The following is a 57,671-nucleotide window of genomic DNA, read 5'->3' as shown; positions in this document are numbered from 1 at the left end:
GCTATCAAAAACCGGAAGTAGTTCAAAGGAAGTACGAGAGAAAACTTTGATAAGCTCTAGAATAGGTAAGTTTGAGTCAATTTTAAGTTCGACCATTTCAGGTCTTATATCCTCAAGGACCGTATCATAATCGTAATTGAGTAAGAATTCTTCCGAAAAAAAACCTGAGAAAATCGCATCATGTACATAAGGCAAATGAGTATTATTACATTCGCTCATGAGTTGTAATGCTCTGTCAACATTGTCCGTTTGTTTTAAAACAGGTATGTTGCTGTCTATAAGTTCTTTGGCTACCATGTGGTAGGTATTATTTGAGTACTATTTCGGACATCATTATTTTTTCTAAAAAACCGCCCATCATTTTTACAAAAGGCTCTGGCTGCTCCATCATAGGTGCATGGCAACATTTGTCTATAAAATGCAATTCAGAATTCGGAATCAATCTGTTGAATTCGTGACCTACGTGTGGTGGTGTGATGGTGTCATTTAACCCCCAGATCAAGCAGGTAGGCACTGTAATGGCCGGGATTTCTTTAGCCATGTTTGTTCTTTGAGCCGATTTGGCTATTTGAACGATGTTCATACATTTTGGAATGCTCGAAGTTATTTCAAAAACCTCATCCAGTAGCTCTTTAGTAGCTGTTTTTGGATCATAAAAAGTGTATTCTACTCTTTCTTTGATGTATTCATAAGAGCCTCTTTTAGGAAAAGAGCCGCCCATGGTGTTTTCGAAAAGTCCTGAACTACCAGTAAGAATAAGGGCTTTGATGTTGTCTTGATGTGCCAGCGTGTACAATAGTCCAACATGACCGCCTAAAGAATTTCCGAGAAGGATAATGTCTTTTAGATTTTTTAAGGCAACAAATCGCTCAATAAATGCCTGTAAACCTTCTAAACTTGCCTCTCTCATAGGCATTTCATAGATGGGCATTACGGGTATAATTATTCTGAAATTTTTCCTGAATCCTTCTATAACTCCATCAAAATTGCTCAATGCACCAAAAAGTCCGTGCAAAATGAGTAATGGTTGACCTTCACCTTCATCTATATACTTAAACTCACCTTCACTGAAAATCTGGTAATTCATATAATATTCTTTTGGTCTTGTTTGTTGTTCAACATGCAAAATTCGTCATAAATACGTAATTCGAATGCTTCTTGACGTGAAAAAACGAAAAATTTGGCAATAATGCTATAAATTATTTAAAAAATCACTGATTTGTTTTTCAGATTCTCCAACTATTTCTTCGGCTGTTTTACCTTTGGTGTGGATGGGAGTCAGGGTAGTCCATGACATTTTTGTAAAACTTGTGAGCGGAAAAATTCCCTTTGGGTTAAACTTTCCGGTATTTACGATAGCAATAGGAACCACATCCGCCTCGGGGCATTTCTTTAATAAAGTAGCCACGCCACCGACGGCAAAAGGCTTTAATTTACCCGTTCTGGAGCGTGTTCCTTCTGGGAAAATTACGCCTGAATAATTGTTTCCTGAAATATATTTTGCAAATCGAATAATTTCTCCGATGGCCTGTTTTGGGTCGTTTCTGTTTATTAATGCGGCTTTCCCTACTCTCAAGTTGTAAGATATACTCGGAATTCCTTTAGAGAGTTCTACTTTAGAGATAAACAAGGGTGTGTTTTTTCTTAGAAACCAAATGATGCCCGGTATGTCAAACATACTTTGGTGGTTTGAAATAAAAATGATGGTTTTGTCGGTCGGGAGTTTTACTTTTTGAGAAAAGGAAATGCTTGAACCTGTCAGGTACCAACCAATAACAATCCAGAAGTTTAGCCATTCTACTGTTTTCTGGTGAGCCTTCTGGCCAAAAACTTCGTAGGCAATAAATTGAATGGGATGAAAAATGACCAATAGTATGCCAAAATATAGAATGTAAATGGAGCCGAGTATGTAGTCAAGAATCTTTTTCACTAAACTTTTTTTGTGCAAATTTAAGGCTATTTTTTTTATTGTAATAAGTAAATTGAGTTTAGAATTATGTCTAAGATTTTAAGAGTTTCAGATTGCTGACAGTTTATTTTTATTTACTTTTGTTCATCATTTAAATAAGATAATTTATGAAATCGCCACTTTCGAGAATTGAAGTGATGAAGTTTGTAGGAGAGAAATTGGATAGCTTGATTGAAGAATTTCTTAATCCGATAGAAACTAACTGGCAACCAACTGATTTTTTGCCTGACTCTACAAAAGAAAATTTTACTACAGAAATAAAAGAACTTCAGGAATCTTGTAGAGAACTTCCTTATGACTATATGGCTGTTTTGGTGGGGGATTGTGTCACCGAAGAAGCTTTGCCTACCTACTCGTCGTGGTTGATGGCGGTTGATGGGGTTAATCAAGCGGAAGATAAGCAAGGTGGTTGGACGAAGTGGGTCAGGTGGTGGTCTGCTGAAGAAAACAGGCATGGAGATTTGCTGAACAAGTATTTGTATTTGTCTGGAAGAGTAAACATGAAAGAAATGGAGACTTCTACGCAGTGGCTCATTGCGGATGGTTTTGACATTGAAACAGACACAGATCCTTACAAAAACTTTGTGTACACTTCTTTTCAGGAATTGGCCACCAATGTTTCGCACCGTAGAACGGCCACTTTGGCTAAGAAGTTTGGCAACAGTCATTTATCAAAAGTCTGTGGAGTTATAGCGGCCGACGAAATGCGTCATGCAAAGGCTTACAAAACTTTTGTGGAGCGTTTCTTTGAAGTGGATCCTTCGGAAATGATGATTGCTTTTGAGTATATGATGAAAAAGAAAATCGTGATGCCTGCTCATTTTCTAAGAGAAACTGGTCAAAAAATGGGAGATGTTTTTTCGCATTTCTCCGATTCTGCTCAACGTTTGGGTGTGTATACTACGATGGATTACATCAAAATTTTGGAGGATTTGTTGGTAGATTGGAAAATAGATAAGATTTCGGAATTGAATGATTCAGCCGAAAAAGCCAGAGATTATTTGATGGCCTTGCCGAACAGGTTGAAGCGAATTGCAGACAGAACTAAGGTTCCAGAACTTGAATATGAATTTAGCTGGATAACTAGATAAGGTTTACGTTAAGAATTTGAAAAGTACTGACCTGTTTCAGTACTTTTTTTATTTTATGGCTTTGTTATCCCGTATTTTGTTTTTATTTCACCATAATTTTTATAAAATGTTTGTAAAGAAATTGCACGATTTGTTCTATCTAAAACCCTACTTTTCCATATTTTTAACTGTTGTTATTGGCATTTTGTGCTTTATTCCTTCTGAAAGAATTCCAGATGTAACAGATGATAAAACCGCCCATTTTGTGGCTTTTGCAGTTTTGGGTTTTTCTTGGTTTATGTTTTTAAAAAATTATGGTAAAGTTGCCATTGGCCTTACTTTTTTCGCAGTTTTTATTGAGCTTGTTCAGTATTTATTGCCAGTAAGTTTTCACCGAGCTTTTGATTTATTAGATATTTTGGCTGATGTTTTAGGCATCGGAATTGGTTTTGCAATAGCTTTTGTCTTCAATAAAATCGTGAAATAAAAAAGAGCTAAATCGATAGAAATAGCTCTTTTTTGATATGGAACAAGCGAGAATTATTTTGTCGCTACGTTTATGCTTAGTTCTTTCAATTGCAAGTCCGAAATACTTGAAGGTGAGTCAATCATCACATCACGGCCACTGTTATTTTTCGGGAAAGCGATGAAGTCTCTGATAGATTCTGCTCCACCAAAAAGTGAAACCAATCTGTCAAAGCCGAATGCTAAACCTGCGTGAGGAGGTGCTCCATATTCAAAAGCTTCCATCAAGAAACCAAATTGTTTTTTAGCTTCTTCGTCTGAAAATCCAAGGATTTCGAACATTCTTTGTTGCAATGGTTTCTGGAAGATTCTTACCGAACCACCACCAACTTCTGTTCCATTGATAACCATGTCATATGCATTGGCTCTTACTTTGCCCAAATCTGTGTCTAGCAAAGCCACATCTTCGGGTTTTGGTGCTGTGAACGGATGGTGCATAGCAAACCAACGATTTTCAGCTTCACCAAACTCCAAAAGAGGGAAATCAACCACCCAAAGTACTTTGTACTCATCAGGGTTTCTCAATCCCAATCTGTTGCCCATCTCAAGGCGAAGTTCGTTGAGTTGTTTTCTTGCTTTGTCTGCTTGTCCTGAAATGATTAGAATTAAATCGCCCGCTTTTGCATTGAATTTCTCGCCTATTGCTTTTAAGTCTTCTTCTGAATAAAATTTATCTACTGAAGATTTGACGGTTCCATCGGCATTGAATCTGATATAAACCAATCCTTTGGCACCAATTTGAGGGCGTTTCATCCATTCGGTCAGTTCATCTATTTGTTTTCTGGTGTATTCTGCACAGCCTGAGGCGTTTATGCCCACAACCAATTCTGCATCGTCAAAAACTTGGAATCCTTTGTTCTGTACCAGTTCGTTAAGTTCTACAAACTTCATATCAAACCTAATATCTGGCTTGTCGCAACCATAGAGTTTCATAGCATCCGCATAGGTCATTCTTGGTACTTCTGGTAGGTCGATTTCTTTAACCGTTTTGAACAAATGTTTGATTAATCCTTCAAACATATTCAAAACATCCTCCTGCTCTACGTATGACATCTCACAGTCAATTTGCGTAAATTCTGGTTGGCGGTCAGCCCTCAAATCCTCGTCTCTAAAGCACTTAACTATTTGATAGTAGCGGTCAAAACCTGAAATCATCAACAGTTGCTTGAACGTTTGGGGTGACTGTGGCAAAGCATAAAATTCGCCTGGATTCATTCTACTAGGCACCACAAAGTCTCTTGCACCCTCAGGAGTTGATTTTATCAAAACTGGAGTTTCTACTTCTATAAATTGCTGAGCATCAAGAAATATTCTGGTTTGTTGGGCAACTTTATGTCTTAAAAGTAGGTTTTGACGAACGGGGTTTCTTCTCAAATCCAGATAACGATACTTCATTCGAAGCTCGTCACCACCGTCTGTTTCGTCTTCTATGAGGAATGGAGGTAATTTAGCGGGATTCAAAATTTCGATATTTTCCACCAAAATCTCCACTGCTCCAGTGTCTATTTTATCATTTTTTGATAACCGCTCTATTACTTTTCCTTCAGCTTTTATTACAAATTCTCTTCCGAGAGTTCTTACTTTGTCCAATACATCAGCCGTGGTTTTTCCTTCTTCGAATATCAATTGGGTGATACCATAGCGGTCTCTTAAATCCACCCAAATCATGCCGCCTTTGTCTCTTACTTTCTGAACCCAGCCACACAAAGTAACCGATTCGCCAAGACTAGAAATTCGAAGTTCTCCACAGGTATGTGTCCTTAACATGCTATTTGCTTTTTTTTGAAATTGGCTGCAAAAGTAGTGAATTCTTTTCCAAATGCCTTGAGATTTGGCAAAATGTTGCGTGTCAATTGGTTATTCCAACTACGTCAAAGATTAATGTAAAAATTGAAATATTAAATATTGATTGCCTCTTCTTTCGGAATAATGAATGCCAAAATGATGTAAACGAGAATAAGCGAGCCAAAGCTAAAAAAGGTAGTTAGGGCTACCAATATCCTTACAATGGTTGGGTCTAGGTCGAAATACTTACCCAATCCACCACAAATGCCCATAAACATGGCCTCTTTGCCGATTGTTCTTTTAAGTTTCTTTTCCATTGATTATTAAATGTTTGACTAAAGTTAATGAAAAAAACCTCTTGGTTACCCAAGAGGTTTAAAATATATTTTCATCGAAAATTTCTTACCAACCAAAAGGATTCCACAAACCGCCTACACCCCACAGTACAGTCGCTATTAAACAACCAAACAATGCTTTTCTTACTTGGTCTTTGTCATGGTCGGTTACAAAATAAACAATGGCAAGTCCAATAACACCTAAGCAGCAGCCCCACCAAAATCCACTCAGCAATGGCATGTCTTTCACAGCACTTATTGAATTTGCAGAAGTATCATCTAAAAGTTCAATACCATTTATAAGTTCTGGATTGTGGGCTTTAATATCACTCAATGTTGTTTCTGGATTTGCCTCCACAAAAGCTTCTATTTGCTTTATTTGGTCAAATTCGCTTTTGGAAGTGCTGTTTTCAAATTCGCCATTTGCAAAAATGTTAGAAAATGTAAAGGTTACGATTAGGCTTAAAATTAGTCTCTTCATTGTTAAATAGTGTTTTTGTTTAAAGATGTATTTTGTTTTAAATTGGTTGCATTGTTAATGTAAAGTCATCAAAGAATATCCCTGACTTTGAAAATGACTCAAGGCTAAAAGTGCCCCATGAGCTACACGAATGTTGCTGTTTCGTTTGTAGTCAACCAATTTTCTCATCCTCAGTGATTGGCCACAAACATAAAATTTCACACCGTTTTCTCCAAGTTTATTTATAACCTCGGTGTTTGGGTTTTTCTCTTTATATTCCATCATAAAAGATTCATCGCTCAATATGGTTGGAGTGGCTTGAAAATGGATAACTACCGCAATATCCAAATTTTCTTTTTTTACACCAGCCAAACCATGAAGGTTTATAAATCTTGCCACGGATTCAAAACTAGGATTCATTTCTGTAGTTTGGTTTTTAGCGGCTGAGGTGATATCAAAAACCACCTTGTATTTTTTATTGGGATCAACCAATTGCTCTGCTTCGGGAATTGGATAAACTCCGCCATACGAATCAATTTCTGGGAATTGTCTTTGTGAAAATGCTGGTAATGAAGCTACAAGAAGGAACAGTAAAAGGAATCTCATATCTTAGTCTGTTTATTTGGACTAAAAATAGGAAAACTATTTGATGATTTTGAAATATTAGGAACTAATTAACAAATAAAGATGTATTAACATTAAATACAAATGTAAATTATATGAAAACAATATTTAAAGCAGCCAACGACAGAGGACACGCCAACCATGGTTGGTTAGATTCTTATCATACATTTAGTTTTGCAAATTATTACAACCCACAGTGGGAGCATTTTGGTGCTTTAAGAGTGCTAAACGACGATCATGTTTCAGGCGGAATGGGATTTGGTAAACACCCACATGACAATATGGAGATAGTTTCGATACCGCTCGAAGGTGCTTTGGAACACCAAGACAGCATGGGTAATAAAACCGTGATTCGAAAAGGTGAAGTACAGATTATGTCTGCCGGAACAGGCGTGGCTCACTCTGAAAAAAATGAGGATTCTAAAAGTCCTGTGAAGTTTTTGCAGATTTGGGTATTTCCTGAAAAAAGAAATATTGCACCGAGATATGAGCAAAAAGTTTTTGATTTGGCAGGCAGAAAAGACAAATTTCAAACAGTGGTATCTCCATTAGAAAGCTCTGACGAAGGCATAAAAATGAACCAGCAGTCTTGGTTTACTTTGACAGACTTGTCTGCAGGAAAGACTTTGACCTACGATTTGAAAAATGCCAAAAATGGTGTTTATGTGTATGTTTTAGAAGGTTCTGCAGAAGTGGCAGGCAAATCTCTAAGTAGGAGAGATGGCCTAGGTATTTCGGAAACCAATACTTTCGAAATTAAAGCAAGTACTGGTTCTGAAATACTTTTAATGGAAGTTCCAATGACTTTCTAAGCAGATGAAAGATTCATGACTTAGTCAAAAGACAAATTTGAAAATAGTCATTTCTTTACGTTCTTGAGGCTTTACGAGAAAATCACAAATTAACTAGATGAAAGATTCATGGCTTAGTCAAAAGACAAATTTGGAAATGGTCATTTCTTTGCATCCTTGCGGCTTTGCGAGAAAATTACAATTATGAAAAAAGAAATATTAAAAATAACAAGTTCTTCGGCTCAAAGAGTAGGTGAACACAGAATGTATCAACCCATACCCGATGTTGGTTTAGAGCAAATTAGCCCGTTTATTTTGTTACATCACCATGGGCCGCATCAATTCGCTCCTCATAACCAAGGATTGCCTTTTGGGCCACATCCGCACCGAGGTTTTGAGACGCTGACTTTTATTCTTGACGGAGAAATTGAACACGCCGATGGGCATGCTCATCAGTCGGTTATAAAAACTGGAGGAGTACAATGGATGACAGCAGCAAGAGGAATTGTACATTCTGAAAATCTTTCCAAAAATCAGCGAGAAAATGGTGGTAAAATGGAAATTCTACAGCTTTGGATGAATCTTCCAGCAGCGTTGAAAATGAGCCAGCCAAACTATCAAGGTTTTCAGGAAAACGAAATTCCTAAAGTAATAAAGCAAGACACAAAAACCGAAATTGCAGTTATTTCTGGTGTTTTGGAGGGAAAAACTGGGGTAGCTAAATCTTTGACAGGTTTGGAAATGTATAACATCAACATGAAGGACGGCGGCGACTATTCTCTGAAAATTGAAGAAGGCAAAAACGTTTTGTTTTATGTGGTAGATGGCGAAGTTTTGGTGAATGGTAAATTGGTGATTGGACATCAATTGGTGGTTTTCGATACAAAAAATACAGATATTGAACTGAAAGCTCAGTCAGATACTCGAATAATAGTTGGAACTGGCGACCCAATAAACGAGCCAATGGTTTCTCAAGGACCGTTTGTGATGAACACCACCACCGAGTTGATGCAAGCCATGCGAGACTATCAAATGGGAAAAATGGGCGTTATGTAATGTTGGTTTTGTAATGGTTTTTATTAGAAGGAGACTTAATGTTATTGGGTCTCTTTCTTTTTTGCCCAAAAAATACGCTTCTAATTAGAAATATGCTTAATTTGGGTCTAATTACACCATTAACCATCTTTTTATTCATGAAAAAAACATTACTCTTAGTTTTTGTCCTGCTTTCCTGCATTTCGGTGTTTTCTCAAAACGAATATTTTCTGCCAAAGAAAAATCTTAATTCTCAAATACCCTCTCCGCAGCAATTTTTAGGCTATCCGATAGGAAGTCACCATACCAGATATGACAAAATTGTGGAATACATGCGGGTTTTGGAAAAAGCCTCAGACAGAATAAAAGTGGCAAGTATTGGAGAAACCAATGAGCATAGAGAGCAAATTATTGTTCATTTTGCAAAACCAGAAAATCTAACCAAACTGGAGACGATTCGCAAAAATCATTTGGACATTGTAGAGGGTAAAAGTGTTGATTTTGACAATCAGCCATCAGTCGTTTGGCTGGGTTATAATGTACATGGAAACGAAGCCTCAGGAGGAGAAGCATCTTTACTTACTGCCTATTATTTGGCTGCTATTCAAGGAGATGAAGCTTTAAAAATTTACGATAACGCTGTATTTTTGATGGAGCCCATCGTGAATCCCGACGGAAGAGATAGATTCAACAATTGGGTAAATATGCACAAAGGTGAGCCCAACGTGACTGATCCAAACGACCGCGAGCACAACGAGGTTTGGCCTTCAGGAAGAGTAAATCATTATTGGTTTGACTTGAACAGAGACTGGTATTTGGCAGTTCACAAAGAATCTCGCAACCGTCTGAAGTATTATCACCAATGGATGCCGAACGTGGTAACGGATTTCCACGAAATGGGCACCAACAGTACACATTTCTTCGAGCCAACAAAAAGCAATGCCGAAAACCCTCTCGTGACTCAAGACAATTACAAGATGCTGAATGGTAAATTTGTCAAGTATTTCGAGAATGCCATGAACGAAATCGGCTCTTTTTATTATACCAAAGAGTCTTTTGATAATTTCTATCCAGGCTATGGCAGTTCATATCCTGACATGCAAGGTGGTTTGGGCTTATTATTTGAGCAAGGAAGCAGCCGTGGTCACGCTCAGGAGTCCGAAAATGGTGTTTTGACTTATAAATTTGCGGTTAGAAATCAGTTGGTGAATGCCATAGCCACCATTCATGCAGGTGTAGGAGAAAGAAAAATATTGCTAAAGCACCAATCAGATTTTTTCAAGAATATTGAAAAGGACGCTTCTAAAAGTCTTATAAAAGGATATGTGATTGGTGACGATTTTGATCAAAATAGAAACAAAGCTTTTTGGGATTTGTTGCTGCAGCACAAGATAAAAGCCTACCAACTCAAAAATGACACGAAAGTGGGCGAAGCGAGTTTTAAGAAAGGAAATGCGATATTCATTCCGCTCAATCAACCTCAATCTTTATTGGTGAAATCTATTTTTGATAGACCAAAAACTTTTGCGGATAGTGTTTTCTACGATACGTCAACTTGGAATCTAGCATTGGCTTTTGGACTAAAACATGCAGAAACCAAGGTTTTGCCAGATTTAGGAGCCGCTATAACCGAGGCTTCATTAGATCCCAAGAACAATGAATTTGTAAAATCAGATTATGCCTATTTGATTGACTGGAGAGATTACAATGCTGCCAAGGTTTTGTATAAGCTTTTGGATAAAGACATTTTGGTAAAAGTGGCCTTAAAATCTTTTGCAAACGGTGGTAAAAACTGGTCTCATGGAAGTTTATTGATTCCAGTTCAAAATCAAAAGATAGGTTCTCAGGAACTTTCAGAACTACTAAAACAGGTTCAAATTGCCGCAAACGTAGAGATTTTCCCAGTTTCTACGGGTTTTAGTTCAGGCGGGATTGATTTAGGTAGTAATTCTTTCAAAACTGTAATTAAGCCCAAAGCTATGGTTTTGGCAGGATTGGGTACCAGTCAATACGAAGTTGGAGAGATTTGGCATCTTTTGGAGACTAAATTGCAGATGCCCATTACTAAGCTGGAACTGACTCAATTTGCGAGGGTAAACTTGAATTCTTACACACATTTGGTAATGGTCAGTGGTCAGTATGACGCTCTTAACGATGCCGCTATTAAGAAAATTAAGGATTGGGTAAAACAAGGAGGTAATTTGATAACCTTAAAAACTGCATCTGAATGGGTAATCAAAAAGGAGATTTCGGAGTCAAAAGTTATTACCGTAGAGCCCGAAAAAGACCCTAAAAGAATGAACTTTGAAAAACTTACAGATGCTGTGGGTGCTAAATCTACCGGCGGGGCTATTTTTGAAGTAAATATTGATACCACTCATCCATTGGGTTTTGGCTTTGAATCGAATTCGCTTCACGTTTATCGAAACAACAATACCTTTTTAGAAAAATCGAAAAATGCAGTTTCGACAGTTGCTCAATACACCGACAATCCTTGGGTTTGTGGTTATGTGCATCCCAGTTCACTTTCTAAAATCGCCAATTCAGCTGCCATAATATCAGAAAGCTCAGGTGCTGGACAGATTATTTTGTTTTCTGATAATCCCAATTTTAGAGGAATATGGTTCGGTACCAATAAGTTGTTTTTCAATGCATTGTTTTTTAGCTCGGCTTTGGGTTTACAAAGATTTGGAAACGAAGAATAAACTATTTTGAAATGAAAAAGATTATAACAATTCTATTTTTTGCCAACTTAGTTTTTGCACAAAAAAAGCAGGTTGATTTATTGGTTCATCACGCCCAGGTTTATACGGTAGATGCCAAATTTAACAAAGCCAATGCGTTTGTAGTCAACGATGGTGTGTTCGTTGAAGTCGGCGATTTTGCAAATTTGGATAAAAAATATTCCGCCAAGTCTAGGATTGATTTGCAAAACAAACCTGTGTATCCCGGGTTTTACGACCCACATTCGCATTTTCTGGGTTTGGGGCAAATGCTTTCGCAATGTGATTTGGTGGGAGCCAAGTCGTATAAAGAAATTCTGACGAGGCTCCAAGAATTTAGAAAAGCGAATCCTAACCAGGAATGGCTAGTTGGCCGTGGTTGGGATCAGAACGATTGGGATGTGAAAGTTTTTCCAAATAAGGACGATTTAGACCAGATTTTTCCAAATGTGCCAGTTATGCTGACCAGAATTGACGGACACGCGATGTTGGTAAATTCTAAGGTCATTCAAATGGCCAAAATATCTCCTTCAAGCAAAATTTCTGGCGGTGATGTGGAGGTCGTAGATGGACAACTCACTGGAATATTGGTAGATAATGCCATGGGTTTGGTAAAAAGAGTAATGCCCAAAGAGGATGAAAAAGTGAAAAGACAACAGATTTTGGCTGCTCAGGCGGAAAGCATAAAATATGGACTCACAACAGTTTCTGATGCGGGGATTAGCCAAGAAGACATAGAACTTATGATGAAAATGCACAAAGAAGGTAGTCTGAAAATCAGAGATTATGCCATGGTTTCAGTAGGAATTCGCAATGTCGATTATTTTACAAAAAAAGGCATTATCAAAACTGATAGGATGAATGTACGATCTTTCAAAGTATATGCCGACGGTGCTTTGGGGTCAAGAGGAGCAGTATTGTTAAAGCCCTATGCTGACCAAAGTTCTAATTCGGGATTTTTGCTTACGAGCAAAAACGAAATGGATAAATATTTCTCTCAGATATATAAGTCTGGTTACCAGGTTAATACCCACTGCATTGGTGACTCTGCTAACAGGCTAGTTTTAGATTTGTATGGAAAATATCTAAAAGGTAAAAACGATAGAAGGTGGAGAATTGAGCATTGTCAAGTTGTGAATCCAGCCGATGTCCAGAAGTTTGGTAAATATTCTGTGATTCCATCTATTCAAGCTACGCATGCTACTTCAGATATGTATTGGGCGGAAGCCAGATTGGGCAAAGAAAGGGTAAAACATGCCTATCCGTTTGAGGAATTGAGAAAGCAAAACGGTTTGATAGCCAACGGAAGTGATTTTCCAGTAGAATTTGTCAATCCTTTGTTTGGCTTCCATTCGGCATTTGCTCGTCAGGACAACAACAATTGGCCTGCTGGAGGTTTTCAGATGGAAAATGCCCTCAGCAAAGAAAATGCTTTGAAAGCTATGACAATTTGGAGTGCGTTCGCCAATTTTGAAGAGAAAGAAAGAGGCAGCATAGAAAAAGGTAAAATGGCTGATTTTGTGGTTTTGGAAGATGATATTATGGTGATTGACTCATCCAAAATACGTTCGGTTAAGGTAAATGCAACCTACATAGCCGGAGAAAAAGTATATTCAAGTAAATAAAAAAAGGAATTTCAACATGTTCTCTGAAGCTTATAAAATAGCCGCACAGTATACTTTTCCACTCATTATTTCCAACAGATTCTATGACAAAACAGTAGAAAGTGGTCTAGGGAGTTTTGTGATTATCAACGATGAGGGCTGGATAGTGACCGCCGCACATGTATTGCAAGGCTTGCAGCTTTATCAAGAACATCAAGCCGAGTTGGCTAAGTTTCAGAATAGTCCTACAGTCGGTTTGGAGCCAAATCCGAAATGGATTCTTAATCATTCGATGTGGTTTGGAGCAGACAACCATCATATTGGGCAGTTTCATGTTTTGCATGAGAGCGATTTGGCCATAGGTAAAATCGTGAATTATAATCCAAACTTTGTTAAAAAGTATCCCATTTTTCAGCATCCATCTAAAGTGCAGCCAGCCACAAGTTTGTGCAAATTGGGATATCCTTTTTACGATTTGAAAGCCAGTTTCTTGGAGGATACCCAAAGTTTCTCTTTTGATTCTTCTATTTTTCCGATACCGACATTTCCAATGGACGGAATAATGACACGTCAGGTGGTTACTGGCAAAAGTCCTGACAATTATTATGATTACAAATGGATAGAAACCAGCACGCCGGGGCTTAGGGGGCAAAGTGGCGGGCCTACTTTTGACAAAGACGGTAGAATTTGGGCAATACAATCCAAAACTATGCATTTGCCTCTGGGTTTTTCGCCTAAAATCATTAAAGACGGTGTGGAAATAGAGGAAAATCAGTTTCTAAATGTAGGCTTGGGTACACACGTAGAAACCATTTTGAAGTTTTTAGATTTTTACAAAGTAAAATATTCAGTTGGTTAAGGCCTATTCTTTACAAATTTGTTTTCAAAGTTTTAGATTCTCGCAAATATCATTATTTTTACAAAAAGTATAATAATTTTAATCAGATCTAAGCCAATGGAAGTAAAGAGAGAAAAGTCTATCCTTGAATATTTTTATCACTGGGAAAAATACACACCTCAGAATGTTTTTTTAAAGCAACCATTCGGCGATGATTTCTTGGATTTTTCTTGGGAAAAAGCTGGGCAGCAAATTCGCAAGATTTCTACCTTTATTAATAGTCTAGGTTTACCGCCCAAAAGCAACATAGCTCTTATTTCAAAAAACTGTGCTGAGTGGATTATAACCGACTTGGCCATCATGCATTCGGGGCATATTTCGGTACCTATGTATCCAACGCTTACGGCTGATCAAGTCAAACAAATACTGGTGCACTCTGAAGCCAAGCTGGTATTTATTGGCAAACTGGACGATTGGCAAGGCATGAAAAGGGGTATTCCGGCAGGTCTGAAATGCGTTTCTTTTCCTAACTACAATCCAGATTTTGAACATGTCCAGTGGGATGATATTTTGGATAAATACCCAGCTGATGAAAAGGATGTTTTGCCAGATTTGAAGGAACTTTTCACCATTATTTACACCTCCGGCACTACTGGAAATCCGAAAGGTGTAATGGTGAATTTTGCGGCTGTTTCGGAATGTCTATATGCCACCCGAAATTTTGTTTTTGCAGAAAGTTCTGGAACCAAATTTTTCTCATATTTGCCACTTTGTCATATAGCCGAACGCAACATTGTTGAATCTCTCGGTATTGTTACGGGTGGGGTCATTTATTTTGCCGAGAACCTAGACACATTTTCTAAGAATCTCCAGAATGCCAATCCAACCCATTTTTTGGCTGTTCCACGAATATGGACTAAGTTTCAGTTGGGTATTTTGTCGAAATTACCCCAAAAACGATTGAATCTTTTGTTGAGAATTCCGGTAATCAATTCGATTATAAAAAAGAAGATCAAGAAAGGTCTTGGTTTGGCAGAAACGTGGATGTGTTTTACAGGAGCAGCTCCTATGCCTGCGAGTTTAATTCATTGGTTTAGGAAGTTAGACATCGAAATACACGAGGCTTATGGCATGACCGAGAACCTTGGAGCGGTGTGTATGATGCCACTGGGCCATAAAGTTGAGGGTTCCGTGGGTAAAATTTACCCTGAAATGGAGGTCAAAATAGACAAAGACACTGGCGAAATATTGACTCGCTCAAAATGGAATATGTTGGGCTATTACAAAGAACCTAAAATGACTGCTGAAACAATGGATGTGGAAGGCTGGATTCATACTGGCGATGTTGGTGAAGTAGACAACGGTAATTATCTGAAGATTACGGGTAGGGTAAAAGAAATGTATAAAACCTCTAAGGGTGAGTACGTAGCACCTGCACAAATAGAAATGGGTTTTGCCGAGAATAGTTTTGTGGAGCAGATTTGCGTGGTTGGGCAAAGTTTACCACAGCCTATAGCCCTAGTGGTTGTTTCTGAAATTGGTAGAAAAGTATCTAAGGATGAGTTAACTGATAATTTTAAGGGGCAATTAGAAAAACTCAATCCAACCTTAAAATCTTACGAAAAAATAAAGAAAATAGTAATACTGAAAGATTTGTGGACGGTGGAAAACAACAAAATGACTCCCACAATGAAAATCAAACGAAACATTATAGAGAAAGAGTTTGAGCCACAATATGAAAAGTGGTACGAGGACGACGAAATAATAATTTTTGAATAATTCAGAAGAACAAAAAAGGAGCGAAAGCTCCTTTTTTGTTGTCAAACTATGTTCTTTTCTAAAGAATTAAATCTCGTTTTGCTCTATGGCCGATTCAAATCTGGTAAGTTTAGGACAAGTAAATTCTAAAATAGAAATTGTTCATCATTTACTAATTGAGCAACTTACACTTTGGCTTCGCTCAGTGTCCGAGTAATTAGGAACTAATCCACCAATAACAAACCAATTACCAGAAATAGCTATATAGGAATACAATAGTTGCAATCACTATAGTAGCTCCTACCGCAAATCCTTTTGAGGTCTTAAACATAGAAGAATCTACCTCTAGGCCTTTTTTCTCGTCTGGCAATACCAAACTAAGAACAAACATAACAGCAACACAAATTACAAAAACCCACCCCATTCTATCTAAGAAAGGTACGGTGGTCCAGTCTGTACCTGGAAGCCAGTTGTTGTGCATAGCTAGAGCTAAAGCAAATCCCCCAACTATCGCAAAGAATGCTCCAGCTGAATTGGTTTTTTTCCAGAAAAAGCCCATGATAAATGCAGCAAAAATACCTGGAGACAGAAGTCCTGTCATTTCCTGAATAAACTGGAAGCCGCCCTTTTTCTCTATTCCCATAAACGGAGAAATCACAATCGCTAAAATCATGGCCACAACAATAGTGTATCTACCTACCAAAACCAATTTCTTTTCGGTCATGTCTTTGGCAAAATACGGCTTAAATACATCCAATGTAAAAATGGTAGAAATACTGTTGGCTTTACCTGCAAGTGAGGCTACAACTGCAGCTGTAAGTGCAGCGAAGGATAATCCCTTTAGTCCAACTGGTAGTAAATTCAAGAGAACCGGATAGGCTCTGTCTTGGTTAAAAGTGCCATCCACGCCCAACATTTCTTGCTGAAATAGGCCCTTTTGATACAATGCATAAGCTGCAATACCCGGAAGCGTCACAATAACTGGCATCAATAATTTTAAGAATGCTGCGAACAAAAGTCCATTTCTTGCAGTATTCAAATCTGCACCCAAGGCTCTTTGGGTAATGTATTGGTTACAACCCCAGTAGTTGAGGTTTACAATCCACATACCGCCAAAAAGGACAGTTAGACCTGGTAAAGACATATAATTTGGATTTCCTTTTGGATATATCATGTGGAAGTGGTCGTCGTGATTTTGGGTCATCATTTTGAAGCCATTCACTAGGCCAGTTAATTCATATTTTTCTGACACCAAAGTCACGGCCAAATAAGTGGCTGCCAAGCCTCCAATAACCAAGAAAAATACCTGAATAACGTCAGTATAACCGATTACCTTCATACCACCGATGGTGATGATTATGGCAAAAACAGCCAAGAAAACCATACAAGTATAAAAATCGAGTCCTGATATACCCGAAACCGCCAAAGCTCCTAGGTACAAGATAGAGGTTAGATTCACCATGATATACAATAACAACCAAAAAATAGCCATAATTAAGCTCACCGTTTTGTTATAACGTTGGCTCAAAAACTGCGGCATAGTAGAAATGTTGTTTTTCAAGTAAATGGGCATAAAAAATACCGCAACAATTATAAGCGTTGCAGCGGCCATCCATTCATAAGTAGAAATACCCAAACCCATGGAGAAACCATTACCAGACATACCTATCATCTGTTCGGCAGAGATGTTTGAGGCTATCAAAGAAGCTCCGATTGCCCACCAAGTAAGCGAACCTTCAGCCAAAAAGAAGTCTTTTGTGGATGTTTCTTTGGTCTTTTTTCGGTTATAAATCCAATATCCGTATCCTGCCACTACAATAAAGTAGAAAAAGAACACCAAATAGTCAAGTGTTTGTAATTTTTGCATTTGTTAAAGGTTAAATAGAGAATAAAAACCGCAAAATAAGGAAGCTAAGCCATATATTCAAGGAATCATTTAAATTCTTAAAAAACACTTATTATCTTTGTAAGAATACAGGACTTTCCCAAAAAGAAAATATAAGAAACATTGAGTAGGAATACTATTAGACTTGTGATTATTTTAGGAGTAATTGCCATAAGCGGTATTATTGCAATTCAGATTTATTGGGTAAAAAAGGCCTTCGACCTTAAAGACCAGCAGTTTAGGCAGTCTACTATGGTGGCACTTCGTAACGTCGCCAATCAGATTTCAAAGTCATACAAGCTCGCCAAAATTGAAAATCCTGTAAGTCAGTATTCGTCAGATTATTATGTAGTAAACCTGCGTGTACCACTTCAGCAAAGCCTTTTGGAACATTTGCTCAAAGAAGAATTCAAGAAAAATAACATTAATACTGACTTTGAGTATGGTATTTATGACTGCGAAACGGATAAAATAGTTTTCGGGGCTCATATCAATAGTGACTATGAGGTCGAAGAAGTGGATCATACTATTATATTGCCAACTACCGATAAATTCCTCAATTATTTCGGTGTGAAATTTCCAAGTCAAAAAAGCTACTTGACCAGCAAACTGGATTTTTGGATAGTTTCTTCTATTATTACCATGGTAGTAATGGCGTTTTTTGCCTATGCTATGTTTATAATTTTAAAGCAAAAACGCCTGAGTGAGGTCCAGAGAGATTTTATAAATAACATGACGCACGAGTTTCAAACGCCCATCTCTACCATAAAAATTGCTACAGATGTATTGGCACAAAGCAAAATTTTGGAGCAACCTGAGCGATTTAAGAAATATGTACAGATTATAAAACAGGAGAATAATAGACTTAAAAATCAGGTAGAATCGGTACTGGCTACAGCGAGAATTGGCAAAGGGCAAATAGAGCTGGATTTGAAACTGCAAGAATTGCACGAGATTATCGGTGAGGTATCTGATAGTGTTAAAGCTGAGTTGGAAGACAATTTTACTTTAGATTTAAATGCTACAAAGACTACTATAAATGCGGACAGGATGCATTTGATGAACGTTATCAGGAATCTCATAGATAACGCCATAAAGTATTCGGGCAAACCTGCCAAAATAAAAATATCCACTAGAAATGAGAACAATTTATTGATTGTATCTATTTCAGATAAAGGAATTGGTATTCCGAAAGAAGCACTACCCAAGATTTTTAATAAGTTTTATCGCGTGCCAACAGGTAACTTGCACAATGTCAAGGGTTTTGGGCTTGGACTTAATTATGTAAAAGAAATTATCAACCTTCACAAATGGAAAATAAATGTAGACAGCGAAATAGGCCTAGGCTCGGTTTTTGAAATCTACATTACGTTACCTGATTAAATAAAAAAATGGCGAAAATATTGTATGTTGAAGACGATCCCAACTTGGGTTTTGTGACCAAAGACAACTTGGAAGAGGAGGGATTTGAGATAGTTCATTTCTCTGACGGTAAAGAAGCTTGGAAGTTTTTCAAAAAAGAAAAGTTTGACCTTTGTTTGCTCGATGTCAACTTGCCGGAGTTAGATGGTTTTTCTTTAGCAGAAAAAATCAGAACCCAGAATTCCCAAATTCCTATCATATTTTTGACAGCCAAAACACTTCAGGAAGACAAAATAGCCGGCCTAAAGATTGGTGGAGACGATTACATCACCAAGCCCTTCAGTATAGAAGAATTGGTGCTTCGAATTAAAGTGTTTTTGAAAAGAAATGCCGTTTCTGATTCTACAGCAACCACTGACGTCTTTTCTTGTGGAGACTATGAGTTTTGTTTTTCGCAGCAAACACTTAAACTAGCCGAAGAAATTCAGAAGCTCACGCATCGTGAGGCTGAGGTATTGAAGTTTTTGTGTGAGCGTAAAAATCAAATCACTAAGCGAGAGGAAATCCTGACGGCCATTTGGGGAAGAGACGACTATTTCTTGGGTCGCAGTATGGATGTTTTCGTGACCAGAATTCGTAAAATGCTCTCGAATGACCCAAAGATAAAAATAGAAAATATTCATGGTGTGGGCTTTAAATTGAATTGTTGATATGTTTGAGTGGCACCAAGTTCTTTGTAGTGTGTTTTTTATTGTAGTTGGTATAATGCATTTTGCTAAGCCCAAATTTTTCCTTTCCATAATGCCACCTTATCTGCCGTTTCATAAGGAGGCGGTTTGGATTAGCGGAATTGCTGAAATCGTTTTTGGATATAATTTGCTCTTACCTAAAATGCAGGCAGCTTCGGCATGGGGATTAATATTGCTTTTGCTTCTCGTTTTTCCTGCTAATATATACATGGCCACTGGTGAGAAATTCCAGAAAATATCTCCAATAATACGTTGGGGAAGGCTGCCTCTACAGGCCTTATTGATTTGGTGGGTGAGTTTATATTTATAAAAATCTTAAATTGTTATTCATGAAGTATTTCAAAGTTTTAGCGGTATTGTTGTGGTCTGTGGTAATCTTTTCGTGTGAAAAAGACACGCTGTCTGGTACCGAAGAGGAACAAATTGAAAGCTATATTCAAAATAAAGGTTTGGTGGTAACCGAAAAAACAGTCTCGGGTTTACGATATATTCGCACTAAAGAAAATGCTGCTGGAACAATCTTGGTGAAGGGCAAAGTGGTAACACTTAACTATACAGGCAAATTATTGACTGGTAAGAAATTTGACTCTGGTTCATTTAGTTTTGTTTTGGGTGGAGGCCAAGTAATCAAAGGTTTTGACGAAGGCATCGCCAAAATGCGAGTAGGAGAGTCGTCTACGCTGATTTTTCCATCAAATTTGGGTTATGGAAGTTCTGGTACAAATGGTATTCCTGGCAACTCTCCACTTTTGTTTGAGATAGAGATCCTGTCAATAAACTAATTTTGTGACAGGTGTTCACTTAGCATGATTTATACCATTGTGTGAGTCTTTGCTCTCACTTTGCTCTATTTAAAAATAGACTTTATCACTTTTATCTATTAAAAGAAAGAGTCTGTCTTAATCCTAATAATCTACATTTGATTTTTAGCTATTTTAAAGAATATTCAGTTATGTAACTTTCAGTTTATTCAAACTTATCTAAGCCACTCCCAACGCTCAGCCCAATCCAGCAAAATGCTTGACCGCCATTTCGAAATTGTTTGACCGCCTTGTATTTTTCCATCATACAGTAGTGGGTCTGATTTGTCAGAATACCAATGGGTACCAAGTTTAAAATCAGCGTTATGGCTTTTTCCAGGCCATAGATTATCAACAACTAATTTTCCTTCTTTTTCTGGAAAATTAGGCAAATTTGAGGTGAATTTGTAGTTGACTATTTCTGCTTGTTTGGGTGCATATTTAACGGCATATTGTCCTTTGCCCAAATAATAGCCTGCCCATTTTTGTACATTGTTTTTATAAGTCGTCTCCATCCAAAAGCATGTAGAGTCTGCAGGGATGTCGATTTCATCTCCCTTAAATCTAAACTCAACAACCGTACAAAATGCTACCGTGTCTTTGATACTGGTGATGCGGTCATATACCACTCGCGAGCTATGATTGATGGCTTCAAAGCTACCTCCCCAACTTTCTCGCATAGGATTATCAGGGTCGCCATCCATCATATATAAAAGTGACGGCGTATCGCCCATTTTTATCTCACCGTTGTAATAGCTTTTAAAATCTTTACCCAAATGCCCAGCTGCTTGGATGTATTTGTCGTAATAGTCAGAGCTTTTTACGCTGTCTATCGAGTTGGTGTTTGAAAAGAAACCATAATATGAAGCGTTGACCTCAATAAACCAAAGGTTTGGAAAGTTTTCGGCAATATAGGCGTAGCTGTTTGCACTCCATTTTTTATTGGGACCTCCAATCCAATACACCCTTATTTTACTTTGAATTTCGGGGGCGTCGTGTAGAGCCTGGGCCAAATCCTCCAATCCGCCCCAGCCTAAAATCCACAAAGGCTGTTCACTTTCCTTTTTTGCACATTTAATTATCCAATCCGATCCCTCGGTGGCTTTTGTGTAACCCATGAATGGAGCATTTCCTTTTCGCCCTTGTTTGGTTACTGAACGCAAATATTCGGGTGTCGGAATGCCCTTTTGATGCTTCTGGAGCTTAGGCAAGTCTTTTTCGAATAAACTGATCATTCTCAAAATTTCCTCTTTGCTGCCGCTGCCATAGGACGGGGAAGAAACAAGTCCTTCAATATCAAACCTGTCACTGTACATCAACAAGTGAGCCATTGATTGATTATCGTCAGGGTCAGTGCCACCAATATCGGTACTAATCAGAATCCTAGGTTTAACAGGAACTGCTTTTTGTGCAAATAACATATTAGAAATAAAACAAAAAGCGAGGCAAACTATTATTCTATTCATTTATTAAGGTTCTTAACCAAAATTAATAGAAAAATGGAAAGGGTGTTAGGGGTTGAGTGGAATTTGTACCGGTTATTGTTGTTAAGGCGAATAATGTTATGTTTTTTTATTTGAATTTAACCTTTTCAAAACAGACTCCCACTGCAGACAAAGGTAAAACCTTGATTTTTTTCGCATTTTGAGAAGCTTTCTAAAGCAATTCTGATTCCGATATTTCTTTTTAATTCGGTTAGGAAATTATTTAATTTCTTAGCTTATATTTTTTAGTTTAATGAGAGTTCACAAAATGCTAATTATTAGCTTATTGTCGTCTAAGGTGAAGGCTTAAAAGTAGAAATTCAAAGATGTTTTCCATTATTTTGGGTAAAATCTAAAGGTGTTTTGGTGCCATTTTTAGTAGAATCCCAACATATTTTATGAAACGTACAAAAAAAGCCGCTTTCGAGCGGCTTTTTTGTTAAAATTAATGAGTTAATATTACCCCAGTTTCTCCACCGAACGCTCAATAAATTGCGTCAAATCAGCACCATTTAGCATACCTTGTGAGAGCAAGGCCAAGTCGTAGAGTTGCTTTGCGAGGCCGCTTTCGTTACCTTCTTTGGCTATTTTACCTATGATTGGGTGATTGCCGTTTACTACCAAGTTGTACATCATCGGCATATTGCCAAACATACCTCCTTGGCCGTTTACCTTAGACATGTCGGCGTATCTACGCATAAACTCAGGCACCACAATAGATACAGGGATTTCGTCCACTGGCAAGGCTTCTATCTGCACAATGTTGTTGCCCACAAACTCCTTGAAGGTTTCTTCTACTTTCTTTTTCTCCTCTTCGCCCAATACCACCTCTTGTTTCAGACCTTTGTCTATCAGCTTGTCGAAAGTGTCAGCATCCACACGTTTGAAGGTCAAGTTTTCAACCTTACTTTCCATGGCATTGATAAAGTGCGAATCCAACACGTCATCGAACACCAATACATCAAACTCACGCTTTTTGGCTCCGCTGATAAAGGCGTCCTGCTTGCTGATGTCGTTGGCGTAAAGCCCTACAACTTTGCCGTCTTTGTCTTTTTGGTTGACTTCTAGCTTGGTTTTGTATTCTTCTATTGTAAAACACGCACCTTCGGTGTTTTTGAGCAATATAAAATCTTTGGCCCTGTCAAAAAACTTATCGTCAGATATAATGCCGTATTTTACAAACAAACCAATGCTCTCCCATTTTTCCTCAAAAGCCTTGCGGTCGTCTCTGAATAAATCAGATAATTTATCGGCTACTTTCTTGGTAATGTGCGAGTTGATACGTTTTACGTTGCCATCGGCTTGAAGATAACTTCTCGAAACGTTCAACGGAATATCTGGTGAGTCTATCACACCGTGTAGCAACTGCAAGAACTCAGGGACAATGTCTTTCACATCATCCGTAATAAATACCTGGCGGCTATATAATTGTATTTTTTCTCTGTTCAGTTGGAAGTCTTGCTTCACTTTCGGGAAGTACAAAACACCAGTAAGATTAAACGGATAATCTACATTTAGGTGAATCCAGAACAACGGATCTTCGGCGTAAGGATACAACTCTTTGTAGAAAGCTATGTAGTCTTCATCTTTCAAATCCAACGGTGTCTTTACCCAAATAGGAGAAGGGTTATTGATTACTTTCTCGTTGAATTCTATTTCTACAGGCAAAAATTTGCCGTATTTTATCAATACTTGCTCCAGTTTGCTTTCTTCCAAAAACTCCTCGGAATCTTCGGCAACGTGTAGAATAATATCAGTTCCTCTTTCGGCCTTTTCCACTGGTGAAATCTCAAATTCCGTAGTGCCATCGCTAAACCACCTTGCTGCTGGTGCATCCTGATAAGATTTCGTAATTATTTCTACTTCTTTGGCTACCATAAAGGCAGAGTAAAAGCCTAAGCCAAATTGTCCGATTATCTGTGTTTTGTCAGACTCATCTTTGTATTTTTCTACAAATTCTTTGGCTCCAGAAAAAGCTATCTGATTGATATACTTTTTGATTTCGTCGGCGGTCATACCCAATCCTTTGTCGGATATGGTGATGGTTTTGGCGTCTTTGTCGAAAGAGACTTTTATTTTCAAATCGCCCAATTCGCCGTCAAACTGACCAATAGAAGATAGTTTTTTGATTTTTTGTGTTGCATCCACCGCATTCGAAACCAATTCTCTCAGGAAGATTTCGTGGTCGGAATACAAGAATTTTTTAATTATCGGAAAAATGTTCTCGGTGTTAATCGAAATTGTACCTTTTTCTGTTACCATTGTCTGTATTATTTTTAAATTACAGATAGCTAACAATCAAAGGATGTTCCAATGCAGTGACTTCTGACAATTTGACAGTTGTTTTTGCCCTTGGTTGCCTAGTTACTGTTTATTGGTTTAATAGTAGGTTTTTTGAAACCTTTAAGGTTACAAAAAGAATTGAATTAAAGAATGGAATACGGTAAACTACTTGAAAAAGAATATTTATTACTTGTAAATTTCTTTTCTAGATGCCAAAAGTGTGTTGTACATTAAGGCAGCCACCGTCATTAAGCCTACTCCACCAGGTACTGGCGTTATGAAGCTTGTTTTTGGTGCTACTTCGTCAAATTTCACGTCACCTTTCAAAGCAAATCCACTTTTTTTAGATTCATCCACCACTCTTGTCAAACCAACATCTATTACCACAGCACCATCTTTTATCATGTCGGCAGTTATAAACTCGGGTTTACCTAGTGCGGCTACCAAAATATCTGCTTGGAGGCACATTTCTTTTAGGTTTTGGGTGCGGCTATGTACCAATGTCACTGTGCAGTTGCCAGGGTAGGTGTTTCTTTGCATCAAAATACTCATCGGAAGTCCAACTATTTGGCTTCTTCCTACCACAACGCAATGCTTGCCGGCAGTTTCTATCTTGTATCTTTTTATAAGCTCCAATACTCCGTAAGGCGTAGCAGAAATATAAGCAGGCAAACCTTTGGCCATTCTGCCAATATTGATTGGATGAAAACCATCTACATCTTTTTTAGGGTCGATGGCCTCTATTACTTTATCAACGTCAATATGAGCAGGAAGGGGCAACTGAACTATAAAACCATCAATATCTTCGTCTTTGTTTAGCTGGTCAATTATTTCTAAAACTTCGGCTTCGGTGCTGGTAGAATCTCTTCTAATTAATGTAGATTTAAAACCAATCTGTTCACAAGATTTTATTTTAGAAGCTACATAGGTTTCGCTTGCACCATTGTCGCCAATCAAAACCGCTGCGAGATGAGGTATTTTACCGCCGTCGGCTTTAATTTTATCCACTTCAATCTGAAGTTCGGCTTTTACTTGTGCAGATATTAATTTTCCGTCTATTATTTCCATTATTCGATAGCTTATATTACTGATACAAAGATAAAACGATGCGTGCTGGTTTCCAATTTAGCATGAGGCTATTTGCTGAAATATTAAATGTAGTGTATAGTTTTTTTCTTTCTTTTGTAAAGAATAAGGTAGATCAAGGCTATGGATACAACCGCCATAGAAAATAAGAATGTTTCGGGCAGATTTTCTATTTTGTTTTGATAGATAAAGGTGGGCAGTAACGCCCCAAATCCTATTCCCGCCTCGAGAGCTATATACATGGTAGCTATGGCTTTTCCTCGATTTTCTTCTTGGCATAAATCTACCGTCCATGCCTGTGAAATAGGAGAAATAATACCCATGCTCACTCCAAATAAAATGGCTGAGATAGTCAAAATAAAGACGTTTTGAGCAAATGCAATGATAAGAATTGCAAATATCAATGTCCAACAGCCTATTACGAGTACTTGTTCTCTACCATTTTTGTCTGACCACTTTCCAGCTAAAAATCTAATAGCAATTGAGGCAAGTGTGTATACCAAAAAATAATATCCTTTGTTTTTTAAACCAATACTTTGGCTCAAATCGGGTACTAAAGTGACGATGGTGCCGTAGGCAAAAGAGGTGAAAAATATTACAATAACGACAGGCATCACAGATTTGTCTATAATTTCGTGGCGATTTATTTTTAAATGAGCAGCTGCAAATTTTTCTTTCCTTTCAATGCTCAAAGTTTCTTTCATATTGAGCAATATCAAAATCGACAACAAAGAAAGAATTGAGGAGGTATAAAATAATACATTGATGTCGAAATGTTGAACTATCCATCCGCCCAAAGCTGGTCCGAATGCCATCCCTAAGCCCCCTATGAGACCATGAACGCCCATGGATTCGCCGCGTCTGTCAGCAGGAACAATATCTGCAATATATGCTGAGGTTCCGGTAGGTTTGAAACCCGTTGAGAATCCATGAACAAACCTAAGAAGGAAAAATGGAATAACTGTAGTAGCTAAAGGGTATAAAAAACCACACACAAAACATACCAAAGAGCCAAAAGCCATAACAGGCACTCTGCCCACTTTGTCGGTAAGTTTGCCACTAAAAGGACGCGAAAGTCCAGCTGTAAGCGTAAATAATGATATGATGAGGCCTTTGAATTCACCGCCTCCCATTTTTGAAAGGTATTCGGGAAGCTCAGGGATGAGCATATTAAAACTAGAAAAGAACAGGAATGAACTAGTGCAAAGAAGCCAGAATTGTAATGTAAATATACTTTTTTTCAAGATATGTTTTTCAGAAACTTTCTTCAAGTTTTACTTTGGCTCTGTGACAAACCCCACCAATGGGAGGATTGAACTTAGAAACTTCGACAGTAACTTTTTTTATTGCATTGAACTTAAACCTAATGGCGTCTATTATTTCGTGACCGACATGCTCCAATAAACGATGCTTTTTCGACATCACCATTCTAACCATTTGGTACACATCCCCATAGTCGATCGTGTCTTTTAAGTTGTCAGAACTGGCTGGTCTTGACAAATCGGTTTCTATAAGTACGTCAATGCTGTATTTGTTCCCTATTTTTTGTTCTTCGTCAAAATGCCCATGATAGGCAAAGAACTCCATGCCCTCTAAAGCTATCTGGCCCATATTGGCTTAGTTTAAGTTGTCGAAAAACGAACCGCTCTGTTTTTTCTCTGCAATAAAATCATTAACCGATTTTGGCTCTTTAGGTTCAGCTTTTTCTACCATTGCTTTTCTGATTGCCGCTTTTACTTTGTTCACTTTATCGAGCATTTCTTCCGTACTGCCAGATTCAGGAATTGGTTCAGCCTTTGGTTTATCTTCTATAATGTCTTCCTTAGGCACTCTTCCAGCCACGAGGTAGTTTTTGAGATCTTCCAATTGTTCCCATTGACCATTTTCGGCAAGCAACGACTGCTCTACCCACGTGCTGGGGTCATGAGCCGAAATCTGCGACCCTGCCGCATCCAAAATATCTTTTATTCTGTAAATAGGTGTTGTGGCCAAGTCTCTAAATGTAACAATTCTTGCGTTGTTGAGTACCTCTTTTATTTTTGGCCCAATACCCTCAATAATTTCTAAATTCGTTTTGTCATCTTGACTGCTCTCCAGATTTATTTCGTTTACAGCAGAGGAGAAACTTATTCCATGAGATTCAACATCATCTTGTTCTTTCACAGCGGCAGCGACTTCTTCTAAAGTTTCCTCCTCAACAATTTCCTCATCTATTTCCATTTCTATACTTGGCTCTTTTGCTATAACTGGTATTTCCTTGGCAACAACCGAAACAGGTGTTTCTTGAAAAGATTCACTGTTATCATTTACGATACTGTCAATTTTAGAAGCAATTGATTTTAGTTGTCCAAGAAGTTGAACTTTCTGAACCTCAAGGTTTTGGAAGTTTGTTTCAAGGTCAGTAAATTCAGTTTTTGCTGCAGTGTTAACATCTTTTACTTTTTGCTCAGCTTCGGCAACCAACTGGCTGGCTGTATTTTCGGCTTCGGCTATGATTTGAGCGGCTCTTTGTTCTGCTTCAGCTATTTTTTTGCTAGCTTCGCTGGCTGCATTTTCTGTGAGTCTCGTGCTGGTGTCTTCGGCAGTTCTGAGGGTCTTTATCAGTGTCATCTCCACTTCACGCAGCTTAGATGCTTCTTTTTCAGAAATATCCAATTGCATTTTAAGCATCTTTGATTCGCTTAGCATGCGTTCCCATTCTTGGGCGATGTTCGATAAAAAATGGTTTACTTCTTCAATATCGTAACCTCTAAAAGATTTCTCGAACTCGTGTTGCTTAATTTCTAATGACGTGATTTTCATTTTTGTATTGTATTTAGGAAAAACAATCTGAGACCCTTGTTAAAAGAACAAAATGTGTTCAGATTTATTTTCCAATAGCTTTGTTTTTTTTCCTGTTGGCTCTTCTGAAAAATTTTGCTTTCTAATTTTCCACAAAATAACAAAAAAAACAATGTAAGTTAAAATAAATTCCACATTGAAATAGTTCGGTCGTCGCTGGCCGAAAGCAATACTTGTTCTTTTTCTAACCAAAGCAATTTATTTACAGAGGTGCCATGAGAGGCATTTTTTGATTTATCTATTACTTTTTTCAGTTTTAGATTTTCTGAATCCCATATTTTGATAGATTTATCCATACTGCTGGTGGCCAGTATTTTATGTTCTTCTATGTAGATAATGTGGTTGATGGCAAACAAATGAGCTGGAATAATTTCAGTATTTTCGTAACCATTTTGACAGTCCCAAATCATCAAATGTGCATCACGACCACCAGAAACGAGCATTTCTTCGTTGTTGATGTATTGTAAACTAAAAACGGAGTTTTGATGAGCATCAAGGGCGTACTTTAGCTGGTAATTTTCTAGGTCATAAATTCTTATTTTCCAGTCTGAAAAACCCACAGCCATTTCGTTTCTTTTTGTATTCACAGCAATGGAGCGGGCACTTTTCTGGGCTCCTTCAAAGTGCTTTACGAATTTGTTGATTTCCGTGTCAAGGATATGTAAAAAACCAATGTTGTCAGCGATTATTAACAAATGGTTATTTTTCTTAATATCAAACATAGAAACTTTTCCAAGAGGCAAATTGAGCAGCTCTTTTTTCTCTTTTGTGTCTATCAAATGTAAGCCTTGCGTATTGTTCGCAATCCAAAGTCTGTTTTCATCTGGTAAATTAAACATGGCATAAATGGAGTTCTCGACTTTAGCTATTGGTTTTCCAAGGTCAGCTTTTGCCCATTCCACCACCATTCCGTCCCCACCTGCTGAAAAAAAGCTATTCAAAGAATTGCCTTCACAGAGTGTATAAACACAATCTTTGTGACCCGTAAAGGTTTCTATTTTTTCTATATTAAAATTCATTTTTTTCTTGGTAGAACTTTCTAATTCGTGATATTTATTGCAATTTTCCACCAAAAATATTTGATGCCGTTATTTTTCAACAAAATATTATCTGAGGAAATTCACTTTATGGTTTGGAATCTCACCGAAACCTTGGAAGAATTGGTAGAACTTGTAAACCCTGATGAGAATGACAAAGAAATTTTGGAAAGTATTAGCCATGAAACCAAGAAAAAGGAATATTTGGCAGGGAAAAACGCCATTGCTCAAATGTGTTTTTTAGAAAAAATACCTTTTGACGGCATAATCAAAGACGAGCATGGAAAGCCTTTTTTGAGGAATTCTACCTATGAGATTTCAGTAACGCATACACTGGAATATGTCGGAGTAGTGCTATCCAAAGCTGGAGCGGTTGGTATGGATATTGAAAAGCCTCGTCATCAAATTTTTAAAGTTATTGGTAGATTATGTTCAAAAGCTGAATTGGGCTGGGTGGCGGAGGATATCGATAAAGCTACCATTCTTTGGTCGGCAAAAGAGGCTTTGTATAAACTCTATGGCAAACGCAAGGTAGATTTTAAAGAAAATTTGACTTTAACAGAAAAATCTGATGGCTTATTTGGAAAAATAAAAATGCCCGACTATGAAGCCGAGCATAAGGTTTTTGTCCAGAAAGTAGCAGAATATTGGCTGGTTATAGCTTATTGAACTTTCGATAGTATTTCGTTGAAGTCGATACCATAATGCGATTCATTGTAAACAACTTCTCCATTTTTTAGCAAGAGTATCTGCGGCGATTCATGTTCAACTTCAAATTCGGAGGCTATTTTGTTAGAAATGTCCCTGTGAGATATTAAATCCAAATAATACAATTTGAGGTCTTTGATGTCTTGGTTTTTCGCCCAATTTCTTTCAAATCTATCCAAAGCAGTTGCACTTATTGAGCATCTGGTACTGTGCTTAAATATGGCTACTGGTTGGCCGGCAGACTCTTCTTTAATGGTTTCGAGTTGTTGGATGTCTGTTAAATTATACCACTTCATTATCTAAAATATCTTTATTAAATCAACAATTATCGATAAAAATGGTTCAAAAAATGTAGTTATCTATTAGTCTTACACCACCTAAGTGTGCAGCGATGATGATGGCCGTTTTACGTTCTGGACTAATCTTGGATATACTTTCTAGACTTTCAAAGTCTGTAATTTCGTAGTATTCAAGTTCGAATTCTGAGTATGTTCGATAGAAATCAGAAATTTTACTTTTTACACTTTCGATTGATTCTCCAGCCAGCAAAAGTTTCTCTCCGAGTTTTAAAGATTCGTAAATTTTTGGTGCCATGGCCCGTGCCTCATCTGAAAGCCTCCTATTTCGAGAAGACATTGCCAATCCATCATTTTCTCTGATAGTATCGCAGACTATCATCTCTAAGTCAAAGCTAAAATCTTTTATAAGCCGGTTAATAACAGCCACTTGTTGGATGTCTTTTTGACCAAAATATGTTTTGTTTGGCTTTACAATATGGAATAATTTGGCCACCACTATACCCACGCCATTAAAATGACCGGGTCTGAATTTGCCTTCCATTATTTCCTCCAAGTAGCCAAAGTTGAGTTTTATTTGAGGAAGATTGGGGTACATTTCTTCAGCGGTAGGGGCAAAAACTACATCGCAGCCTGCCTCTTCTAACATTTTACAGTCCTCATCAAGGGTTCTCGGATACTTTTTTAAATCCTCTGGGTTGTTAAATTGGGTTGGATTTACGAAAATACTACAAACAGTTAGGTCATTTTCGGCGAACGATTTTTTTATCAAAGCGATGTGCCCATGATGTAAAGCACCCATAGTGGGTACAAACCCAATGGTTTTATTTTGGGAACTTTTTAAATGCTTTTGCGTCTCATTTATGGTGTCAAATACCTCCATTTGTGTTAAGGATGTTAAAATTGGAGGCAATTAAGCATTAAAAATGTAATTTTGTTTGTTTTTAATAAGATATGACTTTAAGATATTTGTTTTTTTTATTGTTTTTTTCTCAATTAGCTAACGCTCAGTTGAGTGCAAAACCCGACAGTGCCTTGTTCTTAGATGACTATTGGGAGATTGAACTCAGCCCAATCGTAGAACTTAACGAAATCGTTAACTATGTCCACAACGATCCATTTAATTTTTTGTTTGCCAACAACATACCTGGAGGTAATCCCTTAGCGAGAGAAATTTCAGTAAACTCGTTTTATGGAACCAGGAAACACCCAGTTCATCATGTACTGAAATTTCATCGAGGCATAGACTTGCAAGGTGTCAGTGGAGAGCAAGTGATAGCCAGTGGAAACGGTAAGGTAATAGATGCTGGTTTTAGAGAGGATCTGGGGAATTTTATCAAAATCAAACACAAATATGGTTTTGAATCTATCTATGGACATTTGAGCAAGATTTCTGTAAAAAAAGGTCAAGTGGTAATCAAAGGGCAAAACATTGGTAAAGTGGGCTCTACAGGCAAGGTTACAGGGCCTCATTTGCACTACACATTAAAAAAGAACGAGACCTATCTGGACCCGTTCGATTTTTTGTTTATGACTTTTGAAAAAGCTTTTTGAGTATTATTCTACCGTAACTGATTTCGCCAGATTTCTCGGCTGATCCACATTACGGCCTCTCATCACAGCAATATAGTAGGATAGGATTTGCAATGGAATAACCGTAAGCAAGGGTTGTAATATTTCATCAGTATTGGGAACTTCAATGGCAAAGTCAACCATCTTTTTGACTTCTACGTCACCTTCTGACACAATGGCAATTACTCTACCTTTTCTAGCTTTTACTTCTTGGATGTTGGATACCACTTTTTCGTAAGAACTATCCTTGGTGGCTATAAATACCACAGGCATATCTTCATCAATCAAAGCAATCGGTCCGTGTTTCATTTCCGCCGCAGGATACCCCTCAGCATGAATGTAAGAAATCTCTTTAAGTTTCAAGGCTCCTTCTAGTGCTACCGGGAAATTCAAGCCTCTTCCTAAGAAAATAAAATTAGAAGCAAAAGTAAAGAGTCTAGAGATATCTTTTATTTCTTCAGCACTTTTCAAAATTTCTTCTACTTTAGAAGGTATGGCCGACAATTCTATCAACAATCTTCTGTAAGTTTCGTCATTAATAGTTCCTTTGGCTTGAGCAGTGGCAATGGCTATCATTGTCAGCACTGTTACCTGGGCTGTAAAGGCTTTTGTACTTGCTACGCCTATTTCTGGACCAGCATGCGTGTAAACTCCCGCTTCTGTAATTCTCGAAATGGATGAGCCCACTACATTACAAACACCCAAAATAATGGCACCTTTAGATTTTGCCAATTCCAGGGCTGCTAATGTATCGGCCGTTTCGCCAGACTGAGAAATTGCAATTACAAAATCACCTTCCTTTATGATGGGATTTCTGTATCTGAATTCTGAAGCATATTCTACTTCCACATTGATTCTAGCCAACTCTTCAAATAGGTACTCACCAACTAGACCTGCGTGCCAAGACGTCCCACAAGCAACAAATACGATTCGTTTAGCTTTGGCTAGTTTCGAAATGTGATTTCTCAAACCACCCAACTGAATAATAGCTTCGTCAGGATTTATCCTACCTCTTAAGCAATCGGCTATTGACTTCGGCTGCTCAAAAATTTCTTTAAGCATGAAGTGATCATAACCGCCTTTCTCAATGGCTTCAAGCTCAAGTTCTACGGTTTGTATATAAGGGTCTTGCTCTTCGTTTTGAAGATTCTTGATAGTTAAACCATCTTTATTGACAACTGCAATTTCCAAATCGTCTAAATAAACCACTTCTTTGGTGTATTCTATAATTGGCGTAGCGTCAGATGCAAAGAAATATTCATCTTTACCTATTCCGATTACCAAAGGGCTGCCTTTTCTGGCGGCCACTAATTCGTCAGGATTTTCAGCATCCAAAACAACAATGGCATAAGCCCCAACAACTTCTTTGAGGGCAATTCTAACAGCCTCTGGTAGGTCGCAGTTCTTTGTTTTTTGGATTTCTTCTATGAAATTTACCAAAACCTCTGTATCGGTTTGGCTATGAAAAATGTATCCTTTATTGGTAAGTATCTGTTTTATAGAAGAATAATTTTCGATTATTCCATTATGGATGATGGCAAATCTACCTGAGTTGGATTTATGCGGGTGAGCATTTACGTCATTAGGTTCTCCATGTGTTGCCCACCTTGTATGTCCAATGCCCACATGAGCAGATATTAAATCTTTATTCAGTATGCTTTCTAAGTCAACAACTTTTCCTTTTTTCTTGAAAACCCCTAAGCCATTTTCATTGATGATGGCTATGCCCGAACTGTCATAACCTCTGTATTCTAATCTTTTTAGTCCTTTTAAAATCAAAGAAGCTGCGTCTCTCGGTCCTATGTAAGCTACTATTCCACACATATATTATTCTTGAAATATTACAATTGTTTTTTCGTCCTTATTGCAAAAATATTAATTATTTTTCAAGAAAAAGCCTTATGATTTTTTAAATAAATTTAAAATTAGGGAATAACTTATTTAACGGCCGTTTGTATTGATTTTTTTTACGATTCATTGAAATGCGTGGAGTTATAGCTGGCGAATGGGAAGTTCATTTGATCTAAAAATGAAGTTTATTTAGTTAACAGAATATGTCCTTGCTAAAGGTAGAAATATTAAAAAAATCATATAGGGGTCCGAACACATTTTGTTAAAATGAATAATTTAAGCAAAAAAAAAGAGCTACGAGAGCTCTTAGTATTTTGTATAATATATTTTTAACTTAGGTTTGGTAAACACCGCTCGGCGGAGGTTGTCATTAGCCAGTAGGCCATTGCCAGTTGTAGTTAATACTGCGGGCATTATCATCAATCCATTTGATGTAACCGTCTTATTGGTAATTTTTTGGAGGTAATTCGTAACATCTAAGTTGACGGTGTTAGTAGAATCTACTAAAGAATACACAACACCTGATAAGTCGTTACCAATTGGAGTTAAATAGGTCAAAGCGTTTGAACTATTACGAGTCTGTTGATTTCTAGAATCCACTTCAGCCAGAACAAAATTGAATATCTTAGGATGAAGAGGATTGATAGACTCGGGTTTTAAGTTGAATTCAAGAATTGCTTTGCTAACTCTTATATTAGCCCCTAAGTTCTTTAGGTTGGCAAAATTGATTTTGGTGCTAATTCCACTACCTCCTTGTACAAAGGATGAGTTATTGGTAAGTTTTGCACTCAATTCGTTTTTAGCTTTGGACAGTTGCGACAATACACTGGAAGTTCTGTCGAAGCTTATATATGAATGTCTCGGCCCGTTGAGGTCAAAGGCATAATTATATTTTGTAGTATCTCCTTGATAGTGCCAGTTTGCAATCAAAGTACTGGTGGCTGCACTCAAAGGGCCTGTTGTAAAAGAATAAACTGCCTTATTGCTGCCTTCCGGCACTATTGCAAATCCTTTTATTGCAGATGAGAATTTTGAATTATCTGATCCTGTGGTAGGAGCAGTATTTAAAATCTCCTGGGCTATACTTTTAGGTAAATCTATGAACACCGCAATGCTGGTATTAGAATCACTCACAAAAGATTTAGAATTTATTCCAAATCTTGCCAAAGATGCTTCTTCATATTCAATGCTTTCATCTCCATTATAGTTTTTTGAATAATTCATGGGGCTTTTTAGCCTATAAATATTGTAAAAACTTCTAGTAATTGTGTCGCCATAAATAAGTCCTGAATTTACAATTCTAAGTCTTAAAGAATCAGCGATTGGGTTGGACTTTACGCTGAAAGTGTCTAAAGCAGCTGTACCAGAAGCAGTGGTATAAGTAGCTAATGAAGGTTGGAAATAAGCTGAGGTTTTAATCAATCCAAATATTGGATCGTTAACTATTCCCGCAAGTATATAATTTGCCTTTCCGTTAACTGTAGAGTCAGTCAAAATGGTAGAAATGTCTAAACTTAGTGTGTCGCTGTAAGCAGATGTGGCATCAGCGTTTCCATCAAAGTCAAATCCAATTTCCGAGGGGTTTTCACAAGAGAACAATAGAACAGCAATAAGCAAGAGGCTTATTTTGTGTAAGTCGATAAGAATTTTTTTCATAAAATAATCAATCTGCCAGCTCCGTATAAAGGTTAAAGAATGTTTCAGCGGAGTTTTCATCATCAATAAAAGAATCAATTTGTCTGTCTGCCGTTTCATTCAACGCATTTTTTATTGAATCATTCAAAGATGGGTTTGCCGTAACAACTACATCGGCATATTGACAACCTATTTTTATGAATCCGAGGAAATCCTGTGACCTTAAATTGGCCAAGTTTTCGTCGCTTATATCCATCATCTTTACTTTTGGAAACATATCGTCTGTGAATTTGTGTTCGAAGACGTTGTTGTAAACTGTAAAAATGGTTTTGGTATTCTTAAAAATAGGGTCGTTTTTATAAGTAGTTTTTAAGTACAACGGAATCAACGCAGTCATCCAGTCTGTGCAATGCACTACGTCAGGAGCCCATCCAAGTTTCTTCACAGTTTCTAACGCACCCTTGCAGAAGAAAATTGCACGCTCGTCGTTGTCATCGTAGAAATTCCCAGTTTTGTCAGTAAAAACAGTTTTTCTTTGGAAATAATCTTCGTTGTCTAAGAAATACACTTGGAGTTTAGCAGACGGAATAGAGGCAACTTTGATAATCAAAGGTTTTTCTTCTTCGCCGATGCTAATGTTGATTCCAGAAAGTCTAACGACTTCATGTAATCTGTGCTTTCTTTCGTTGATAAGTCCAAATCGCGGTATCAATATCCTTATCTCCATGCCTCTTTCCTGCATTTCCTGTGGGAGTTTTCTTAACAAAGAAGCAATTTCTGAAATTTCTAAAAAGGGGTCAATTTCGGAGGAGATGTATAAAATACGCAGTTTACTCATAAAAAACCAATAATGTATCTAAAATATAGTATTTGAAACAAATACGGCTGCAAAGATACTAAAAAATAATCTATTAATATACAAGTGTTTGAAACAAATTAAGCTAAAACATTTTGTGTTAGGCCTTAAATTGATAGATTTTTGGTTTCATTTGTGTTTAAGCTTTGCCCTATAAAGATGAAATCCTGCACCTGTTTTCATCCCTGACTATTTTTAAGCCCAAGTAATTCAAGTGTTCGTTGTTGTAGTCAAATATGGAAAGGTTGCTTTCGATACAGAGGCAGAAGAAATCTTGGAGTGATTCCCTATATACTTTTTCGCATATTTTCTGGATATCTTGATAGGTATAGCCTTCTTTTTGATTTCCGAATGTCTTCCAGAGTTTTTTCATCACATCATCGAGTGATTTTTTCTCTTTATATTTCTTTCTAATTTTCAAGTCCAAAATCATAGCAACAATGGCTCCTTTGCTGTAAACACTCACTTTTTTGTTGGGGGTGCCTTTTTCGTAACCATCCACCCAAAGGTCAAAGCTACTTTCTAGTAGTGACTGAGATGCATTGTCAGCTTCTTCAAAGTGCCTTCTGAAAGTGGTTTCGAGTTCATGCAGATATTCTTCATAGCTTATCACTCCACTTTCAAATAGTATTTTGTCGCCATAGTAAGTTGTAAAACCCTCGGCTACAAAACAAGTTTCAAAATAGTTTTCTTGGCCGTATTTATAAGGAAGGAGTTCTTTTGGGCGAATCTTGGCGATGTTCCAAGCATGAAAAAGCTCATGAGAAGCCAGACCGAGCAGGTCGTTGTAATAGCTTTTTGGCAAAACTCCGTTTTCGCCCAAAACCATCACGGTAGAGTTTCGATGTTCGACGCCATGGTAATAGGTGTTTTCGGGCACTATCAGCATAAAATGATAATCTTTTTCTGGAAACTCACCAAAAATCTGAATTTGTGTTTTGGCTATTTTTGATAAATCATCAATCAACTCTTGTTTGTCAATCTGGAATATGCCTTCTATCCAAATGTGGAAACTTACATCACGGACCGAAAACTCCTCATGAAAAATATCTTTTGAAAGAATAAATGGAGAATCAAAGAAATGATGAAAATCTTTTGGAAATAGGGTTAGAAGATTTTCAATTTCACTAAGCGGCTGAATTCCACAAGAAAACTGAGCATCAATATTTTGCCTTTGTATAATCACCTCAAAAGGCTCATTGATTCGTTTGGGTAAGTACAAACACAGATTTACTGGATTTACATAAGCAAAATGCTTGTTTACAAAACTTGAGCCAGCATTGAGCTCTTTGGTATAATATTGATAGCGAATTTCGATGTCTTGGTTTTGGGTTTCTTGGACATTCCAAACGTTCTTTTGCGTTTTTTGCCAATGAAGTTTTTCGCCATTTTGTGTGTTTGCACTGAAATTCAGGACGTTTTTTGCGAAATTTTGCAGTTGATATCTTCCTGGTCTCCACATGGGCAAATGCAACTCCAAGCTTTTTTCAAGTACTTTCGGAATCAATATCCTGATTTCTACAAGGCTGTTTTCGGGAAGAAATGAAAAAAAGTATTGAATCATTAGAGCTTGAGTTTTTTTATTACAAAATATTTGATACCTTTGCAGTCCAATTCAGAATCGAGGAACAAAATTAATAGAAAAAGGATATGAAACGTACATTCCAACCATCAAATAGAAAGCGTACTAACAAACACGGATTTCGTGAGCGTATGTCTACTCCAGGCGGAAGAAGAGTAATTACTGCTCGTCGTGCTAGAGGTAGAGCTAAACTATCGGTTTCGGATGAAAAATCTCATAAATAAGATTTGAGGTTTTACATTTTATTAAGATATTAGCCGCTTATTGCGGCTTTTTTCATATATACCTAAGTGAAAAAAAAGAATAGTTTAGGCAAAATCGAACGTATTAAGAGTAAAAAAGTAATTTCGGCACTTTTTGACCGAAATTCTACTGCCAACAATTCTTTTTTGGTGTATCCATTCAAAGTTATTTATTCCTTTGAAAAAACCGATGAAGCTATAAGAGAGGCTCTTCCTCAGGTTTTGGTGTCGGTGTCTAAACGGAAATTTAAAAATGCCACTGACAGAAATAAAATTAAAAGGCGAACCAAGGAAGCTTACAGAACCAACAAGGTAATTTTTTCTGGAAATATAACATTGGCACTGATATACGTAGCCAATGAAATAATTGAGTTTTCTATAATTGAAAAAGCAATGAAAAACTTATTAGCTAGACTTGAAAAGGAAACTGGTAATAAAGCTAGCCACTAAAGACGGAAAAATACTTATATGAGTGACGAATACCGCCTCATAGGGCTTTGTAGCCACGTATCCCGATAAATTCAGAATCCAATAGCCAAGAATCAATATCACTATCTGTAAAAGTGCGAGTATCCAACCTCTTTTTGGTTCTAGAAGTCCATAAACCAACGAAAAAAGTATAGTAAATAACAAAGGTATGTAGATGATAATGGCCTTGTGAATTATAAATACTTGTATCACTGAAAATAGTATACACAATAAAATATTTTGGCTGAGCTTTAATTTTGGTATTGTCATTGCTGATGTTTACTTTGGTGCAAATGTAAAGATTTTGGCTTTTTATTAAACTATAAACGATATCCTTATTTTTTGCGTTTTATAACATTACCGAATAAAACAAAATGAAGAATTTTTTTCTGAAAACAAATAAAAAACATAGGCTATTCCTTTTGGGATTTTTATTGATGGGTGCCATTGGGTTTTCAGCATATAAAGTTGACGACAGACTTTTTGAAATAGCCAAAAATTTAGATGTTTTTGCAACGATGTACAAAGAGCTTAATGCCCTCTACGTAGACGAAATAAATCCAACTAAGGCTATGAGAGTGGGTATTCAAGCCATGTTGAAAGAGCTCGATCCTTACACGGTGTTTTATCCTGAAGACGAGATAGAGGATTATTTCACGATGAATGTGGGTGCTTATAATGGCATTGGAGCTACCATAGAATACTTTGAAGGAAAGCACGTAGTGTCTATGTTGTACGAAGATTCTCCCGCAGACAAAGCAGGAATAAAGATTGGTGATCAAGTACTTAAAATAAACAATGTGGATGTTACGGACAAAACAGATGCTGAATTTGGAAGATTACTGAAAGGCCAAACAGGTACTTCAGTAAAATTGTCTTTGGATAGAGTAGGGCAAAGCAAGCCTTTACAAATAAGTGTGGGTAGAGATGTTATAAAAACACCCAATGTACCACATTATGGCATGATAAACGAAGAGGTTGGATATATTCAACTCACCGATTTTAGTAGAACTGCTGCAAAAGAAATAAAAACCGCTACTTTAGAGCTTAAAGACAAAGGCATGAAAAACTTGGTGCTTGACCTCAGGGGCAATCCAGGTGGATTATTGAACATGGCTGTGGAGATTTGTAATTTTTACCTTCCGAAGAATCTTTTGGTGGTAGAAACCAAAGGAAAAGTAAAGGAGTGGAACTACAAGTATCAAACCAAAGAACAGCCTTTAGATACTGACATGCCGATAGTGGTTTTGATTAATGGACGAAGTGCTTCGGCTTCCGAAATTGTAGGGGGTACCTTGCAAGATTATGACAGAGCCGTACTCATTGGCCAGCGTTCGTTTGGAAAAGGATTGGTGCAAATAACCAAAGATTTGAGCTACAACACCAAAATGAAAGTGACTACTTCTAAATATTACATACCTTCTGGCAGGTGTATTCAGGCCATAGATTACGGTCACAGACAGGCCGATGGGTCTTTTGGTAAATTGCCAGATTCTTTGCGAGTACCTTTTAAGACCAAAAACGGACGTTTGGTATTGGATGGGGCTGGAATTGATCCAGATATTGCCACCAAGTCGGCAGACCAGTCTGATTATGTAAAGACTTTGGTTAAAACCAAGATGGTTTTCTACTATGCAAACAAGTATTATTTTGACAATCAAAATGAAAAACCCAAAGAAAACTTCAGTTTAGAGAATAAAACAATGGGTGAGTTTGAGTCTTGGCTTAAAAATCAAAAGTTTGTTTATGAAACTGCGGATCAGAAAGCTATTGATGCCTTGATCAAAAGTTCTAAGGAAAGTGGAGATTATACAAAAATGAAATCGAATTTAGACGACTTGAAGAAAGTGGCGGATTTGAATACCCAAGGTTTGGTGAAGAAAAACTGGGAGCAGATAAAAGAAGCTTTGGAATTAGAAATTTTGAGTAGATATTATTATCAAAAAGCCATGAAGTTCGTTGCTTTTGAAAAAGACAAAGATATTCAGGAGGCTCTTAAGCTTTTCGGGAATCCTCAAAAATACAAATCTTTATTAGCTGGTAAATGATACTTTCTCTAGATGCTTCCACTACCGGATGTTCGGTGGCTTTGTTCGATGGTTTTAATCTTGTTTCATCAGCAGAGTCTAGAATTGAGCGGTCTTCTGCCGAAATGCTAACTACGCTCATTGATAATGTTTTAAAGACGGCTAAAGTTGATAAAAAGGAACTCGGTGCGATAGCTGTAGCAAAAGGCCCAGGTTCGTATACAGGACTAAGAATTGCTGTTTCTACTGCCAAAGGTTTGGCTTTTGCCTTGGATAAGCCGCTTTTGTCGTTTGGTACTTTAGATTTATTGGCTCATCAAGTTTTTGGGTTTAATGGAGATTTACTGTGTCCATTAATAGATGCTCGGAGGATGGAAGTCTACAGTGCGTTCTTTGATGCAAATTCAAGAAAAATAATCTCCGAAGTTGAAGCTATTATTGTTGATTCAAACAGTTTTCAGGATATTTTAGATAACAACAAGGTTCTGTTTTTTGGTGAAGGAAGTGCCAAATGTGAGGAGGTAATAAAGTATCCCAATGCTCAATTCTTGAGAGAAATCATTTTGCCTTCAGCCGTTTTTTCTGGGAAGATTTGCTATGACAAATACATGTCAGGCGATTTCGAGGATTTGACTTTATTTGAGCCAAATTATTTAAAAGAATACATGTTTAAAACAAAAAAGCCCTGAATTTCAGGGCTTTTATTTTGTTAGTCTTCTTCTATTTCTTCGGGGACAAGCGTCTCTGGCATATCCCTTCCTATTGTTTTTGTTTTCTCTTTAAATTGTTTTACTTTTCTTGTAAGCGTGTCCATTGCTAAGTCTGTGGCGGCCTCAAAAGTATCTCCCGACTCTTTCACAAATATCGAACTTCCAGGAACATTTAGTTTAATTTCTATAAGTTTTTTGTGGGTGTTTAGTTTTTCTCCCTTATCTAATCTGAGGAAGACCTCACTACTTATTATTTTGTCATAAAATGTTTCGAGTTTGTTAAGTTTTTTTTGGATAAACTCCTTGAGTCCATTGTCGGCACTGAAGTGCACTGCATTTACTTCGATTTTCATACTCACATTTCTATTTAGGTGAAACAAATAGTTTTGTTTTAGATTGAACTCTCAATCTTTGAAATGAAGATATGTATTTATAAAATATCAACCAAGAAGTTTAAGCTAAAATTTCGAAGATATTTTTGAGTGGTGGTATTCTTATATGAAGACTTTTTTGCCTAAAAAATCTCCTTCTACAGATGTAGCTTTTAATCAGAATTTTAGGCTGCTTTTTTCTTGAAGAAGGGTTTTGTTAGCTGTGGTTTACCAGCTAACAAAATCTTTGAAAGTTTTTTCAATATTCTTCTCTGTAGCTTTATTTTTTGCTTCCCAAGTGGCATTGAGTTCAAGAGCAACAAGCCCTTTTAGATTCATAGTTCCCATAAATTCGTCCACTTTTTTAATGAATTCTGGATTTCTTCTTGCAGCTTTTAAAGAAAAATCCCTAGAAAAAATATCTCCTTTGGTCTGAAGTTCGTTTTTCTTTTCTATCACATAATTAAGGCGGTCTATCAAATCTTTCATCGATTTTCCTATTACCTCAGTGGCTTCGAGTGTACCGATGGTCAGTACAGTGGTTCCTCCAAATGTAGAGATAAGTCTTTGTGTGTCGGGATTGTTTTTGGATAAGATTGAGGAAAGTCCAGTGGTAGCACCCAAAGATGCATTTAAAACAGATCTCTGTTTTTTGCCTTTTTTTGACCTATTATACGCTTTTTTTAGTTCTTCTTCTTTTTCTTTAAGTTGTTCGGTCAGTTCCCAAGCCCTAGCCAAAGTGCCATAATATAAGCTGTAGTTTTTCTTATCTAACTCAGCTTCATTGATAGTGTTTTTTATTGTGAAGAATATTCTTTTTACTTCACGTTTTTTTGCTTTGTCTAAAACAAAAAAATCTATATAAAAACCCAAAGTGTCTCTAGGATCTTGAACGAACTCATAGCCGGGAATCCAGACGAATTCGTACTGATTGTTGGTGTTTTTTATAAGACTTGTTTTTGGAATGCCGGTTTGATTGGTTAAAAAATCAAAAACTTGAATATCATCATCGCCGTTCGGGTCTGATAGATAAAATCTAAGATTTACGTTTTCGTTTTCTTTGATAAGTAAGTTTTCGTTTTTGGGTATGACAGTTATTTGAGGAGGCAAATCCATTTGTGTAGCCTCTATTTTTATTTTGCCTTTTGTTTGTGTTTTAGATGGCTGGTCCTGAATCAAGAAGTCAATATAAAGTGGTTTTTCTTTTAGAGAATTAAATTGATTATTTGATGGTCTCCAAGTAATTTCTCCTTGTGTAGACATCATCATTCCTTCAGGTAGTGTTTCGAGAATTGGAACAAAAGCTATAGGGTCATTATCTTCGTCGTAAGCTACTTCGGAGTTTACTTTATACGTATTTGGGCTATTAAATTGCACATAAAATGTTCCTAAGTCGCTTAAAATGGGTGGTCTGTTGGTATGAAGTATTTTTAAGTCAAGAATGGTGGTCATTTGAAGACCTTCCTTGTTCAAGGCTACTACTACTATTTGAAAAATTCTCTCGGACTCAATTCTATCTACCAAATGGTAAGCGGGTTTCCACAGAAAGTTCCCGATCGAATCTAGATTCATTCCTGCTATTTTTCCTTGCTGAATACTGAATTGGTAGTTGTTTAGTAAAGTGTCAGGGCTTATGCTCAGTTTGAAATTTAGTTCTGAGCCTTCTCTTGCAACATTCCAGTTTTTTTGATTTGGTAAGATAATTTTGGCTGTTTGAGACACAGCGAAATTACTTATCAGAATAAGTATCAATAAATATTTTGGCATTGTTGTTTACTTTTTAGGAATAACTACGCAAGGAAAACCAAATAGACATCTGTCTTTGATAAATGTGACTACCTCGGCTGGTACATGTTCCTCCCATCCTTCTTCGCCCCTTTGTATTAATTCTAACATGTTGTCAGTTTGGATGTTCAAATTGGATTTGTTATAATGATAAATGTCCTCGATTTTGTTGTTTGCAATTAGAAATCTATATAAATCATTTAAATGTGCTGGAGGGTTGAACTTCATGCAGTTCATGATGATGTTGTTTCTCAAAGTAGGGTAAACAAATAATTTAAGTTTCCTACTAAATAACGTTGCAAAGGATTCTAATATTTCACCTGGCAAATCTTTGTAGTTTTCTTCATTGAAGATGTATTCTAAATTTGGGAAACCTATGATTAAGCCAATCTTGAGTTTGGTTATTTTAGACAGATAGGCCACCAATTTATAATATTCTACATAATTGGTTATCATTACGGTTTGGCCTAATGAGCATAAAATATCTACACGGTCGAGAAAATCTTTGTCGTCGATAGAATCATCTTGACCTTCTTGAAGTGCATTTAAAGTGAGTTCAGAAACCACTATCATTTTGCTTTCATCCACATCAGGTTCTTGTATAAATTGCTTTACTCCGTTTTCGAGCATGTCCAAGTGTACATTAATAACAGGTCTAAAACGACCCCTAAGTACCAAAATGTGTTTTTTATACAAGACATCTGAAGGTTGCAGAATCTTGCCATCTGGGCCAAAAAGAGCAAGGTCACAAAAACCATTTTTTACTAACCTCAGACTCATAAGTCTACCATCTACTTTTTCGAAAGCAGGGCCTTCAAACTTTATAGCATCAATCTGAATTCGCCCCTTTGTGAGGTTGTCTCTCAATGATTCCAATAATATCTCTGGCTTCTGATGGTAATAAAAGCAACCATATATGAGATTTACACCTATTATACCTAAGGCTTGCTGTTGAAGCAAAGTGTCATTGTCGAGCATCCTGACATGTAAGGTGACATCATGGAATTCGCCGTTTGGAGTAAGCTGAAACCTACATCCCATCCATCCATGCGGCTGATTGTTTTTATGATAATTGAGTGTAACGACGGTGTTGGCAAAAGAAAAAAACTGTGTGCTTTCTCCTCTTTGTTCGTCCAGTCTCTCTATTAAGAGATTGTATTCATGATCTAACATGCTTATTACACGCTCTTCGCATACATAGCGGCCATCTGCTACTGGTCCATAAATAGCATCAGAAAACTTCATATCATAGGCCGACATAGACTTGGCTATAGTACCCGAAGCACCTCCTGCTTTAAAGAAAGCAGCAGCTACATCTTGTCCTGCCCCAATCTCGGCAAAAGTGCCATAAATTTTCGGATCAAGATTTATTTTGAGAGCTTTTTGATTGATTCCCAGACCTAAATCGTGTACTAAAGACATCGTAATTTGAAGATTTTTTGAAGTATATATGCTATAATGCAAATATAATAAAATTTGTACTTTATGGTGTAAAATAACTGTTTAATGTACTTTTTGTTGTATTTAAACTATATTTTTTAAATATTTTATATAAATATATTATATTGTATGAACTTTGTAAATGGCTCAAATTGAATTTTCATATTGAGTGTATTGTTGTAAATTATAATTTCAATAAATTTTGAAAATAATGAAAAAAAATCTACTTTCTTTTACACTATTGTTTTTTTCTCTTTTTGCTTTTGCTCAAAAGGGTTTTGAAAGCAAGAAAAGAACCCCAGAAGGAGCCTCTATCACTGCTGATTTTGAGATAATTTCCGGCAAGAAAAATTCGCAGATTTCTAATCCGAAATTTAGTTTTTCTCCAAAACTTACATCTAAAAGAATTTTAAAAGACGAAGAGTCTGGAGCGGTTGTTTTTATAGATAATCCAACGTACTCAAAAGATCAACGAAATGCTAGGAAAAGTAGTGGAGACATGAGCAGTAGTTTCCTAAACTCGGTAAGAAGAGATTTGAAGGTCAATAATCCAGAGGATGAGTTTAGATTAGTTGCTGACGAAACTGATGGCTTGGGCTTCAGACATTTGAAATTGGTCCAATCTTTTAAAGGGGTACCTATCTATGGTGGAGAGGCGGTAGTTCATGCCAATAAAAATGGTGTAGCAGAGTTTATGATGGGTAAAATATTTGCTAGTCCGGTACTTAACACCATTCCAAACATAAGTTCTTCGGCCGCTATAGAGCTTAGTTTGAAAGATCTTGGTAAGAATACGATTGTTCAAAAGAATGGAAAAATGAGCCAGTTTTTGGAATTGGATAAAGATACTGCCGAGCTAATGATTTTGAATATTGAGAAAAAGAATAACCTAGTTTATTATATCACTGTAAGGCCAAATATTTTGGAGCGATGGGTCTATTTTATTGATGCACACTCTGGTTTAGTACTTAATAAATACAATCATACCTGTACGCTAGATGGAGTGGTGATTGCAAGTTCAAAAGATTTGAATGGAATAACTAAAAGTTTCAACGCTGTGCAGGTAGGTCAAAATTTCTTTATGATTGATGCAACGAAGAATATGTTTAATCCTCAATCTAGCTTGCCAAATAGCCCAAAAGGAGCAATTTGGACTATTGATGCCCAGAATTCTAGGGTAGATGATGAAGAAATGGCTCTGGTGCAAGTAAGTTCTACAAACAAAAATAGTTGGAACGCCACAGCGGTTTCAGCTCACATAAATGCTTCCATTTGCTATGATTATTATTTGACAAAGTTTAATCGGAATTCATTAAATGGCTCAAAAGGGAATATTTTGTCAGTCATAAATATTACAGATGAAGACGGGAAAGGTATGGATAATGCCTATTGGAATGGTCAATTTATGGGATATGGCAATGGTAAGGATGGTTTTAAGCCTTTGGCAGGGGCTCTTGATGTAGCAGGTCATGAAATGACCCATGGAGTAATTGAGAATACAGCTAGGCTGGAGTATAGGAATCAATCGGGAGCTCTAAATGAATCTTTTGCAGATATATTTGGAGCTTTGATTGATAGGGATGATTGGACTTTAGGTGAAGATGTAGTAAAACTAGATGTTTTTCCTTCTGGGGCGTTGAGGTCATTAGAAAATCCAAACCAAGGTGGTAAAAATGATAATGGTTATCAACCAAAAAACATGTCACAATATCAGTTTCTGAAAGATACACCGAGTGAAGACAATGGAGGTGTGCATGTAAATAGTGGAATACCGAATCATGCTTTTTATAAGTTTGCCACGGCTTCTGGCATGAATAAAGACAAAGCCGAAAAAGTCTATTGGCGTGCTATGACTACTTACTTGACAAGGACGTCGAAGTTTGCAGACTTGAGAGTTGCTGTCATTCAATCAGCAAAAGACATTTATGGTGAAGGCCAAGAGACCGCTTCGGCAAAAGCGGCTTTTGACTTTGTAGGAATTACAGACGGCTCAACTAATACTGGTACCACGGGTACTGGAAATAGCTCTACTGAAAATACAATTCCTACAAACCCTGGTACGGAGTCTTTGGTGGCTTTTGACCCAACAGATAATAGTCTTTACTCTGGAGCGTTAAATGCTGCTACCTTTATCAAAATTTCCAATGGATTGGGATGTTTAGGTAAGCCAAGTATTACTGACGACGGAACTTTTGTGTATTTTGTAGGTAAAGATTTTCATATCTATAGAGTTGATTTATCTAAAAACTCTGCACCTCAAAAGCTTTCATCTGAGCCATCTTGGCGTAATGTAGCTATATCAAAAGACGGAAAACAATTGGCGGCATTGGCAAGTAAAAACGACGTATTTATATATGTTTTTGATTTGGTAAACAACAAAAATAAAAAGTTTGAGTTGTATAATCCTACTTATACACAGGGAGTTAATACGGGGGAAGTATTGTATGCAGATTCATTTGAATGGGATTATTCTGGTGAGTTTATTGTCTACGATGCTTTTAATGAAGCTAAAAGTACCTTCAAAAGTTTCGAATACTGGGATGTGGGTATTATAAGAGTTTGGGATCCGTTGAAAAAGGATTTTTCAGATGGGGTTATAGAAAAAATGTTTTCGAATCTTGAAGAAGGAGACAATATCGGAAATCCCGCTTTGGCCAAAACCAATACAGGTATATATGCTTTCGATTATTTTGTGTCGAAGGAAGATGTTTTTTACGTGATAACAATAGATTTTGGAAAATCTACCAACAATGTACAGGTTGTGGAAGAAAACAATGACATAGGCTATCCAAATTTTACAAAGGCAGACAATAAGCTGCTATTTAATGCTTTAGATGGTAATGTGGCGGTTATAAAAGGAGCAAATCTTAAAAGTGACAAAATATCTCCAAATGGTGCCTCTGAAGTGTTATTTACGGATGCCAAGTGGGGCATTACCTATGCCGTGGGTACAAGAGCTTTGCCAACTAAAGAAGCCCAAACTATTACGATAAATTCTATTTCTGATAAGTTGCCAAAGACATCATTCGAAATTGTGGCTACGTCAAGCTCAAAGCTTGGCCTTATTTACGCTGTAGTGTCAGGAGATGCGAGCATTAATGGTAAAATGGTAGTTTTGGGGTCTACACCAGGTAAAGTAACCATTAGGGCAATACAAGTAGGTGATTCAAAATATGCCGGAGCTACTGCTGATATGACTTTTTGTATCACCCCAACCACTCCAAAACTCACCGACAATGTGACTTCAGTTGTGGCTTCTGGGGGTACTCTGTATCAGTTTTTTGTTAATAATAATCCAATTGGCGGACAAACTACCAGCACCACCTTGAAGAAAGATTTTGGTGGAGTTTATACAGTAAAAAGCGTAACTAGTGATGGTTGTTTTAGTGTTTCTTCAAATGCAATTTCGATGGCAGTTTTGGCAAATGAGCCCATTCTTAGTCAGAAGGTTATTGCGGCTCCTAATCCTGTAGAGGATAATCTTAATTTGATTTTGCCAGAAAATGAAAAACTTATTTTAATGGAAATATTAGATAACTCAGGAAAAGTATTGAAGAAAAGCACAAAAGTAAACGAAAGTGCAAAAAGCCTCTCATCAGGACAATATATAGTGAAAGTACAGACCAATCTGCAAACTTATTCACTGAAAATTATTAAAAAATAGTAAAAGGCCTTTCGGCCTTTTACTATTTTATTTTTTTTACAAATTTGTAGTGTCCTCTGCTGAATCCATTTCTTATATAAAAGCTATGGGCTTTTAGTCTTTTTACGTTGCTAGAAAGTTCTATTTGGAGCCAATTGTTTTCTTTTCCTAGGTCTTCTGCCAATCTTATGAATTCTTTGCCTATACTCAGTCCTCTATATTTTTCATTTATGATAAGTTCTTGAATTTCAGCTAGTCTTTGACAATGGTGCAGTGGGGTAGATTCGAATAAACTCATAAAACCAACTACTTCATTATCTACTTCAGCTACGAAATAATGAACCTCTGTATTGCTTATATTTTTCAGAAAAATCTCTTTGAATTTATCAAAGTCAAAGAGTTGTTCTTCAAGCTCTTCAATCAGCTTTTTTACATTTTCTAGGTCTGAATTGGTGGCTTTTCGTATCATTTAGCTAACTTATTAGCCCACGCATCGAGAGTTTCTTCTAAAACACTCAACGGCAAGCAGCCATTTTTCAGTACTTGATCATGAAAATCAGCTAGATTAAATTTTTCACCCAAAGAAGTTGTATATTTTGCTCTTAATTCTCGGATTTTCAATGCCCCAATTTTGTATGAAAGAGCTTGTCCTGGTATGGCCATGTAACGCTCAATTTCGGCAATTGCCCCTTCCTTGGAGATCGCTTCATTTTGTAGCATATAGTTTAATGCTTCTTCTCTGCTCCAGCCTTTTATGTGTATGCCAACATCTACGACCAAGCGAATAGCACGGTGCATTTCATCACCCAAAGAGCCAAAATACTGATATGGGTCAGTATAGAGACCAAGCTCCTTTCCAAGAGACTCAGTATATAATGCCCAACCTTCTCCGTAAGCTCCATACCAACCGAAACGCATGAATTTTGGAATAGTTTGGTTTTCTTGCTGCAATGAAACTTGATAATGATGCCCTGGTATAGCCTCGTGCAGAAAAAGAGACTCCATACCCGAAGTGATATTGAATTTGGTGGCATCAAGAATCGGTACATAGAAGATACCCGGTCTGCTGCCATCTGCGGTGCCTTGCATATATTCAGCACTTGCTGAAGCTTCTCTGAATGCCTCCGTTCTTCTTATTTCAAACCCTGTTTTTGGGGTATTATTGAATATTTTTTTTAGGTTAGGGTCTATCTTGGTTTGAATGGCTTTGAAAGCTGCCAAAACTTCTTCTGGTGTTTTATATGGCATTAATTTGGGGTCAGATTTTACACTTTCAAAGAAAGTCAACAAATCTCCTTTAAACCCTACTTGGTCTTTTACTTTCAACATTTCTTTTTGTATCCGACTCACTTCTGATAGCCCTGTTTGAAAAATTTCATCGGGAGTTTTTAGAGAAGTGGTCCAGTAGTAAGTTTGATAGTCATAATATTTCTTGCCAATTTTTAAGGCTCCAATACCACTAGATGGCCTTGCCGCCTTAAGGTAAGTTTTAGCTAAATAAACCTCGAGCTTTTTGTATGCTGGTCTTATTTTCTTATCTATTGCTTCAGTATATTTTTGTGTATAGCTTATTTTTTGTTCAGGAGTAAAATTGGTAGGGAGCTTTTTTATTGGCTCAAAGAATAGATTTTCAGTGGCGGCTGGCTCAGACAAATCGTGCATTTGAGGTATCATTTTAACAACCAAAGATTTTGGAAGAACAAATTGACTGGCAATACCTTTGTCAAAATTAGCAATGGCTGTATCGGCCCAAATTACAAATTGATCTATACGTTTAAGCCAATTGTCATAATCCTGGGTGGTTTTGAATGGCTGTGAAGCTTCCCCACTTCCTAGCTGAGCAAAGGTCAAAGGCAAACCTGTAAACTGATTGAAGGGAGTTAAATGCGATGGGTATGTTAAGCCTTCTATCTCGGTGTTTAGATTAAATCTTAATGTATTGTACTGAATTAGTTCGTCTTCTGACAATTCTTTGGTTTCGATTCTATCCAGACTATTAAGATATGTTTGGTAGAAGCTCAAAAGGCTCTTTCTGTAACCTTCAGAAATATCTATAGGCAGTTTGTCATTGAAACGATTGTCGCCCTGAGAGGTGGCCTCAAGAGGGAAAAACTGGAGTCTTTCCTCATAATAATGCTCAAAAAGGGTCTTAAGTTGCTTGTTTTCTTTGGGTTTATTACATCCAATTATAAATAGACTGAATACAGTGAAAATAAGGAGTTTATTCATTTTTTTTTAAATTTATTTTTAGCCAGAAGGATTTGTTTTGGCCAATATTTTTAATTGATTTTATCGTTTTCGGGTATCTATTATGGCAATGATTTTCCATTTGTTTTCAGTTTTAATAAGCGTAAACACATTGGTGCCCTTGTGCGAGAGTTTTTCGTTTACATAAAATTCGTAAGGTGTCCAGTCTATAGCTAAAGCCTCGTCAATTTGTATTTTATGCTCTAAAAGCCTTTCTTCCAAAACCACATTTTGGGGAATTGTACCAATGGATTTAAGAAGTCCAGCTATACTTTCTGATTTTTGTGTGGCAGCTTGATCAGGCTTTATATTTACTGAATTTAGCGAACAGTTTTTGTGTAATACACTTTTTATTAGCATGGTATCTCTTTTATACATGCCATCAAAGAAGGTTTCGATTGCTTTTTTTATTTGAGCTTCTTCGCTTTGGCCAAAAGTTATTTTGGAATACCCAAAAGTGAGAATAAGTATAAAGAATATTCTTTTCATTGATAAGTGTTCTTAAAATTCCTCAATTCTAACATATTTTTTGTTGTATTCAAAATTACGATGAAGCATTATCTTATTATTTATTGGATAAATGACTCTTTTTTTGGGATGCTATACGATGAAGTTTTTGAGAACAAAAAATAAGGCTTAATTTTATAAATAGATTTTGTTTAAGTTACATTTTTACAAACAACTCATACTTAACAATATGACAAACAACATAAAATAAGATAAATTAAAACAATTATCAGTAAAACATGACTCTATTCACTGCAGGGAAAGAGAAAGAAATTTTGGTAAAACTTAAGTCCAATACGGAGTTAAATACTTGTTTGCAATATTTGTATAAGGAGTATTTTGGCTTTTTGAAAAATATGGTATTGAATAATAGCGGTACTAAAGAGGATGCTGAGGATGTTATTCAAGAGACATTTCTAGCGTTTGTTCAGATTGTTCAAAATGATAAATTTAAAGGTGAATCAAGTCTGAAATCTTTTTTGTATGCTGTCGCAAAAAACATTTGGTTGGGGAAATTGAAAAAACAAAAGGCGGAATTTAGAAGAGCCAATATTTGGGTAGAAGCCAATCCTAAGTTTGAGGAAGATATTCAGGAACAATTGAATAAAAATGAAGCTTTGGACTTAATTTCAAATGTATTGTCAACATTAGGATCGGTTTGTAAGGTTATACTTCAGAAGTTTTATTATGAAGAATTATCCTTAAAAGAAATACTCGCTTTTACCGATTTTGAGAACGACCAAGTGTTAAGAAACAAAAAGGCCAAATGTATGAAATCAATGACAGAAAAACTGAACCAACAGCCCCATTTAAAGGAATCGTTGTATAAAGCACTAAGAATATTTTAATAGAAAATGGAAGGATTTGAAATTTTTGATGACTATTTGAACAACAAAATGACTTTTGAGGCAAGGCTAGGCTTTGAACAACAATTGTTGGAGAATCCAGAATTAAAATCGTCTTTTAATGATTACAAAGTTGTCTTGGAATTGTTAAGATTTCAAGGCTTAAAAAGCGATGTAGAGAAAGCAAATAAGGCATATCAAATCCGTAATGAATCGAAATTTAGTTTTCCAAAAATAAAAATAGCAGCCATAATTATTTTTGGGTTGTTGACTTTTAGTGCCTTTTGGACTAACCTAATTGAAGGGGCAGATTTGCTTGAAAACGTGCCGATTGAATATATAGAACCCAATCAAAGAGGAGATGCTGAAGAAAAACCACGTGCAGAGTTTCTTTATTTAACAAAAGACTATGAGGGTTTGATAAAATTGTATGTCTCGAGCAATGAACCTACTGAAAAGCTTGAATTTTTGACGGCTATGGCTTATTTTAATAAAAAAGAATACAACAAAGTACTTGAATTAATTGAAAAATTGGAGCCTAGGGACAAAACCAATGTTTATAAAAATGAAATTGAATTTTATAAATGTCAAAGTTTGATTGGCTTAAACAAATACTCTGAGGCTGAAGGAATGATTCAGAAAATGGAATATACGAATCCATATAAATCGACTTTTGATTGGATTTACGTTACAAAAATCAAGATTTTGGCATGGAAAGAAAGTTTTTTTTGAACAAAAACGCAACTAAAAGAATTGCCAAAGCACCAAGGAGATATTTTAAATAATTGTAAATCCAGTATTCATTATCTTTTTGAAAGCCAACATATACCAGATGAGCCCAATATTTTGGATGCCTAAATTGCACCATTGTCGGGTCTTCAATTAAATCCAATTTAGCCTTTTGTAAAGCAATGGGGTAAGTCGCTCCGTCAGCAAGATGTTTATAGAATTTTTTGGTGAGATAGGCCGTGGAATAGTCTTCAGCTTTCCATAGTGATGAAATAATGCTTTGGCTTCCTGCTAAATAAAAACCTCGTGATAGGCCTCTGATACCCTCACCGTCGAGGTGGGTGTTCCCATAAGAATCACATGCAGATAGAAAAACTAATTGTGTATTCTTGAGCATTCCGGCAGAAAGTTCGAACAAATAAAGCTTGTTGTCTTCTTTTTGTGTTTGGTTGTTATGAAACTTAATAAAGGACTTTTCTGGCAATTTGAGATCAGCTACTGCGTGTGTGGACAAATGGATTATGGGGAAGTCTTTGGCGTTTTCTAAAAAGACTTTTTTAGTGGCATCAGAATCCAAAAAAATCTTAGAATCAAGTAAGTTGTCTACTTCTTTTTTTGAATTGGGAAGAAAGTCCGGGTTGTTTTTGTCATTTGCAAATGGAGCAAATGCCAGTATTCTGTTCGATTTACTTACTTTTTTAGTAGTTTGGATAAATTTAGCGGAAAAAAGGTAAGAAATGGGATTGCTTTTTATCAAGTATTCCCCATTGTGCCCAACGAGACATTCCATAGGCAAACCGTTCGTAATACCATCTCCGATAAAAATGATGTGAAAGTAGGGTTGAATAATATTTTTGAAGGGTTTAATTAAATCGGCATAAATAAATTTGGTATTTTCTAGTTTGGTTACTTTTTGAGTTTGTGCTTTTAAATCCTTGATTTTTTGCTCAAATAAGGCTTTGTTTTTTATTGTAGTTGTTTCAAATTTTGTTTTTGTTATAGCAAAAACAATTGCTTCTTTTCCTAAGTCAAAATAGCTGAGTAGTACTTCATTTTTTTGTAAATATTTTCGTACCTCTTTTATTTTTACCAATTGATTTTGTTGAAACTTCTTCAATCTATATTCCGGATAATTTTCAAGTTTCTCGTTGAGTTTTCCCAGCCTTATTTCGGTTTCGTTAATTACTTCAAGATACTTTTCAATTTGTTTGTCTTCACTGGTGTTTTCAATATTTTTTTTCAAGGCAGCTAATGAAATGTGCAAAATTTGCTCTGCTTTAAGTAGGTCATCAGGAATGTCGCTGTTGTTTTTTATTATGTTTTCATTTATTCCCAATGACAAAACGGTCGCTTTGCTTTCCTCACTTATTTCAAATGCCCGCTCAGCATATTCTTTATTGTTTGTATTATTATATGCATTCCATAAAAAACGTATATATGCCTGATATTTAGGATGTAAATTTTCTATAATGTCTAGCCTTGCATTTTCTTGATTATAAGTTTTAGAAATACTTTGAGCAGATATTCTGAAAGCTTCAAATGCATTAATGGCACCTCTTAAGTAGCGAAGTTCGGATGTTTTTATATACAGTTCTCCAAAACTCATTGCTTTTTCTGTGAGAATATCTAGAATAAAAAATGAATAAAAACCACTACTATTTTTTATTGGATTTTTGTAAATATTCTTTTCTTTGAAAAAGAAATCAATGTTTTGTAATGCCATTTGAAAATGAAACAAAGCATCATAATGTAAGTTATCCTTAGCCGCAATTTTGCCTAGATAATAATGAGAATAAGCTTTGTCGGCCTTTTTTTTATTTTTTAGTTCTATAGATTTGCTAAAATATAATTTTGCTTTTTGGAAGTCGCGGAGCTTAAAATATGCCTTGCCTATGGTGTTAAAGTATATCAAAGAGTCATTAGTTGGCTTTTTTAAAACAGAAATGGCCTTTATAGGTTGATTAAGTTCTATTAAAACAGAGGCTAGATTAATTTTCAGGTCGTTCTCCTTCGGAAATTTTTTTGTGAGTTTGTTCAAAATTTTTAGGGTACTATCTGGTTGATTTAAGAATTGAAGAGCCAAGGCTTGGTTGTTGAGATTGGAGAGCTCATCTGTGCCTACCAAAGTTTCTGCTTTCTTGAAGTAAACAAGACTTTGGCGGAAATTTCCTGATTCAAAAAGCAACACACCTTTGGTATTGAAGAGTCTTTCGGCTTCAGGTAATTTTGGGTTTTTATCAAGCAATATTTCAGCTTCTGATAGATAATAAAGGCAAGAGTCGTAGGCGGCGTTATAATAATGTACACCACTCAAGTACAATAATGATGCAAAGATGGAGGTGTCGGCCAAGTTGTTTTTTCGGGCAATTTCAACACTTTTTTTGTAAAAAGTTAAGGCTTCACGATTTTGGAAATAAGTTTGATTTAAAACTCCAAGTTTTTCATTTGCCTTCGCAATTTTGATCGCTTCGTCTTTGTTTTTTGGTTTTAGATCAGCAATTTTTAGAAAGTGCTTTTTTGCCTCGATGTCAGTAGCTTTCGTTGGATTTTCAAGATTAAAAAAATAAAGACCTTTTTGCAGTTCTTTATTAATGCTAACCCCGAATGGTTGAGAGAGGACTATTCCGAAAATAAAAACACTTACGAAAGAAGAAAGGTATTTTGATTTCATTTTTTTTAAAAAAAACTCAATAATTCCGTCCAACAATCACTATCTGAGGAGGTCTTGGCTTACGAAAAATTCTAAAAATACGAGCATATTTTAGTCCAAAATTAGGATTATAGAAAGAATTCTGGTTTTCAAAAATCTTATCTTTTAGGCTTTTGGGTACGTCACTTTCTTTCTCGAAAAAATGAAACTCTAACTCTATTTTGTTAAGTGCCTTACCACTTTTATCATCTAATCTGTAATAGAGCTTTAGTTTTTTTGTTGAGCCATTTTTTGGAGAAGCACCCAATAACCCTTTCCGAAGTGAGTTGTCAAGCACTATCTTACCATCAATTTTTGAAATATCTAAACCTTGAGCTATAACTTGCTGGCCCGGAAGAGGCTCGTCTAAAAAACCATTCCCATTGTCATCATCATCATCATCATCAAATTCTGTAGTTCTTGTATTTACCCCTGGTATAGCAAAATTTGGATTATTGTTGTAAATGGGAGCGGCAACTTTTTCATTTTTGTCCAAGACGTATATTTTACTCATATAATCTACACCAGAGATTGTCAAATGAGTAAAACAAGTATCTTTTGAGTTTTTGGGAATAAAAAATACATTATAACGAAGTCCAGATTCACTCTTTGTAATATTTATTTCACCGTGTGACTCATTTATTTCTAATCCTTCTGGATAAGCACCGTATTCTCCGTCTCGTTTCACCAGAGGGTTTATTTTTAAGTCGTCTTTAAGGTTTTCAAGAAAGAATAATGTGTCTTTATAAGCTATTAAATTACAATTTCCTTTTGCAGTAGTATTTGAATTTGTTTGGTTATTAGTGGTTTGGTTGTTGTTTGAAGAGTTGTTGTCGTCAGGAGAAATGCTATCTTCTGTAAGATTAGGATTACAAGAAAACATCCAACTCACTAACGCGATAATTATAAATATGTACTCTTTTTTCATTCAATTCGGGATATCTAAAGCTTTCTACGGTGGAATATTAACGATGGTTGCAAAAAAATAATATTATATGTAGTTACATTTTTTAGGTGAGAAGATACTTAAATGCAAAAAACAATTATCACCGTAAATTAATTTAAAATTATGAAAACATCCAGAAGTTTTGGCTTATCTTTTTTGTCTTTGGTTGTGTTGTCTCTTAGTTCTTGCGACGATTCGCTTCTTAAACCAGATGATAGTTCTTCGATATTCTCGGTATTAGCAAATGCTTCAGGTGATGGTACAAACGTGTCTGTCAGTTCATTGCCATCAGCCATTACTACTTACATCAATGTAAATTATTCTGGGAAAACTATTATCAAAGCAGAAAAGTATTTGACAAAATTCGAGATTACACTTTCTGATTTGACCAAGTTGGAGTTTAGTATTTCTGGTATTTTTATTGAAGTATCGGGTAGCAGCAAAGGTGGAACTAAGGTTTCTGATGATCCTATTGCAGCACTTCCGCAGGTAATTTTGGATTACGTCACAAAAAATTATCCAGGAGTCGCCATTGTAAAGGCAGAAAAGTCGGCAAACAAATATGAGGTCAAACTTAGCAACAGAGTCAGGTTAGATTTCAGTTTGAGCGGTCAATTGTTAAGGGTGAGAACTTGGTAAAAAAAGGAGCTTAGGCTAGTCATGGTCGGAAGATTAAATATCTTCCGGCCATTTTTTGTTATTAATGATTTGTCGTTGTCTTAGACTTATGAATTTGTATCTTTGGCTACGCTTTCTTAAAATCTAATGACAAATTTCAAGAACCACAAGGTATCAGTAAGCCAACTGATAGGGTTAATACCAGAGGCTTTATTAACCCACCTATCCTCTAATACGAATGTTGACTATTATACTAAAGTATTGCATGCCAAAAAGGTATTCTATCTACTACTTTATGGAATTCTAGACAATGAGAAATTAAGCCAACGCACTTTAGAAGATACTTTTAACGATTCTGGATTTAAAGTACTGTTTGACTTAGATGAAAGGGAAACCGTTGTCAGAAGCTCCATTTCGGAAAGGCTTTCAAAGATTGACTATCATTACTTTAAGGAAGTCTATGAGTTCATCTACTACTTTATGGAATTCTAGACAATGAGAAATTAAGCCAACGCACTTTAGAAGATACTTTTAACGATTCTGGATTTAAAGTACTGTTTGACTTAGATGAAAGGGAAACCGTTGTCAGAAGCTCCATTTCGGAAAGGCTTTCAAAGATTGACTATCATTACTTTAAGGAAGTCTATGAGTTCATCTACACTACTTTTTCAGATTATTATGCTTATAGCGAGCAGTTAAAGTACAATTTGATTCGGGTAGACAGCACCATGGTGAGTGAGATGTCTGGCAAACTTAAAGAGGGGCTCGATAATAAAAGCGGAAAGAAATCTGTAAAATATTCTGTGACATTTGATGGAATACTTCCTTCGGGTTTTGAGGTATTTACGCAGGCCAAATTC

At 36.5% G+C, this 57,671-nt stretch carries 52 protein-coding genes (1 of these 52 running past the window's edge); 23 read left to right on the top strand and 29 right to left on the bottom strand.

Features of this window, described 5'->3' with window-relative positions:
• The 3 genes from EGI26_RS05445 to EGI26_RS05435 all read right to left on the bottom strand — a co-directional run.
• Positions 1–297, bottom strand: the 5' portion of a protein-coding gene (locus tag EGI26_RS05445; RefSeq protein ID WP_255076868.1) for a hypothetical protein. Its footprint begins 360 nt before the window's first position; only the first 297 of its 657 coding nucleotides appear in the window; the start codon lies at positions 295–297; its stop codon lies beyond the left edge, outside the window.
• Positions 298–307: 10 nt separating this feature from the next.
• Positions 308–1,087 carry an alpha/beta fold hydrolase gene (locus tag EGI26_RS05440; protein ID WP_255076867.1) on the bottom strand — a complete coding sequence of 260 codons (780 nt, stop codon included), beginning with the start codon at positions 1,085–1,087 and terminating at the stop codon, positions 308–310.
• 105 nt (positions 1,088–1,192) lie between these two features.
• Positions 1,193–1,930 carry a lysophospholipid acyltransferase family protein gene (locus EGI26_RS05435; RefSeq protein ID WP_255076866.1) on the bottom strand — a complete coding sequence of 246 codons (738 nt, stop codon included), beginning with the start codon at positions 1,928–1,930 and terminating at the stop codon, positions 1,193–1,195.
• Between the two features lie 146 nt (positions 1,931–2,076).
• Between EGI26_RS05435 and EGI26_RS05430 the strand changes: the two genes are divergently transcribed.
• Together EGI26_RS05430 and EGI26_RS05425 are read left to right on the top strand one after the other, a co-directional pair.
• Positions 2,077–3,060 carry an acyl-ACP desaturase gene (locus EGI26_RS05430; protein ID WP_255076865.1) on the top strand — a complete coding sequence of 328 codons (984 nt, stop codon included), beginning with the start codon at positions 2,077–2,079 and terminating at the stop codon, positions 3,058–3,060.
• Positions 3,061–3,115: 55 nt separating this feature from the next.
• Complete coding sequence (locus EGI26_RS05425; protein WP_255076864.1) at positions 3,116–3,526, top strand: VanZ family protein; 411 nt, start codon at positions 3,116–3,118, stop codon at positions 3,524–3,526.
• Positions 3,527–3,579: 53 nt separating this feature from the next.
• Here EGI26_RS05425 and aspS read toward each other — a convergent pair whose 3' ends face one another.
• The 4 genes from aspS to EGI26_RS05405 all read right to left on the bottom strand — a co-directional run bounded on the left by aspS (position 3,580) and on the right by EGI26_RS05405 (position 6,750).
• Complete coding sequence (aspS, locus tag EGI26_RS05420) at positions 3,580–5,331, bottom strand: aspartate--tRNA ligase (RefSeq protein WP_255076863.1); 1,752 nt, start codon at positions 5,329–5,331, stop codon at positions 3,580–3,582.
• 131 nt (positions 5,332–5,462) lie between these two features.
• Entirely contained in the window at positions 5,463–5,666 is a 204-nt protein-coding gene (locus tag EGI26_RS05415) for a PspC domain-containing protein (protein ID WP_255076862.1), read from the bottom strand.
• A gap of 85 nt (positions 5,667–5,751) precedes the next feature.
• A complete protein-coding gene (locus EGI26_RS05410; RefSeq protein WP_255076861.1) occupies positions 5,752–6,165 on the bottom strand; it encodes a hypothetical protein in 414 nt (137 codons plus the stop codon).
• A gap of 54 nt (positions 6,166–6,219) precedes the next feature.
• Positions 6,220–6,750 carry a DsrE family protein gene (locus tag EGI26_RS05405; RefSeq protein WP_255076860.1) on the bottom strand — a complete coding sequence of 177 codons (531 nt, stop codon included), beginning with the start codon at positions 6,748–6,750 and terminating at the stop codon, positions 6,220–6,222.
• Between the two features lie 113 nt (positions 6,751–6,863).
• Between EGI26_RS05405 and EGI26_RS05400 the strand changes: the two genes are divergently transcribed.
• The 6 genes from EGI26_RS05400 (at position 6,864) to EGI26_RS05375 (ending at position 15,538) form a co-directional block, all read left to right on the top strand.
• The gene (locus EGI26_RS05400; RefSeq protein ID WP_255076859.1) at positions 6,864–7,580 is read left to right on the top strand and encodes a pirin family protein; all 717 of its coding nucleotides are present in this window, start codon (positions 6,864–6,866) and stop codon (positions 7,578–7,580) included.
• Positions 7,581–7,763: 183 nt separating this feature from the next.
• The gene (locus EGI26_RS05395) at positions 7,764–8,615 is read left to right on the top strand and encodes a pirin family protein (protein WP_255076858.1); all 852 of its coding nucleotides are present in this window, start codon (positions 7,764–7,766) and stop codon (positions 8,613–8,615) included.
• 137 nt (positions 8,616–8,752) lie between these two features.
• Positions 8,753–11,299 carry a M14 metallopeptidase family protein gene (locus EGI26_RS05390; RefSeq protein ID WP_255076857.1) on the top strand — a complete coding sequence of 849 codons (2,547 nt, stop codon included), beginning with the start codon at positions 8,753–8,755 and terminating at the stop codon, positions 11,297–11,299.
• Positions 11,300–11,310: 11 nt separating this feature from the next.
• A complete protein-coding gene (locus EGI26_RS05385; RefSeq protein ID WP_255076856.1) occupies positions 11,311–12,942 on the top strand; it encodes an amidohydrolase in 1,632 nt (543 codons plus the stop codon).
• Positions 12,943–12,958: 16 nt separating this feature from the next.
• Positions 12,959–13,780, top strand: coding sequence for a serine protease (locus tag EGI26_RS05380; protein ID WP_255076855.1), 822 nt, complete (start codon positions 12,959–12,961; stop codon positions 13,778–13,780).
• A 96-nt stretch (positions 13,781–13,876) separates the two neighbouring features.
• On the top strand, positions 13,877–15,538 hold the full coding sequence (locus EGI26_RS05375; protein ID WP_255076854.1) for an AMP-binding protein: 1,662 nt from the start codon (positions 13,877–13,879) through the stop codon (positions 15,536–15,538).
• Positions 15,539–15,764: 226 nt separating this feature from the next.
• On the opposite strand, the gene EGI26_RS05370 is transcribed toward EGI26_RS05375, so the two are convergent.
• Positions 15,765–17,384, bottom strand: a complete 1,620-nt coding sequence (locus EGI26_RS05370; protein ID WP_255076853.1) for a sodium:solute symporter family transporter — start codon at positions 17,382–17,384, stop codon at positions 15,765–15,767.
• 141 nt (positions 17,385–17,525) lie between these two features.
• Here EGI26_RS05370 and EGI26_RS05365 point away from each other — a divergent pair, with 141 nt between their 5' ends.
• The 4 genes from EGI26_RS05365 (at position 17,526) to EGI26_RS05350 (ending at position 20,295) form a co-directional block, all read left to right on the top strand.
• Positions 17,526–18,785 (top strand): sensor histidine kinase KdpD, encoded by a 1,260-nt coding sequence (locus tag EGI26_RS05365; RefSeq protein ID WP_255076852.1) that lies wholly within the window; start codon positions 17,526–17,528, stop codon positions 18,783–18,785.
• A gap of 8 nt (positions 18,786–18,793) precedes the next feature.
• A complete protein-coding gene (locus EGI26_RS05360) occupies positions 18,794–19,474 on the top strand; it encodes a response regulator transcription factor (RefSeq protein ID WP_255076851.1) in 681 nt (226 codons plus the stop codon).
• Between the two features lie 91 nt (positions 19,475–19,565).
• On the top strand, positions 19,566–19,823 hold the full coding sequence (locus EGI26_RS05355) for a DoxX family protein (RefSeq protein WP_409035355.1): 258 nt from the start codon (positions 19,566–19,568) through the stop codon (positions 19,821–19,823).
• Between the two features lie 19 nt (positions 19,824–19,842).
• Positions 19,843–20,295, top strand: a complete 453-nt coding sequence (locus EGI26_RS05350; RefSeq protein WP_255076849.1) for an FKBP-type peptidyl-prolyl cis-trans isomerase — start codon at positions 19,843–19,845, stop codon at positions 20,293–20,295.
• Between the two features lie 194 nt (positions 20,296–20,489).
• Here EGI26_RS05350 and EGI26_RS05345 read toward each other — a convergent pair whose 3' ends face one another.
• The 7 genes from EGI26_RS05345 to EGI26_RS05315 all read right to left on the bottom strand — a co-directional run bounded on the left by EGI26_RS05345 (position 20,490) and on the right by EGI26_RS05315 (position 29,026).
• Positions 20,490–21,779, bottom strand: a complete 1,290-nt coding sequence (locus EGI26_RS05345) for a nucleoside hydrolase-like domain-containing protein (RefSeq protein ID WP_255076848.1) — start codon at positions 21,777–21,779, stop codon at positions 20,490–20,492.
• Positions 21,780–22,256: 477 nt separating this feature from the next.
• Positions 22,257–24,059: a molecular chaperone HtpG gene (htpG, locus tag EGI26_RS05340; protein WP_255076847.1), complete on the bottom strand. Its 1,803-nt coding sequence runs from the start codon at positions 24,057–24,059 to the stop codon at positions 22,257–22,259.
• A 207-nt stretch (positions 24,060–24,266) separates the two neighbouring features.
• Positions 24,267–25,148 (bottom strand): bifunctional 5,10-methylenetetrahydrofolate dehydrogenase/5,10-methenyltetrahydrofolate cyclohydrolase, encoded by an 882-nt coding sequence (locus EGI26_RS05335; RefSeq protein WP_255076846.1) that lies wholly within the window; start codon positions 25,146–25,148, stop codon positions 24,267–24,269.
• Positions 25,149–25,231: 83 nt separating this feature from the next.
• Complete coding sequence (locus tag EGI26_RS05330; protein WP_303626719.1) at positions 25,232–26,410, bottom strand: MFS transporter; 1,179 nt, start codon at positions 26,408–26,410, stop codon at positions 25,232–25,234.
• Between the two features lie 10 nt (positions 26,411–26,420).
• Positions 26,421–26,777 (bottom strand): dihydroneopterin aldolase, encoded by a 357-nt coding sequence (gene folB / locus EGI26_RS05325; protein WP_255076845.1) that lies wholly within the window; start codon positions 26,775–26,777, stop codon positions 26,421–26,423.
• 6 nt (positions 26,778–26,783) lie between these two features.
• A complete protein-coding gene (locus tag EGI26_RS05320) occupies positions 26,784–27,968 on the bottom strand; it encodes a DivIVA domain-containing protein (RefSeq protein ID WP_255076844.1) in 1,185 nt (394 codons plus the stop codon).
• A gap of 158 nt (positions 27,969–28,126) precedes the next feature.
• The gene (locus EGI26_RS05315; RefSeq protein ID WP_255076843.1) at positions 28,127–29,026 is read right to left on the bottom strand and encodes a WD40 repeat domain-containing protein; all 900 of its coding nucleotides are present in this window, start codon (positions 29,024–29,026) and stop codon (positions 28,127–28,129) included.
• A 63-nt stretch (positions 29,027–29,089) separates the two neighbouring features.
• Here EGI26_RS05315 and EGI26_RS05310 point away from each other — a divergent pair, with 63 nt between their 5' ends.
• A complete protein-coding gene (locus EGI26_RS05310) occupies positions 29,090–29,713 on the top strand; it encodes a 4'-phosphopantetheinyl transferase superfamily protein (protein WP_255076842.1) in 624 nt (207 codons plus the stop codon).
• On the opposite strand, the gene ytxJ is transcribed toward EGI26_RS05310, so the two are convergent.
• Both ytxJ and panC read right to left on the bottom strand, forming a co-directional pair.
• A complete protein-coding gene (gene ytxJ, locus EGI26_RS05305) occupies positions 29,707–30,048 on the bottom strand; it encodes a bacillithiol system redox-active protein YtxJ (RefSeq protein WP_255076841.1) in 342 nt (113 codons plus the stop codon). The two genes, EGI26_RS05310 and ytxJ, sit on opposite strands and share 7 nt — an antisense overlap.
• 46 nt (positions 30,049–30,094) lie before the next feature.
• On the bottom strand, positions 30,095–30,931 hold the full coding sequence (panC, locus tag EGI26_RS05300) for a pantoate--beta-alanine ligase (RefSeq protein ID WP_255076840.1): 837 nt from the start codon (positions 30,929–30,931) through the stop codon (positions 30,095–30,097).
• A 71-nt stretch (positions 30,932–31,002) separates the two neighbouring features.
• On the opposite strand from panC, the gene EGI26_RS05295 reads away from it, so the two are divergent.
• The gene (locus EGI26_RS05295; RefSeq protein ID WP_255076839.1) at positions 31,003–31,602 is read left to right on the top strand and encodes a M23 family metallopeptidase; all 600 of its coding nucleotides are present in this window, start codon (positions 31,003–31,005) and stop codon (positions 31,600–31,602) included.
• A gap of 3 nt (positions 31,603–31,605) precedes the next feature.
• On the opposite strand, the gene glmS is transcribed toward EGI26_RS05295, so the two are convergent.
• The 4 genes from glmS to EGI26_RS05275 form a co-directional block, all read right to left on the bottom strand.
• Positions 31,606–33,444: a glutamine--fructose-6-phosphate transaminase (isomerizing) gene (gene glmS / locus EGI26_RS05290; RefSeq protein ID WP_255076838.1), complete on the bottom strand. Its 1,839-nt coding sequence runs from the start codon at positions 33,442–33,444 to the stop codon at positions 31,606–31,608.
• Between the two features lie 333 nt (positions 33,445–33,777).
• Positions 33,778–35,127: a DUF4270 family protein gene (locus EGI26_RS05285; protein ID WP_255076837.1), complete on the bottom strand. Its 1,350-nt coding sequence runs from the start codon at positions 35,125–35,127 to the stop codon at positions 33,778–33,780.
• Positions 35,128–35,134: 7 nt separating this feature from the next.
• Positions 35,135–35,944, bottom strand: a complete 810-nt coding sequence (locus EGI26_RS05280) for a glycogen/starch synthase (RefSeq protein ID WP_255047828.1) — start codon at positions 35,942–35,944, stop codon at positions 35,135–35,137.
• Positions 35,945–36,113: 169 nt separating this feature from the next.
• Positions 36,114–37,526, bottom strand: a complete 1,413-nt coding sequence (locus tag EGI26_RS05275) for a M61 family peptidase (RefSeq protein ID WP_255076836.1) — start codon at positions 37,524–37,526, stop codon at positions 36,114–36,116.
• An 86-nt stretch (positions 37,527–37,612) separates the two neighbouring features.
• Here EGI26_RS05275 and rpmH point away from each other — a divergent pair, with 86 nt between their 5' ends.
• The 4 genes from rpmH (at position 37,613) to tsaB (ending at position 40,970) form a co-directional block, all read left to right on the top strand.
• The gene (gene rpmH, locus EGI26_RS05270) at positions 37,613–37,768 is read left to right on the top strand and encodes a 50S ribosomal protein L34 (RefSeq protein ID WP_255038398.1); all 156 of its coding nucleotides are present in this window, start codon (positions 37,613–37,615) and stop codon (positions 37,766–37,768) included.
• 66 nt (positions 37,769–37,834) lie between these two features.
• A complete protein-coding gene (gene rnpA, locus EGI26_RS05265) occupies positions 37,835–38,236 on the top strand; it encodes a ribonuclease P protein component (protein ID WP_255076835.1) in 402 nt (133 codons plus the stop codon).
• 392 nt (positions 38,237–38,628) lie between these two features.
• Positions 38,629–40,302 (top strand): S41 family peptidase, encoded by a 1,674-nt coding sequence (locus EGI26_RS05260; RefSeq protein ID WP_255076834.1) that lies wholly within the window; start codon positions 38,629–38,631, stop codon positions 40,300–40,302.
• Entirely contained in the window at positions 40,299–40,970 is a 672-nt protein-coding gene (tsaB, locus tag EGI26_RS05255) for a tRNA (adenosine(37)-N6)-threonylcarbamoyltransferase complex dimerization subunit type 1 TsaB (RefSeq protein ID WP_255076833.1), read from the top strand. The genes EGI26_RS05260 and tsaB overlap by 4 nt, the downstream gene beginning before the upstream one ends.
• A 20-nt stretch (positions 40,971–40,990) precedes the next feature.
• Here the strand turns inward: tsaB and hpf are convergent, their stop codons facing one another.
• From hpf to EGI26_RS05240, 3 genes are all read right to left on the bottom strand, one after another.
• Positions 40,991–41,344: a ribosome hibernation-promoting factor, HPF/YfiA family gene (gene hpf, locus EGI26_RS05250; RefSeq protein WP_255076832.1), complete on the bottom strand. Its 354-nt coding sequence runs from the start codon at positions 41,342–41,344 to the stop codon at positions 40,991–40,993.
• Positions 41,345–41,590: 246 nt separating this feature from the next.
• Entirely contained in the window at positions 41,591–43,129 is a 1,539-nt protein-coding gene (locus EGI26_RS05245; RefSeq protein WP_255076831.1) for a hypothetical protein, read from the bottom strand.
• A 6-nt stretch (positions 43,130–43,135) separates the two neighbouring features.
• Positions 43,136–44,569 carry a TonB-dependent receptor gene (locus EGI26_RS05240; protein ID WP_255076830.1) on the bottom strand — a complete coding sequence of 478 codons (1,434 nt, stop codon included), beginning with the start codon at positions 44,567–44,569 and terminating at the stop codon, positions 43,136–43,138.
• 229 nt (positions 44,570–44,798) lie between these two features.
• Here EGI26_RS05240 and EGI26_RS05235 point away from each other — a divergent pair, with 229 nt between their 5' ends.
• On the top strand, positions 44,799–48,251 hold the full coding sequence (locus EGI26_RS05235; protein ID WP_255076829.1) for a M4 family metallopeptidase: 3,453 nt from the start codon (positions 44,799–44,801) through the stop codon (positions 48,249–48,251).
• Positions 48,252–48,273: 22 nt separating this feature from the next.
• On the opposite strand, the gene EGI26_RS05230 is transcribed toward EGI26_RS05235, so the two are convergent.
• From EGI26_RS05230 to EGI26_RS05220, 3 genes are read right to left on the bottom strand one after another with little or no spacing between them, the layout of a single operon-like run.
• On the bottom strand, positions 48,274–48,699 hold the full coding sequence (locus EGI26_RS05230) for a GNAT family N-acetyltransferase (RefSeq protein ID WP_255076828.1): 426 nt from the start codon (positions 48,697–48,699) through the stop codon (positions 48,274–48,276).
• Entirely contained in the window at positions 48,696–50,459 is a 1,764-nt protein-coding gene (locus EGI26_RS05225) for a DUF885 family protein (RefSeq protein ID WP_255076827.1), read from the bottom strand. Before EGI26_RS05225 ends, EGI26_RS05230 begins: the two co-directional genes overlap by 4 nt.
• Before the next feature lie 60 nt (positions 50,460–50,519).
• Complete coding sequence (locus tag EGI26_RS05220; protein ID WP_255076826.1) at positions 50,520–50,966, bottom strand: nuclear transport factor 2 family protein; 447 nt, start codon at positions 50,964–50,966, stop codon at positions 50,520–50,522.
• A gap of 257 nt (positions 50,967–51,223) precedes the next feature.
• Between EGI26_RS05220 and EGI26_RS05215 the strand changes: the two genes are divergently transcribed.
• Positions 51,224–51,832 carry an RNA polymerase sigma factor gene (locus EGI26_RS05215; RefSeq protein ID WP_255076825.1) on the top strand — a complete coding sequence of 203 codons (609 nt, stop codon included), beginning with the start codon at positions 51,224–51,226 and terminating at the stop codon, positions 51,830–51,832.
• A gap of 6 nt (positions 51,833–51,838) precedes the next feature.
• Complete coding sequence (locus EGI26_RS05210; protein ID WP_255076824.1) at positions 51,839–52,561, top strand: hypothetical protein; 723 nt, start codon at positions 51,839–51,841, stop codon at positions 52,559–52,561.
• Here EGI26_RS05210 and EGI26_RS05205 read toward each other — a convergent pair.
• Positions 52,527–55,229, bottom strand: coding sequence for a CHAT domain-containing protein (locus tag EGI26_RS05205; RefSeq protein ID WP_255076823.1), 2,703 nt, complete (start codon positions 55,227–55,229; stop codon positions 52,527–52,529). The two genes, EGI26_RS05210 and EGI26_RS05205, sit on opposite strands and share 35 nt — an antisense overlap.
• Before the next feature lie 16 nt (positions 55,230–55,245).
• Positions 55,246–56,175 carry a hypothetical protein gene (locus EGI26_RS05200; protein WP_255076822.1) on the bottom strand — a complete coding sequence of 310 codons (930 nt, stop codon included), beginning with the start codon at positions 56,173–56,175 and terminating at the stop codon, positions 55,246–55,248.
• 141 nt (positions 56,176–56,316) lie between these two features.
• Here EGI26_RS05200 and EGI26_RS05195 point away from each other — a divergent pair, with 141 nt between their 5' ends.
• Together EGI26_RS05195 and EGI26_RS05190 are read left to right on the top strand one after the other, a co-directional pair.
• Positions 56,317–56,832 (top strand): PepSY-like domain-containing protein, encoded by a 516-nt coding sequence (locus tag EGI26_RS05195; RefSeq protein ID WP_255076821.1) that lies wholly within the window; start codon positions 56,317–56,319, stop codon positions 56,830–56,832.
• A gap of 126 nt (positions 56,833–56,958) precedes the next feature.
• Positions 56,959–57,303 (top strand): hypothetical protein, encoded by a 345-nt coding sequence (locus EGI26_RS05190; RefSeq protein ID WP_255076820.1) that lies wholly within the window; start codon positions 56,959–56,961, stop codon positions 57,301–57,303.
• Positions 57,304–57,671 lie beyond the last annotated feature (368 nt).

The sequence above is a fragment of the Lacihabitans sp. CCS-44 genome (genome assembly GCF_024343735.1).
Classification (GTDB): Bacteria; Bacteroidota; Bacteroidia; order Cytophagales; family Spirosomataceae; genus Leadbetterella.
Note: the sequence above shows the minus strand (reverse complement) of the source record. Positions and strands in the feature narration are given on the sequence as shown.

Bases quoted from the DNA above. Each gene is read 5' to 3' on its own strand.
- EGI26_RS05440 (WP_255076867.1), bottom strand. From the start codon at position 1,087: ATGAATTACCAGATTTTCAGTGAAGGTGAGTTTAAGTATATAGATGAA.
- EGI26_RS05430 (WP_255076865.1), top strand. From the start codon at position 2,077: ATGAAATCGCCACTTTCGAGAATTGAAGTGATGAAGTTTGTAGGAGAG.
- EGI26_RS05425 (WP_255076864.1), top strand. From the start codon at position 3,116: ATGGCTTTGTTATCCCGTATTTTGTTTTTATTTCACCATAATTTTTAT.
- aspS (WP_255076863.1), bottom strand. From the start codon at position 5,331: ATGTTAAGGACACATACCTGTGGAGAACTTCGAATTTCTAGTCTTGGC.
- EGI26_RS05415 (WP_255076862.1), bottom strand. From the start codon at position 5,666: ATGGAAAAGAAACTTAAAAGAACAATCGGCAAAGAGGCCATGTTTATG.
- EGI26_RS05410 (WP_255076861.1), bottom strand. From the start codon at position 6,165: ATGAAGAGACTAATTTTAAGCCTAATCGTAACCTTTACATTTTCTAAC.
- EGI26_RS05405 (WP_255076860.1), bottom strand. From the start codon at position 6,750: ATGAGATTCCTTTTACTGTTCCTTCTTGTAGCTTCATTACCAGCATTT.
- EGI26_RS05400 (WP_255076859.1), top strand. From the start codon at position 6,864: ATGAAAACAATATTTAAAGCAGCCAACGACAGAGGACACGCCAACCAT.
- EGI26_RS05395 (WP_255076858.1), top strand. From the start codon at position 7,764: ATGAAAAAAGAAATATTAAAAATAACAAGTTCTTCGGCTCAAAGAGTA.
- EGI26_RS05390 (WP_255076857.1), top strand. From the start codon at position 8,753: ATGAAAAAAACATTACTCTTAGTTTTTGTCCTGCTTTCCTGCATTTCG.
- EGI26_RS05385 (WP_255076856.1), top strand. From the start codon at position 11,311: ATGAAAAAGATTATAACAATTCTATTTTTTGCCAACTTAGTTTTTGCA.
- EGI26_RS05380 (WP_255076855.1), top strand. From the start codon at position 12,959: ATGTTCTCTGAAGCTTATAAAATAGCCGCACAGTATACTTTTCCACTC.
- EGI26_RS05375 (WP_255076854.1), top strand. From the start codon at position 13,877: ATGGAAGTAAAGAGAGAAAAGTCTATCCTTGAATATTTTTATCACTGG.
- EGI26_RS05370 (WP_255076853.1), bottom strand. From the start codon at position 17,384: ATGCAAAAATTACAAACACTTGACTATTTGGTGTTCTTTTTCTACTTT.
- EGI26_RS05360 (WP_255076851.1), top strand. From the start codon at position 18,794: ATGGCGAAAATATTGTATGTTGAAGACGATCCCAACTTGGGTTTTGTG.
- EGI26_RS05355 (WP_409035355.1), top strand. From the start codon at position 19,566: ATGCCACCTTATCTGCCGTTTCATAAGGAGGCGGTTTGGATTAGCGGA.
- EGI26_RS05350 (WP_255076849.1), top strand. From the start codon at position 19,843: ATGAAGTATTTCAAAGTTTTAGCGGTATTGTTGTGGTCTGTGGTAATC.
- EGI26_RS05345 (WP_255076848.1), bottom strand. From the start codon at position 21,779: ATGAATAGAATAATAGTTTGCCTCGCTTTTTGTTTTATTTCTAATATG.
- htpG (WP_255076847.1), bottom strand. From the start codon at position 24,059: ATGGTAACAGAAAAAGGTACAATTTCGATTAACACCGAGAACATTTTT.
- EGI26_RS05335 (WP_255076846.1), bottom strand. From the start codon at position 25,148: ATGGAAATAATAGACGGAAAATTAATATCTGCACAAGTAAAAGCCGAA.
- folB (WP_255076845.1), bottom strand. From the start codon at position 26,777: ATGGGCCAGATAGCTTTAGAGGGCATGGAGTTCTTTGCCTATCATGGG.
- EGI26_RS05320 (WP_255076844.1), bottom strand. From the start codon at position 27,968: ATGAAAATCACGTCATTAGAAATTAAGCAACACGAGTTCGAGAAATCT.
- EGI26_RS05315 (WP_255076843.1), bottom strand. From the start codon at position 29,026: ATGAATTTTAATATAGAAAAAATAGAAACCTTTACGGGTCACAAAGAT.
- EGI26_RS05310 (WP_255076842.1), top strand. From the start codon at position 29,090: ATGCCGTTATTTTTCAACAAAATATTATCTGAGGAAATTCACTTTATG.
- ytxJ (WP_255076841.1), bottom strand. From the start codon at position 30,048: ATGAAGTGGTATAATTTAACAGACATCCAACAACTCGAAACCATTAAA.
- panC (WP_255076840.1), bottom strand. From the start codon at position 30,931: ATGGAGGTATTTGACACCATAAATGAGACGCAAAAGCATTTAAAAAGT.
- EGI26_RS05295 (WP_255076839.1), top strand. From the start codon at position 31,003: ATGACTTTAAGATATTTGTTTTTTTTATTGTTTTTTTCTCAATTAGCT.
- glmS (WP_255076838.1), bottom strand. From the start codon at position 33,444: ATGTGTGGAATAGTAGCTTACATAGGACCGAGAGACGCAGCTTCTTTG.
- EGI26_RS05285 (WP_255076837.1), bottom strand. From the start codon at position 35,127: ATGAAAAAAATTCTTATCGACTTACACAAAATAAGCCTCTTGCTTATT.
- EGI26_RS05280 (WP_255047828.1), bottom strand. From the start codon at position 35,944: ATGAGTAAACTGCGTATTTTATACATCTCCTCCGAAATTGACCCCTTT.
- EGI26_RS05275 (WP_255076836.1), bottom strand. From the start codon at position 37,526: ATGATTCAATACTTTTTTTCATTTCTTCCCGAAAACAGCCTTGTAGAA.
- rpmH (WP_255038398.1), top strand. From the start codon at position 37,613: ATGAAACGTACATTCCAACCATCAAATAGAAAGCGTACTAACAAACAC.
- EGI26_RS05260 (WP_255076834.1), top strand. From the start codon at position 38,629: ATGAAGAATTTTTTTCTGAAAACAAATAAAAAACATAGGCTATTCCTT.
- tsaB (WP_255076833.1), top strand. From the start codon at position 40,299: ATGATACTTTCTCTAGATGCTTCCACTACCGGATGTTCGGTGGCTTTG.
- hpf (WP_255076832.1), bottom strand. From the start codon at position 41,344: ATGAAAATCGAAGTAAATGCAGTGCACTTCAGTGCCGACAATGGACTC.
- EGI26_RS05245 (WP_255076831.1), bottom strand. From the start codon at position 43,129: ATGCCAAAATATTTATTGATACTTATTCTGATAAGTAATTTCGCTGTG.
- EGI26_RS05240 (WP_255076830.1), bottom strand. From the start codon at position 44,569: ATGTCTTTAGTACACGATTTAGGTCTGGGAATCAATCAAAAAGCTCTC.
- EGI26_RS05235 (WP_255076829.1), top strand. From the start codon at position 44,799: ATGAAAAAAAATCTACTTTCTTTTACACTATTGTTTTTTTCTCTTTTT.
- EGI26_RS05230 (WP_255076828.1), bottom strand. From the start codon at position 48,699: ATGATACGAAAAGCCACCAATTCAGACCTAGAAAATGTAAAAAAGCTG.
- EGI26_RS05225 (WP_255076827.1), bottom strand. From the start codon at position 50,459: ATGAATAAACTCCTTATTTTCACTGTATTCAGTCTATTTATAATTGGA.
- EGI26_RS05220 (WP_255076826.1), bottom strand. From the start codon at position 50,966: ATGAAAAGAATATTCTTTATACTTATTCTCACTTTTGGGTATTCCAAA.
- EGI26_RS05215 (WP_255076825.1), top strand. From the start codon at position 51,224: ATGACTCTATTCACTGCAGGGAAAGAGAAAGAAATTTTGGTAAAACTT.
- EGI26_RS05210 (WP_255076824.1), top strand. From the start codon at position 51,839: ATGGAAGGATTTGAAATTTTTGATGACTATTTGAACAACAAAATGACT.
- EGI26_RS05205 (WP_255076823.1), bottom strand. From the start codon at position 55,229: ATGAAATCAAAATACCTTTCTTCTTTCGTAAGTGTTTTTATTTTCGGA.
- EGI26_RS05200 (WP_255076822.1), bottom strand. From the start codon at position 56,175: ATGAAAAAAGAGTACATATTTATAATTATCGCGTTAGTGAGTTGGATG.
- EGI26_RS05195 (WP_255076821.1), top strand. From the start codon at position 56,317: ATGAAAACATCCAGAAGTTTTGGCTTATCTTTTTTGTCTTTGGTTGTG.
- EGI26_RS05190 (WP_255076820.1), top strand. From the start codon at position 56,959: ATGACAAATTTCAAGAACCACAAGGTATCAGTAAGCCAACTGATAGGG.